The following is a 57671-nucleotide window of genomic DNA, read 5'->3' as shown; positions in this document are numbered from 1 at the left end:
TGATTTTTGTAATTGCCACATATAATAAATTCCGCCTCACTACATTATCCTATTTCATTATTGCCGTTCTTTCAATTACCATGTTTATCGGTGCCCATTATACGTACTCAAAAGTTCCTCTATTTAATTGGATAAAAGATCATTACGATCTAAACCGAAACCACTATGATCGGTTTGGACATTTCCTAAAAGGTTTATTTGCGATTGTGATTAGAGAAATATTAATACGTAAAACATCTCTAACAAAAGGACCCTGGTTATTTGCTGTCACATTAAGTTTTGCACTTGCCATTGGAGCCTTATATGAAATCATCGAATGGATAGCTGCCATCATTTCAAAAGGCGGAAAAACTTCAAAAGAGTTTTTAGGAACACAAGGTGATATTTGGGACGCACAATGGGATATGTCGTTAACATTAATCGGCTCTATTCTTGTATTGTTTACCTTGTCTAAACTTCATGACAAGCTGTTGCGAAAAGTGAAAAATGCCAGTTGATTGGAACGGAGGGTACGAGACTCCTACGGGAATACGCGTCCAAGGGAGACCCCACAGGCGCAAAGAGCGCCGAGAAGGCTCCCGGACCGCCCGCGGAAAACGAAGTGCCTGGAGTGGAAATCAACGTTCTTAAATCTTACAAACATGGATTTCGGTTTTCATATTTAACCAATCATGATTGTACTTGCTTCTTCTTTTTTATATCAACAATTGCTTTTTGATCAATTTTTGTATAGATCCGTTCCAACTCCATTTTGTCATGCAAGAGAAGTTCACGGTTTTCATTGAGCAGTACATTATAAGATTTCCTTTTCCTAGACATTTTTCAATCCACCTCTCAAGTGATTGAACTCCTTCTGCAGGACGACAATCGGTAGCTCGTATAGCTGTTTATTATATTTTTTAAATATCCCGAATTTCAGAAGTTCTTGTATAAGTTCCTCTTTTTTTGCTTCTGCCTTTGTACTTAATTGGGTAATCATCAAGAGCCCTCCTTAACAAATATGCAGACTTTTGGTATTTGGGGTTGCCCAGCATCCGATTCCATAAGAAAAATCGCCATTTCTTCCTTTTGCTTCCCCATATAAGCGCCTGATCCGCAAAGACTTCACATTTCCTTATTTCGTCGTGTGTTGTGCTTTCCTGGTGAGTTTTCCAAACTCGATCATAGACATCAAACCCATATTCCTTCATTTTATCGGAAAGAATATGTATAGCAGCACAAGGTTTCGGATGGTTCAAGTCGCCGGCACCAAAGAATGCGACTTTCACTCCATGAAAATCCACTTGGCTAATTTCTTCATAAAATTCGTTTGCTTCATATGGCAAATCCTCATGATTCCATGTATATAAACCAATAAAGGCTAAATCAAACTCCTTCAAGGTATCTACTTCTACTGTATCCAATCTTTCCATATATACATCACAGCCAACAGCCTTCATTCTATTCTTAATGTTTATCGCCATTTTCTCGGTATTACCGGATAAACTGACGTAGCCAATGAATACCTTCATCTATATCCCCCCTATAATTGAGAATCACTTTCAATATATCTCCACTATAAATGAAAATGATTCTCATTGTCAATTATAAAACACCACAATCACGAACAATAAAGTTTCTTTTCACAAAAAAAAGAGCCAGTTTTACTCGGTTAAAAGTAAAAAGGCTCTGATTTTTATAGACTCACAGTTTATACTTCATAGTTTTGATTAATAAAATTTCACAACATCATCAAAAGATAAGAACGTTTTTTCACCAGGTTGTTCATTCGGCTCACCAAATGGCATTTGCGCGATTAAACTCCATTTCCCTGGGATATCCCAAGTTTTCTTCACTGCTTCATCAATAATTGGATTATAGTGTTGTAAAGATGCCCCAATGCCCTCTGCTGATAACGTCATCCAAATGGCATACTGCAACATGGCATTTCCTTGATGGGACCAATATGGAAATTGTTCTTTATAGGATGGTGCTTTTTCCTGCATTTTCTCTATTGTTTCTTGGTTTTCAAAGAAAAGAATGGTACCTACTCCATCACGAAAACCTTGTAATCGTTCTATTGTTGCAGCAAAGTTCTCTTCTGGAACGCGAGAGCGAAGGGTTTCTTTTACTATATCCCAAAATTTTTCATGCTCGTTATCCATCACTACCACCACTCGTCCACTTTGCATATTAAATGAAGTTGGTGCATGTAAAGCGGTTTTTAAAACTTCATTCATTCTTTCTTTCGTAATATTTTCGTTCTTTTTCAACTTACGAATGGAACGGCGATTTATGATTGCATCTTTTATTGTTGTTGTAGTTGCTGTCATTTTGATTCCTCCAAATTATGTTTAATAAAATGATATTCAAACCGATATTAGCAATTCCCCTTAACCTCACATTGCAAGCCTTCCAATTCATTCTGTTTATTTTTTGCTTCTTCGTTTTCAATGACTTGTGCTAATCTTTCTTTACTAGCTAGTCCTTGAATCACTTCATCACCAATGATAAACGTTGGGACAGCCCTGATGTTTGCTTCTTCGTAAGCATGTTTAAGAGCTTGTTGGTGCACTTCCCGATACTTTCGTGACACTAACGCTTCTCTAAAAGCATCCTCAGGAAGTTCAACTTCACCCGCTAATTTTGTCAATACATCAATAGCTTCAATATTTTGCTCCTCTTGAAAAAATGCCGTAAACACTCTGTGGTGGAACTCATTCCCTTTTCCATGCTCCTTGGCAAAATGAACCCCTTCAAAAGCCAAATGTGTATATGGATGTGGTGAAACACGTGGTAAACGCATATCTACCCCAAGCTTTTTCGCTGTAGGAAGGATATATGCATCCCATGAATTCAACTTATCTGTTTCTTTCCATGGATCAATTTTGGAATATGGACTTGGACGCAGTTCAAATGGCATCCATTCTACTTCCACATCTTTTTCCTTTACGATTTCGTCTAAAGGACCTTTACCTAAAAAACAAAATGGACATATAAAATCAGAATAAGCTTTAATTTTTACAGTCATAATATATTCCCCTCACTTTATGTCATTAGCTTCCACTTGTAACCAAATAAGTTACAAGTGAGGGTAAAAAAAATATGCTTTCTCTACAATCTAGATTGCATTTGAACCTCATATTCACTGTGCTGATTTTTGAGATGATATGGGTATGTGAAATCATCTCTGCTGTAATCATTTTAGTTACAGGCCAGAAGGAAGTCAACCATTTTTTAAAAAAACTTTAAAAAGTTTGCCTGCCAATAAAAAAAGTTTGTAGAGAAAGCGTTGCTTTCTCTACAAACTTTTTGATTAAGCTCCCTTACATCTCGACGTTCTCACTTACAGGTGCTCTCTTTTTCTTTCTCTGTTTTTTCGATTTTTTAAAATATAGTAATTCATATATACACGGAATGACGATAAGGGTGAGCAATGTAGAAACTGCCAGCCCTCCGATGACAACGATGGCTAAGCTTTGTGATACCAGGCTTCCTGTTTCCGCCTTTTTATATAAAAGAGGCAGCATGGCACAAATGGTTGCGACAGCCGTCATAATGATCGGACGGAATCTTGTAGCTGTCGCTTCAATGATCGCATCTCGGATAATCATTTTTTCTTCGTTTTGCTTAACCCGATCGAGAAGCACAATTGCGTTTGTCACCACAATCCCAATTAACATGAGCGCACCCAACAGCGCGGTAATATCCACTGGAATTCGACTGATAACCAAGCCTAACACGGCTCCGATAGCGGCGAACGGCAATGAAAAAAGAATCGCGATCGGTGCTTTCATTGATTTAAATGTTATAACCATGATCAGAAAGACAATGCCTATGGAAATTAACATCGTCAGGAACAAGTCTGTAAAATCATCAGTCTGCTGAGCGCTGGCTCCACCCACATAAATATCCACATCTTTCGGAATATCAAGGCCTTTGTTATCCTTGTCTCCAAATATCTCAAGATTTACTTTGCTTGCAATATCGGAAAGTTTAGTCGGATCGACTGTTGCCGTTACTTGAAGATACGTGTCTCCGTCTTTATGGAACTGGGTTGTTGCACTCTCTTCGCTCTTTATAGAAGCAACTTTTGACACCGGAACTAAACCGCCATCTGTCATGATGGGAATATTTTTTAAATCATTCGGTTTTTTAGGGTCCAAGACAGGTTCAAGGACAACAGGTGTCTGCTTATCCTCCAATGTAATATTGCCGATAGGGGTTTTATTAAGCATGATGCCTAATTGTTGGCCTATTTGTTCTGTATTGCCTTTGGAAGGATCCACCTTGAATGAATAAATGGTTTTCTTTTCGTCTTGGTTCGTTGTAACATCTTCAATTCCTTTAATATCTTGAATATTTTCTTTGATCTTATTGGCTGTCAGTTCCAAATCTTCAACATTGCTGCCAATCACATCAATCGTAATGTTCGTCTTGGATGCCCCCATCATAAATGAAGAAGCGGTGGTCGTTAGCTTCGCATCAGGATAGCTATCTTTTTGCTTTTCGACTTCCCCCAAGATTTCATCTATGTTTTCCTTATCCTTCACCAAGATACCGAATGTCGCCTCTGTAGGTGATGTGACAGCACCATATTGAGCCGCTTCGGCTGAATTTCCTAATTGCATGAAAACATTATCCGTTTCACGCATATCTTGTATGGTTTCCTCAAGTTCTATCGCTTTTTCTTTTACTTCATCAAAGGGTTTATCATTTGGATATGTTAACGTCACGGAGACATAGTCAGCTGAGGAATTATCAATCGCCCCTTTTGGCATGGCAAAATATGTACCAATGGAACCGACAAACAACAGCAACGCAACAATCAAGACAACCCATTTATGGTTTAATGACCAAGTAACGAGCTTCGTAAAACGCTTGGCTGGCCGATGTTTTGGCAGCTTCGCTCTTTTCAGCAATCCCGCACTCATTAACGGAACAACGGTTAATGCGACAATTAAAGAAGCCAGCAAAGAATAAGTGACCGTTAAAGCGAAGGGAAGCAGGAATTCTTGAAGCCCTCCGTTCAATAATGCTACAGGCAAGAAAACGGCTACAGTAGTAAGGGTGGAAGCTGTTATCGCCACTCCTACCTCCTTTGTTGCGTCCATTACCAATTGAATTGACATCTTCTCCTGCTGCAATTTCCGGAAAATATTTTCAATAACGACAATACTATCATCCACCAAGCGACCGATCGCTACAGCAACTCCGCCTAGCGTCAGGATATTCAGCGTAACTCCCGACAATGACAGCAAAAATAACGTAAAGCCAAGAGATAACGGGATGGATATGATCGTAATGAAAGTAGACCGTACATTTCGTAAAAAGACCATAATCACTATGGTAGCAAATAGTGCACCAAGCAGCACTTCTTTAACCATCGTCTGAACAGAAGTCTCCACCATATCAGCTGTGGACAAATAAATGGTTGAATTCTGTTCACCATACTTTTTGTTAATTTCTTTTGTTACTTTTTCTACTTCTTTACTGATTGTGACAGCATTTGATTGACTGTCCTTGATAATGCTAATATCGATGCTTTCTTTTCCGTTAAAACGGCTGATGAGATTACCATCCTTCACTTCATCAACTTTTGCTATCTCTCCAAGTTTGACATTTGAAGTGACCTTCAGCGCTTTTAATTTATCAATACTCGTTAAATCGCCGATGACCTTAATATTACTTGCCTTCCCATCAATCACCTTTTCACCAACGGCGAGAGCTGTATTCTGACCGTTAAGGACGCTCATGACATCTTGAATGGAGACTTTCTTTTTAGCCAGTTGTTCATTATCCACTTTGACGGAAAGAACAGGTTGAGAAACTCCAAATGTCTGCACATCTGAAACTCCTTTAATATCTTTATATAGAGGCTCTAATTCCTTCTTCGTAAAGTCTATATTTTTTGCTGTTAAACCATCCTTAAAAGTCACAGCTATAAATGATATCGGAATCATTGAGGTATTAAGCTGTGTAACAGTAGGCTTTGCAATGCTTTGTGGCAACGCTACATTGGCTAAGGCCTCTTGAACATCAAGTTTTGCTTGTTTCATATCCGATCCCGATTCAAAGAATAGATCGACCTTTGAAAATCCATCCCCAGTGGTGGAGTAGATTGAACTCTTTCCTTTTACTCCTGTAACAGCATTTTCAATCGGATCTGTAACTTGCGTTTCCATCGTTTTCGAATCAGTACCCTGCCCCATTGTGACAATCGTAACCTGTGGATTATCCGCGGATGGTAAAAATTCCATCGGCAGTTTAAAATAACTAACAACTCCTATCAACAAAATAAAGATTGTTACCAATGAAACGGCAGCCTTGTTCTTAAATGACCACTTAGTAAAAAATTCCACGTGCACATCACCCCTGTTTTTAAATTAAAGAAAATAATTCCATTTTAAATATTACCATATATTACTAACATGAGTGTATAGAAATTATAACTTTTAACCTAGATTTATTGAGCAGTTAACGTATGTAGTTACAGACAAAAGTATGTATGATATTAAGTTGCATCAGACTAAAGTCTTGAGAGTTTCAACTCCCCCTTCTAATTCGAAAAGGCTGAACGGTCCGATATCAAAATGGGCCCTCCTGCAAACATACTGAAAAACCGTACATCGAGAGAGCAATTAACAAAGAAGGCATTTTGATAAATAGAAAGCATTTGGCTTGGCAGAACCACGCCTTTTGCCTTTCGCTCCACATAAAAAGGCTGCCGAAGCAGCCTCAAGTTTCAAAACTTTGTTACTTGTAACCTTTTAAAAAAAGCATAATGATCGCCAATATGATCAGACCGATAAATAATAAAGGTCCGATTCCGGAACTATACACGAAGTATACAGTGATATTGCGGAAAGCCATCACAACAAGGAATAGGAGTAAAAGGATACTTAAAATAATGATCAGAGCGGTATTTTTATTCCGATACAACGTAACCAGCCCCATTATTAAAACTTTATTTACTCGAAGGAATATCACAAAAACATGCCCCACCACATCATTCCGTTAAGAAACAATATGCCACCCACATTTTGTACTATTCAGTATATCGTTAAATATTTCCCCTTCACAAAGCGGGATAATAAAAAAGGGTCGCCGAAGCAACCCGATTTTCCAAAAAGGTTCATAAGGAAAATGAAACCTACATCTCTTCAAGTTCATTGACCGTTACAAACGTATATCCTTCGTTCGTTAACTCTTGTAAAATCCCTTCAATCGCCTGGAGTTCTTTACCCGTATCATCATACATCGGATGCATCAGGATGATCGACCCGGGTTTTATTTGTTCCTTCACATACTTCACTTTGTCAGATGCGGAAGTGTAATAGCTATCTGGTTCCAGATTCCAGGTAATCGTCTCTCTATCATTTTTGTTTAAATAATAAGGCAAGCCTACGATTTTTTTCCCGTTTGGTGGCCGAACGTCAATTTCACCCTTATATCCCGCGTTTCGAATTAATTTATCCGTTTTCTCGATTTCCGTTTTGATATAGGCGGGCGATTTAAAAACCATTCGCCTGTGGGAATACGTATGATTTCCAATCTGATGTCCTGTTTCCGCTATTTTTCCTGCTTCGTCTGGGTACTTTTCGATTTCGTTACCAATCAGGAAGAACGTAGCCTTCACATCGTATTTATCCAATAACGGAAGGATCAGATTTACATTCTTCGAAGGGCCATCATCAAATGTCAAAGCGACCACTTTTTCTTTCGTCTCGACTTTATCCGTTAATCCGCCGAATACCTGATATGTCCTCGAATTCATTAATTTATACGTACCCAGTAATAGAAGGAAAACAACCAGGATTCCCAATCCAATGAATGTCAGTTTCTTTTTCATGACTAGAACCTATCTTTCTATCAGTTTTTTAATCCAATGACTTATGATAGCCAATCATTGAACGTTTCAACTTTATATTAACTCCATTTTAAGCTAAACTCTCACAATCTGGGAAGGATATTCTACAGTTCAACAGGTGATTATCCTTTATGGTGCTCTACCAAACGAACCACCTGCATTCACTTCACATGAATCAATTCAAAACGCTCACAAACGAGCAGCATATCATCCGTATAGGTGTGGCCAATTTTGTTCAGTTCTTCTTTGAACCATTTTTCATGAGTATCCCACCAGTATGTATATGTTCCGTCGCCTTCTCCTTCAGCAATGGCAAACTCTTCACTTACTTCATTCATGGGCAATACTTCGACATTCATTGTTTGTATGATGGCCAAGGGCACATCCTCACTGCTTAAAATAATGCTATAATCACCCACGGATGGTAATGGTTCATTTTCCGTTTCATAAAAAACATACCCAGAGCACGTAGCCGTTTTTATCCCATCCCTCACTAATTGAGCCAAATGATCGGGATCAGCCCCAAATTGCCACGCACTGACTGACTGGGGCTTTTCTTCCTCTTTCCCTTGCCAAAATTCATTCCAATATAGTTCCGCTTTCCGATTCATTTAATGATCTTCCTCCTTGTTCTCCATAGAAGTTAGATGCAAATGCATTTTATCCTTCCTGTATTTGTTCCCATTCACTTAGATACATCCGTGTCATGATCTTTTTACGATTTTCCAGTTTGCAAATAAATTCCAAACTATTGCCATCCGGGTCATTGAAGTGAATTTTCGCATGTGCATATTCCCCGTGAGGCATCACAAAAGGCTCAACTGGTTCAAATCCAAAAGCTTCTCTTGGCTTATACCCCCTGCCTTCAAGCCACGCGACAGAGCTCTTCAAATCTTCCAAGGATACTTGAAAAGCTATATGCCGCAATGAAGGATGATACTCATCCTCCACTTTCTCGGTTTCCCATAGACCCAGCCAACTTTTATCCATTTCAATCCATAGAAAGGCCAAATTGTCTTCAACCTTGTGATCCAACTGCAAGCCCAGCCCTTCATAAAATGCTATGGAACGATCCAAATCACGCACTGGTAAATGTGCTTCATATAAACCTCTTATCATGGAATTCCCCCTATTAGTCAAACCTATCCGCATGATTCGATTACCTATTAGAACTACGGGCTTCACCCGATCTTAACAAAAATATTAACAGTAGATTAAAAGGATGCCAGATAAAAAACGATTGTATTAAAGCTTCATTTTCAGCCCTTCATGAGTTGCCGTGAACCCTAAATGTTCATAAAAACGCAGCGATTCCTCCCGCTTTTTATCAGTCGTCAGCTGAATGATATGGCAGCCCCGCTTCTTTGCACGCTCTATTGCAAATTGAATCAACTTGCTTCCTATACCTTTCCCGCGTTCTGAAGATGCCGTTCGAACCCCTTCAACCGTCGCTCTCCAACCACCTTGATGTGTAAGATAAGGAGTGAAAGTGATCTGTTGCACCCCAACGATTTCCTCCCCACGGCATGCAACAATCAATTCATTATTCTGATCTGAATCAATGGCTTCAAATGCCTTTAGATAGCTTTTTGGAAGAGGATTTTCATAGCGCTCCCTATCTCTGCCCAATACATCGTCCGCAAGCATTTGTACTATCTCACTTAAGTCTTTTACTGTCGCATTCCTGAATGTGATCATACTATCCCTCCTGATATGCACTTTTAGTATCTCCCTTTTTTCGTCAGATGAAAACCTATCGTTCATTAATAACTTCTGCCAATAGTTCGGCTGTCCTCTTTTCTCCCCTAATAATTTTTTCACCAAAATGATGACGGCTGTAAAAATGGGACAAACAAAAAAGGACAAACTTCCTCTTTTATAAGGAAATCCGTCCAGAATAGATTATTAAGTAATTGGCGCAGGATTAAACAATGCCAAATCATTATGCAGGCCCCAATGCTCTGCCCAGGTTTTCTTTTTACCGCTGGCCACTTCCAAAATAAAGTGAAATATTTCCCACCCAACTTCCTCTATGGTCGCTTCACCAGTAGCGATGGTTCCAGCATTTATATCAATCAGATCTTTCCATTGCTCGGCCAATGTATTTCTTGTAGAAACTTTGATGACGGAAGCCATTGATAGATTATAGGGTGTCCCTCTTCCAGTCGAAAAAACTTGAAGGTGCATACCGGAAGCCAATTGTAACGTTCCGCAAACAAAGTCACTAGCTGGTGTTGCCGCAAAAATCAGCCCTTTTTCCACAGCTTTTTCACCTGGAGCCAGTACGCCTGATATAGGGCTGCTTCCTGATTTGGCAACGGAGCCTAATGATTTTTCCACTACATTGGCCAAACCGCCTTTTTTATTTCCGGGCGACGGATTGGCACTTCGATCAGCATCACCCAAAGCTAGGTAGTTATCATACCAATCCATTTCCTTTATTAAGGCCTTTCCTACATCTTCATTCACTGCACGGGGCGTCAATAAATGAATCGCATCCCGTACTTCCGTGACTTCAGAAAATAGAACGGTTGCTCCTGCTCTAACTAACAAATCTGTAGCATATCCAACTGCAGGGTTAGCAGTCACACCAGAGAATGCATCACTTCCTCCGCACTGCGTCCCGATGATTAATTCGGAAACCGGAAACGTCTCCCGCTGCCTGCGGTTCAACTTCATTAATCGTTCCTCCGCCATTTCCATGATGGATTGAACCATTCCCGCAAACCCCTGCTGATCCTGAAGTGAAATGATATCTGAATCGTCCCCGCTTGGATTTATTCTCATCGGAGACAATTTTTCGCACCCCAAACCGACTACCAAGGCTTCCCCGCCGAAACTTGGGTGCTTCGCAAGGTTCTGTATGGTGCGGATGGGAATAACTGCTTCCGGTGCATTGATTGCGACTCCGCAGCCATAGTTGTGATTTAAAGCGACAACATCTTCAACATTCGGATACATCGGGAGAATCTCTTTTTTTATCCGGTTCACCACGAAGTCCAAAACGCCTACTACACATTGAACACTTGTTGTAATACCTAATATATTCTTAGTTCCAACACTGCCATCTTCATTGCGGAATCCTTGAAATGTATATCCTTCCAATGGGGGCAAAGTTTTGGGTATATCATTTGCTATCGGTAATTCCCTTAAATCTGGAGATGCCGGCAATATCACCAATGACTCGTCAATCCAACTACCCTTACTGATTGATTTTGCCGCATAACCGATAACTTCTCCATAGCGGATGATGGTTTCATTCTCGACAATATCCATTAAAGCAACTTTATGACCTTGTGGTATTCTTTCTTTCAATTCAAGCCCACAAGGGAATACAGTTCCTTGATCCAAGCCCCCGGTATTAACTACAATGGCGACATTGTCCATACTATGTACCTTAATATAAAGCGGTACCTCCGTTAGTTGCGTTTTCGTATCCACTTTACCAACCCTTTCAATATAATATGCTAGCAAACTTATCTGATATAGTTATGAAGGTTGCTTTTTAAATGGCTTCATTTTATTCCTTATGCTTTTAGGGATCTTCATTACAACTTTAAACTTACGTATTTTATTTTCAAAAAGTTTGTTTTCTTTTCTTATGTTAATTTTTATCTATTAATACGATTCTTTCAGGTTTATTTACTATGAAAATGTAGGATAGAGCTCCTACGAACAATACACTTGCAACAAAGATTAGGGCACCACTAAAGGAATTTGTTTTAGCTAAAATAAATCCAATGACAAGTGGTGTTACAATACCTGCGATATTCCCAATGGTATTAAAAATACCGCCAGTTAAACCAATAAGTTCTTTTGGTGCCATATCACCGACAAGAGACCATGTAAGTCCTGCCAAACCTTTTGCGAAAAAGGCAATGGACATGATTAGGATAAGAAGAAAAATATTTGAAGTAAAGTTAGCTAATACGATTGTACTGGATAAAAGAAACCCTGTGATAATCGGTGTTTTACGTGCAACAGCGAGCGATTTTCCTTTATTTAATAATTTGTCAGAAATGAACCCACCAGCGATACCTCCAAAAAATGCTCCTATATATGGTACCGATGCTGCAAACCCTGTTTGAATCAGAGATAAACCCTTCTCTGTTACGAGATAAGTAGGGAACCAAGTTAAGAAAAACCAAACAATTGTATTTAACGCATACTGACCAATATAAATTCCGACCATTTGTCTGTTTGTCAACAAAAGACGGATATCAGACCAATTCACTTTTCTTTTTTCTTCTTTATTTGCTAACCCTCCACCTGAATTAATATAATCGATTTCTGCTTGATTTACACGTGGATGGTTGTATGGTTCACGTACAAATACAAACCATAAAATTGCTACAATGATACCTGCTCCTCCTGCAACAAAGAAAACATCGTGCCAGCCAAACTCTTGTAAAATCCATGCCATGACTGGTGTGAAAAGTGCTAATCCAAAATATTGTGCAGAGTTATAAATCGATACTGCTCGTCCACGTTCATGTTGTGGAAACCACATCGTTGTCAATCTGCTATTTCCAGGAAAAGATGGAGCTTCAGTAATACCAACCAAGAATCTTAAAATGAATAACCCAAGTAAGGTGCTAATAAACCCTTGAAAAAAAGTAAATATGGACCACAATAATAAAGCAACACCATAAACTTTACGTGCTCCGAATCGATCTAGTAACCAACCACCTGGAATGTTAAATGCGGTATAAGCCCAGTTAAAGGCTGAAAAAGCAACTCCCAATTTCACTGCATCGAAAGCAAGATCTTCTTTCATTACTGGAGCAGCTATACCCAGAGCAGAGCGGTCAATATAATTAATAACGGTCACGATAAATAACATTGCAAGTATGATAAAACGCACATTGGTTTTTTTAGGATATTCATTTTCATGACTGAGGGGTTGAGCACCGCTACTGTTCATCAAGCTTCCTCCTATTTTTGTTTTTTCTAGTAACACGCTATTTTTTCTCATTGAATTTGAATTTAATAAAGTAAGGGCTTACAATTATTGTTCTTTTAGCAACTACCATGAGTAGAATGTTAATATTTTCATCTTTATTAGATAGAGATATTCATTCTTTTACTCATGGTAATTACCCATTCATTTAATTCAAAAAGTTTATCTCACCAAACATGGTTTTTTAGAGTTATATTCCCACTCTTTAATTAGATATTGCATAGATGTTGAATCATCACGGTCATGATAAGGCAGACTACGATATAATTCATTTGCTTTCATAATTTTATCTATATTTATTTCTACACCTAAACCCGGTTTATCAGGCAGTTTAATTACTCCATCTATAATTTGTAATGGATCATCACATAATTCTTGGCCATCTTGCCATATATAGTGTGTATCAATTGGTGAAATATTTCCTGGTGCAGCAGCCGCTACTTGTGTAAATGCCGCCAATGTAATATCAAAGTGGTTATTGGAATGCGCCCCCCATGTCAGACCCCAATCATTTAATACATGTGCCATACGAATACTACCATTCAATGTCCAGAAATGAGGGTCAGCTAACACAATATCGACTGCCCTAAGTGTTGATGAATGATGGAATTGACGCCAATTTGTAGCAATCATATTTGTAGCAACAGGTAGCCCAGTCGCAATCTTAAATTCAGCCATTATTTCACGGCTAGAGAATCCCGCTTCAGGACCACAAGGATCTTCAATATAAGCAAGTATATCTCCTTTACCTTTGCAAAGCTTAATGGCTTCTTCCAATGACCATGCACCATTTGGATCAAGATTAATTCTTGAATCAGGGAATGCTTCATGTAAAGCTTGAATCGCTTCCATTTCTTCTTCTCCACGAAGTACTCCACCTTTTAATTTGAAACTCTTAAATCCATAACGATCTTCAGCTGCTTTTGCTTGAGCTACAATTCCTTCAGCTGTTAACGTTTTAATTCGTCTAACACGATCCCAATCATCCTTAAATTGTGTTTCACGTAAATAATGAAGATCGAGTTTTTCCATATCTGCGATATAGAATAAATAGCCTAAGAACGGAACTTCTGTCCGTTGAATACCTCCATCGCCAAGTAATGCTGCAATTGGTTTATTAACAAATTTACCAAGTAAGTCCATCATGGCGCATTCAACAGCAGCTTCTGCTTGCACAACAAATTTTAAATTGGCTAAATTTAATCCTTGTAATCCTTCACCAGAGTCACCTTTTATACTCAAACCACCTTTACGTATAGCAGTTATACAACCTCTATAATTGGCAATCTCTTGTCCTACCACAAATGGACGATAACTTTCTATCATTCTAGTAATATCATCGCCGCCATGAATCTCACCGATACCTGTATTCCCCGTTTCATCTTCTAAAATAACAATATTACGAGTAAAATAAGGAGCATGACAGCCACTTAGTGTGAGTAGCGCACTATCATAGCCTGCTACTGGAATAACCTTCATATCTGTAATAATTGGCGATCCCTGCGATTTCATCTTATAACTTCCTTTCATAAGTACTCTAATCATTCATTCGAAAGCGTTATCTATGATCGCATTCACGTTATATGGAATTTTATTATTTTACAAACACCGTTTTAATGGATGTAAAAAACTCTTTTGCTGCTTCTCCCTGTTCCCTGGAGTGGGAGCTGGAGTTTTTCATGCCGCCAAATGGTGCCTGCAATTCAACGCCTGCACTCTCAGCGTTAACCCTGATCAATCCCGCTTCCATATCGTTAACAAATGAAAGCACATGTTGGATATTGGCTGTAAAAATCGAAGCACTAAGTCCGTATTCCACGCTGTTCGCAAGATGCAGGGCTTCTTCAACTGAATCGGCTTTCAATAAAGCAATCACCGGACCAAAAATTTCTTCCTGTACAATTGTCATACCTGAGGTGCAGTTATCAAAGATCGTAGGCTCTACATAGAAGCCATTTGCCTGAGAGCCTTCTTCAGCACGCTTACCGCCAATAAGAAGGGTAGCGCCTTCTTCCACTCCTTTTTCGATATAGGAAAGAACCGTATTTAATTGATTTTCGCTAGCACATGGTCCCATCCATGTTCCGCTGTCCAATCCATCCCCGATGGAAATTCCTTTCGCTTCTTTCACCAGCAACTGCTTGAACTCTTCATAAACTTCAGCTGCAACAATGACACGGCTTGTCGCTGTACATTTTTGCCCAGTTGAACGAAACGCACCTGTAATGACTGCTTCTACAGCCAGATTAAGATCCGCATCCGCTGCAACGATTACCGGGTTTTTCCCGCCCATTTCAAGCTGATATTTCGCTCCACGTGCTAACGCCGCTTGTCCAATCCTTTTTCCAACGCCGTTTGAGCCAGTAAAGGTAATGCCGTTTACATCCTCGTGATCGGCGATGCCCTGCCCAATGACACTGCCCGGCCCCGTGACCATATTGACAACACCCGCTGGTAAACCGGCTTCTTCAAAACATTCCATGATCTTTGCACAGGTGATGGCCGTCTCAGTGGCTGGCTTCACCACAATCGTATTCCCATATACGAGAGCAGGAGCCATCTTCCAGATTGGGATGGCGATTGGAAAATTCCAAGGTGTAATGACGCCCACTACACCAAGCGGGACGCGCGTCGTGAACATAAGCGCTGAACTGTCGGTAGATGGAATGACATCCCCCACTTTACGCATTCCTTCTCCTGCATAGTATTTCAGGATCGCAATACCGCGTGCCGTTTCCCCTTTTGTTTCAGCAAAGGTCTTTCCCATTTCCCGAGTTGCACATTCTGCGATTTCATCAATCCGCTTTTCAAGAATTTGCGCTACTTTATATAGATACTCCCCGCGCTCTGAACCAGCTAGTTTGCGCCATTTTTCTTTCGCCTTTTTCGCAGCTTCTACAGCCAGGTTCAAGTCATCCTTGGTAGATTTTTGTAGATATCCGACAATTGCCTGTTTATCTGCCGGGTTTAAACTTTTTTCAACTTCATTTGAAATGGAAGTAACCCATTCACCGTTAATATAGTTAAGATATGTTTTTGTTTGAACTGTAGTTATCATATATAATCCCGCCCTTATTAGATTGATTGAATTGTTGTTTCTTTTGGAAAACGATCTAAAGCATGTTCTAATATTTTTTGCATTTCTGCATAATGTTCTTTTTCCACCGGAAGAATTGGTAATCTGACTGTTTGCCCAACCGGCATTCCCATAATCTCCATACCTGCTTTAATGAGAGAGACGGCATACCCTTTTCGCTGACGGCGAATGTTGTTGATTGGCATAATGACTTGTTGGTAAATTTCATTAACCGTTTCTTGATCTCCACTCAAAATGCCATTATAGAATTTTCGTGAGATGTGCGGGATGTAATTGGATATCGCAGATGAGTATGAGTCAAAGCCAAGTGGAACGTAGGCCGACATGGTAACTTCCGCAAGCGGCATTCCGTTCAGCCAGCCGAAACGTTTTCCGAAGGTTTGTGTAAGGAGTCCATTCAGCTCCATATTGCCTAGACCGTCTTTTACGCCGACCACCTGAGGGACCTCCGCGAGCGCTTCCAAAGTTGAAATTGAAAATGACACATTATCTCGCTGATATACTATTGAGTTTAAGTCTGTACTTTCTGCGATGGCTTTGAAATAAGCCGCCAAACCTGCCTGTTCTCCAGTAACGAGATATGGAGGTAATATTAAATAACCATCTGCCCCTCTATCCGCTGATATTCTGGCAAGTTCCAAGGAAGTTTGAATATTGCCTCCTACCCCCGTGTATACAGGGACTTTTCCAGCCGTGACGGATACGGCTACCTCTACCATCGCTTCATATTCCTCTTTACTTAACGATGGATATTCTGCTGCTGCACATGCCACGAAAATAGCCTCGAGTCCCTCATTTATTAAAAATTGGATGTTTTGGGCGAGTGCTTTTTCATCAAGCTTATTACTCGTTGTGAATGGTGCCACGGGAAATCCGAGAATCCCTTTAGGTGCCTTGCGAATCTTATTCATTATTTATTCCCCCTTGTGTATTATTGTTTTATTGTAAGACAAATACACTGTTCGGTCAATTGTATTTTTATTATTTTCTGAAAAATTCAATATGACCTCATACTTCAACAATTTCGCTTCTACTTTATACAAAAAAAACAGAAAATGAGGGAGCGGAAATGCAAAACGATTATTAAAAAAAAGCCATTGACAAACAATTTCATTTGTCTTACCATTGGACAAAACTAAATATTAAGAATTTTAACAAGAGGGGGAGCGATTAAGTTTGTAAGCGGTATCAATAAAAAATAAAATACGTTTAAGGAAGTGAGTATATGAACGCTGAAGAAAAAGTTTTCCAAGCATCTACTAAACTGCCGAATGCCCAGAAAAAAACACGCACACGATGGTTCATTGTCTTCATGCTCTTTTTAGTTACCGCTCTGAATTATGCGGATCGTGCGACGCTATCAATTGCGGGAACGGATATGTCAGGTCAGCTTGGTCTCGATTCAGTCATGATGGGCTATGTTTTCTCCGCTTTCGCTTGGTCTTACGTAGCTGGACAAATTCCAGGAGGATGGCTTTTAGACCGTTTTGGCTCAAAAAGGGTTTACTTTTGGAGTATCACGCTATGGTCTTCCTTTACGCTTTTACAAGGATTGATCGGTTTTCTCGGTTCTGCCGGAACAGCTGTCATGGTATTGTTCGGACTCCGTTTTTTAGTTGGATTGGCAGAAGCTCCTTCCTTCCCGGCCAACAGCCGCATCGTTGCTACCTGGTTCCCAAGCCATGAACGCGGAACCGCGGCTGCCACTTTCAATTCAGCCCAGTATTTTGCCACTGTTCTCTTCGCACCGATTATGGGATATATTACGTATAAATTTGGTTGGGAATATGTCTTCTTCTTTATGGGCGCTTTGGGAGTCATCGTTGCTTTCATCTGGATGAAAACGATTTATGGACCAAAGGAACATCCGCGTATCAACAAAGCTGAGCTTGAATATATCGAAGCAGGCGGCGCTTTGATTAATATGGATCAAACCACTACAAATAAGGAGGAAAAGAAGGGTGTCAACTGGAATCATATTAAGCAGCTGTTATCAAACCGTATGCTGTTAGGTGTTTATCTCGGACAATATTGCATTACAACATTAACGTACTTTTTCCTGACATGGTTTCCTGTATACCTTGTACAAGAAAGAGGCATGACCATTCTTGAAGTTGGACTCGTCGCTTCCCTTCCAGCCATTTGTGGATTTTTTGGCGGCATGCTCGGAGGGACATTCTCGGATTTCTTGTTACGGAAGGGATTCTCATTGACTGTCGCTCGAAAAATGCCAATTGTTGTTGGGATGCTTCTATCGATGAGCTTAGTGGCTGCAAACTATGTAGATACGGAATGGGTTGTTATATTCGTTATGGCCCTTGCGTTTTTCGGTAAAGGATTTGGGGCACTCGGCTGGGCGGTAGTTGCCGATACCTCACCAAAAGAAATGTCCGGTATTAGTGGGGGGCTTTTCAACACATTCGGTAACATTGCCGGCATCACAACACCAATTATTATCGGATATATCATTGCCACAACAGGGTCATTTAATGGGGCACTAGTCTTCGTATGTGCTAATGCTCTTGTCGCGGTCTGCAGCTATTTATTCCTTGTTGGTGAAATTAAACGTGTAGAGTTAAAATCATAGATAACTAAATATTCTGGTAGGGGGGAAATTATGAATAATCAATTACTTAAGGATAATGTAAAAATCGGCACACCGGTCATATCCGAAATGAGCGTCATTCCAGTTGCGGGCCATGACGGCATGCTTCTGAACCTGAGCGGTGCCCATGCTCCTTATTTCACCCGGAACATTATCATTTTAAAAGACAATGCGGGTAATACTGGTGTCGGTGAAGTTCCTGGAGGCGAAAAAATTCGCCAGACACTCGAAGATGCCAAACAATTGGTTGTCGGCCAGTCCATTGGAACATACAACAACATTCTAAATACCATCCGTAAGCAGTTTGCGGACCGGGATGCAGGAGGGCGCGGCCTTCAGACGTTCGATCTCCGTATTGCCATCCATGCCGTAACAGCATTTGAAGCGGCACTTCTTGATTTAGTCGGACAATACTTAGGTGTACCAGTCGCAGCCCTTCTCGGCGAAGGACAGCAGCGTGATAAGGTAGAAATGCTGGGCTACTTATTTTATGTAGGTGACCGTAATAAAACAGATCTTGGTTATTTAAGCGAACCTGAAGCGGAAGATGACTGGATTCGCCTCCGTCATGAGGAAGCGCTGACACCCGAATCGATTGTCCGCTTGGCAGAAGCCGCCCACTCTCGCTATGGATTCAATGATTTTAAATTGAAAGGCGGGGTTTTGCGCGGGGAAGAAGAAATCGAAGCGGTGACGGCACTTGCGGAACGCTTCCCTGAAGCCAGGATCACCCTTGACCCAAATGGCGGCTGGCTACTTGAGGATGCAATTAAACTTTGCCGGAACCAGCATCATGTTTTAGCCTATGCGGAAGATCCATGCGGAGCGGAAAATGGTTTTTCCGCCCGGGAGGTGATGACGGAATTCAGGCGTGCAACGGGCCTTCCCACCGCTACGAATATGATCGCAACGGACTGGAGGCAAATGGGGCACTCCATTCAACTTCAATCCGTGGACATTCCTCTTGCCGATCCGCATTTTTGGACGATGCAAGGCTCCGTCCGCGTCGCTCAAATGTGCAAGGAATGGGGATTGACATGGGGATCACACTCCAATAATCACTTTGACATTTCACTTGCCATGTTTACACACGTTGCAGCAGCCGCACCAGGAAAAATCACTGCGATCGATACCCACTGGATTTGGCAGGATGGGCAACGTTTGACGAAAGAACCTTTTAAAATTGTCGGTGGAATGGTGGATGTCCCTTCCAAACCCGGACTTGGAATTGAATTGGATATGGAACAAATCGAGAAGGCACATCAGCTTTATAAACAAAAAGGGCTTGGTGCCCGTGATGATTCTATGGCTATGCAATACCTGGTCTCCGGGTGGAAGTTCAATCCAAAATCACCTTGCCTTGTCAGATGATTTTTTTCCAACAATGCGTGCGTCTCTCTCTATAGAGCGACGCATTTTACTTTTTTTGGGGCATAGGCCTTCTCTTCCTCACATGCAAATAAGTGTATTATATTATATAATTAGTCTTACAGTAAAAATACATATCGGATTTCACAGAAAAGGGGTTACATAATGGAAGAATCGTCAAAGAAATTAGGCGTACAATCAGTACATCGAAACACTCTTTCACAACAAGTCGTGGATCAAATTGTGCATCTGCTCGTCAGTGGACAAATGAAAGCGGGCGACAAACTGCCTCCTGAAATGGAACTTATGAAAGAACTTGAAGTTAGCCGGCCGGTTTTACGGGAGGCTCTCAGTGCACTTGATACGCTAGGGGTCATTACGCGGAAAACGCGTGAAGGAACCTTTTTTAACGATAAAATCGGTACGCATCCATTCTCTGTCATGCTGGCGCTTGCTACGGATAATTTACCCGCAATCATCGAAGCACGAATGGCATTGGAGTTGGGATTAGTAACGATGGCTGCCGAGAAGATCACAAACGAACAACTGGAGAAACTCCAAGTTACGATTGACACGATTGCCAATAGTGAAGACAACGATTATGGAGAGGCTGATAAAGAATTCCACAAGATCATTGCTTTAAGTGCGAACAATCCCATTATTGAAGGTATGATCGATTCCTTATTAATTACCCATAATAAAATAAATAGCCTGATTCAATTCAGAGAACGGGAATTGACAGTAAAGTATCATAAAGCGATCTATGCGGCACTTGCAGCACATGATCCACATGAAGCATTCAGCCAAATGTACAAGCACCTTGATTACGTCCGTCAGAAAGTCCTTCAATATTCTCACGCAAATTAAGCAAAAAAAATCTTAAGAATCATAAACTAGCGGATTACTCAATGAGTCTCTCTCATAGGTACACCTAAAAAGTGGATATTTTCAGGAAAAATTAAACCTATTTTGCTTCCAAGATTTCAAAGTTTCAACATACCTTTTAAATCCAATTGATAGCATAATTATTTTTGAGAAAAACTGGATAGTAGTTGAACTATCCAGCCCCCACTTATCCAGTTCGATTGAAATGAGAATGTCAGGACTCCCGAATGAAGTCGAAACCTTCCTCTTACAAATTGTCTGGCTAACCAAAATCCCCATCCACTGAACCTGCCAAGGCTCCACTCAAAAAAAATGCATCCCTGCTTACTGGCAGGAATGCATGTATTAGGTACTTATTTAATCGTTCATTCTACTTATCCAACTCATAATGGATTCCTCTTTTGGCTTCCAACCAAGTAATTCCCTGGCATGCACAGCTCTTACCCGGCTGTTGGAGGCAATGGCAAAACGAGCCCAGTCACCAAGTTCATCAATAGCCTCATCCATCGGCCAGCTTAATGTTCTCCCCCCATAACCAAGTGCTTCACTGATTGCTGCGGCAAGATCGCCATATGATTCTTCCCCATTTTCGGCATAAAAAACTGATGCAGCCGGTGCTTTTTCCAGAAGCAATTGATACAACCTGGCCAAGTCCTTTATATGGACATTAGACCACCGATTCACTCCCATTCCAACATGGACACCTGCCTTCATTTCACGGGATTTACGAATAATTTTTGGCAATTGATCACTTTCCGTTGGCAAGCCGAGAGAGTCTCCGTAAATCATCGAAGGACATAGTACAACTGCCCTGATTCCTTGTTCGATACCTGCCCTCCTGATTGAGGAATTGATTGAAACACGTTCTTGCCTTATATCCATAGGGTTTATCGATTTGTCAATATACGGGGATATCCCGATAAAAACAGGACCACCACACCTCTGTGCAGTGGTCTGTTAAAATTACGGTTTAATAAGCACTCCAACCAGCATCTGCCGTGATGACGGTACCATTGACAAAGCTGGAATCATCCGAGGCCAGGAACAAAGCAATTTTCGCAATTTCCTCAGGTTTTCCATTGCGTGGATTGATGGCCATTCCCAATTGCTGACGAGATGCACCGAATCCATTGATATTCGTCATGCTTGAGCCAATATTTGTTTCAACTCCGCCTGGTGCTATCGCATTACAGCGAATTCCTTTATCCGCATACATGAAGCCGGTGTTTTTTGTGAAGCCAACCACTGCGTGTTTCGAGGCAGTGTATGCTCCGCCTGCTCGTGCACCATATAAACCGCCGGCAGAAGCAATATTGAGGATGACTCCTTTTTGTTTTTCTAAAAAGATTGGTAACACCTTTCTTGTCGAACGCATGACGCTTGTCGTGTTAATTGCAAAAATCCTGTCCCATTTAGAATCTTCAATATCTCCGGCAGGTTCCATGCCATCCATGATGCCCGCGTTATTCACCAGTATATCCACCGTACCAAACGTACTGACTGTCGTATCGATCAATTGCTGAATATCTTCTTCTACTGCAACGTTCGTTTTAATCGCAAAAGCTGATCCGCCAGTTGCTTTTATCTCTTCTACCGTAGCGTTCGCACCATCGAGATTTAAATCCGACACGACAACTTTAGCCCCTTCTCGAGCATAAAGTATGGCAATTTGTTTTCCCATGCCTGATGCTGCACCTGTAACGACTGCAACCTTGTCTTGTAATTTCATGTAATCTCCCCCATATTCAATCTAGTAAAATCGCCACTTATTGTACAGATGTTCATTAACTACCTTCCTTTATAGTATAATTAGTTTCAATAAGGTTATACAATCAGCAAATGCAGCTCTCGATGTTGAACAATGAACACATATGATTCATTTTGTTTATTAAAAGTCCAAAAACGAACAAAGGATGAGGAGAATGTCCAATAATAACACTGGGATCGATAGAAGGATCAGGAAATCCAAAAAGACTTTAAAGGAGTCCCTCATATCATTAATGCAAACTAAGGATTTTAGGGAGATATCCATTACTGACATTGTAGAACTCGCCGACCTTAATCGCGGTACCTTCTATAAACATTATCAGTACAAAGAGGAACTGCTTGAAGAAATCATGGAGGATGTCATAGCCGATTTAATCCTATCTTATCGGGAACCTTATAAAAATGGTGATACCTTTACCATCAATGAACTAACGGCATCAGTCATCAAAATATTTGAACATGTGGCTAACTACAAAAATATTTATACCCTCGTTCTAAAGTCGAATGCATTGCCAAAACTACACGATAGAATTTGTAATGAATTAAAGAAACTGCCTTTAGAGGACCTGGAAGATTATCGGCCAAACCCTAAGATTAATGCAGAACTTGCCTCCAGCTACCAAGCATATGCGATTTTAGGCATGATTATCGAATGGGTCAACACTGGCTTCACATATAGCGCCGATTATATGGCAGAACAATTACTAGAAATCATTACTAATAGGCCAGTTAATGCTGTTTTTAAAATAAACCATACATTTAATGATGGACAGAAATAAGAGGGCTGCATGGGCAACCCTCTTGTTCCTTAAAAATTCACGTCAATCAGCAATTTTAGTGTTATGGATCCTTTCTACTAGCCGAGTTCCATTACTTCAACTCATCGGATGACACTAACCTTTTTTCCAATCAAGAAAGATATAAAAGCAAATATTATTAGAAAAAAGGAAAGGAAACCGTAAGCTGCCCCTTCAAATCCCCTAATGTGAACAAACCCGATATAAAATAGAATAAAGGCAGCAATAATCGCTATGATTCCTGGCAACATCTTTAATAAAAGAGGACATCCTCTTTTACTAAGCCACCAAGTAAGGGTCAATATAATCATCCCTGGTATGAGAGTCATCAGCAATGGTACTAAAATCATCATAAAATCCACTCCCTTCATTAATTTTAGCATAAATTACCAATTTATTTTACCGGATTTTTCGAATTCAGTGGCAAATTGAGGTGAAAAATGAGATGTCAGAAGGGCTATACCAAAATGAGTAATAGTGGTGAAAAGGTTGAACATCCTGCGACATTCCATTTTATGTATGAAACCAAATAAAAGGTGCAACATGATCACCTGGCTGGGGCTGATGGAATGTGAGGTAAATTATTGAGTTCTAGGACGATTTTTCGATTGTGGGTCGAAACAATGAACTGTAAGTACAATTATTCAATTATGGGACAAATTAATGATAAAAATCAATAAACAAGGCCCCTATTCACATAGGGGCCTTGTTTTATGTTTCCTTTAAGCGGTTTGATTTTTTTTCTCAGCTGGCTTTTCTTCAGCCGGCCATGCACGCTTAATGAATAATGTCAGAATCAGTGCCACAGCAGCAATGAAGGTGGATACAAAGAAGGAGAAGTTAATTCCATCGAGCATCGCCTGCATTCCGATTTGGGCCTGCATTTGTTCCATCATTTCAGCAGTGGGCTGGCTTGTTAGTTCGCTCATTGCTTTGGTCATTAAATCCTCACCGGAAGATGCTGCATGGTTTGACATGACCGTAACAAGCAATGCTGTACCGATTGCGCCTGAAATCTGGTTCAGCGTGTTATTCATGGCGGTACCATGCGGGTTCATACGGGCTGGCAGCGAGTTCAATCCATTTGTCATGATCGGCATCATGGCCATGGACAAACCGAATAAACGGACGGAATACAGAATCACAATATGTGTATAAGAAGTATCCATTGTTAATTTACTGAAGAAATACGTCGTCACCACAGTAATAAACAAACCGGTTGAAGCAAGTATGCGCGCACCGAATTTATCGAAGAGCTTACCGGTAATCGGTGACATGAGGGCCATCAATAGTGCACCGGGCAGCATCAATAATCCTGAATCGAATGGTGAAATGCCACGGACCGTTTGTGTATACATCGGCATTAAGATCATCGCCGAGAACATGGCCATATTCAACACGATTGAAATCGTTGCAGATAAGGCGAACATCGGATGTTTGAAGATCTTGAATTCAAGCATTGGCGTTTCCATTTTCAGCTGGCGTGTAATGAAAAGGATCAGGGAAATGGCACCGACAATCAATGTTCCATATACCCAAGGGCTATCCCAGCCTTTGCTGCCTGCCGAACTAAATCCATAAAGCAATCCGCCAAACCCTAAGCTTGAAAGAATGACCGATAATTTATCAATTTTAATATCGACTTTTTCCTTTTTGTCTTTAAGTTTAAAGAAGCCGAGAATAAGCACTAGTAAAGCAAGCGGAGTGATGAAGTGGAATAGCATTCTCCAATCATAATGTTCGATGATCCAGCCTGAAAGCGTCGGCCCGATTGCAGGGGCAAACATCATGACTAAACCGAATAATCCCATTGCCGAGCCCCGTTTTTCAACAGGGAAAGCAGTTAAAAGCACGTTCATTAATAACGGCATCATAATTGCAGAACCTGCAGCCTGAACCATACGTGCGCTCAATAATAGCGGGAATGTATGCGCTACACCTGCAACGATCGTCCCGATTGAGAAAAGCAGCATGGCTGTCAGGAACAGATTACGTACCGAATACTTTCTTATTAAGAAGGCTGTTGTCGGAATCATGATTCCGTTCATAAGCATATAGCCCGTTGTCAGCCATTGAACTGTGGAAGTCTCGATTCCCAGGTCTGTTTTGATAGATGGCAGTGCAATATTTAAAAGGGTTGAATTCAGTATCGCTATAAACGCCCCGACCATCAGTATGGCCAAAATGCCATACGAACCCTTTTTTTCATTTGTTTGTGCAGTACTCACTTTTTATCTATTCCTCCATTCAAACTGTTGGTTCATTTAATTGTACGATAGGTATAACCCAATCTCATAAAATCAATAATATACCCACAGTTCATTTTTTGCAATAAAAATTTATTGGTTTAAATAAGGGTTTGTGCTGTGATGGAAAATAGAGTACGATTACATTTATACAAGCAGTATAATTGAAAATCAGGTGATATGATGAATAATCGAAGGCAGAATGTTATCGATACGGCTCATAAGCTGTTTATTGATAAGGGCTACCAAGCCACGTCCATCCAGGACATTTTAGAAGGCAGCGGCATTTCCAAAGGTACATTCTATAATTATTTCCCTTCCAAGGGAGAATTATTTATTGCCATTTTCCGTTCCTTCTATAAAAGGATTCTCCACGAACGAGAAAAACTATTGGTTGATCAAGATTCAGCAGATATTGAAATTTTCATCAAGCAGCTCGAACTGCAAATGATGGAGAACAAACAAAGTAAAATGCTTATTCTGATCGAAGAAGTCCGCGTTTCAAACGACGATGAATTAAAACAATTCATCAATGAGACTCTTTTATTAAGCATACGCTGGATGTATGAACGTTTTCTCGATATTTTCGGGGAAAGCAAAAAACCCTATCTTTTAGATAGCGTCATTATCTTTCATTCGATGATGACCCATGTAAATCATTTTAATTATCGTGCTAATGCGAAAGGTTCTTCGGAAATACAGATTATCCGCTACTGCATGAACAGAATTGTCCATTTAGTCGATGAAGTGGCAGAAAGCGGAGAACAGATCCTGAGTCCGGAACTAATCGATACGTGGTTTCCAAAATTTAAAAATCATCTTAATCCATGCCATAATGAATTGCTTAACTCCACCTCTGAATTGAAAAAAGCAATTAACAAAGCCTTCCCTTGCGGTGAAAATAGAACAAGAGCCATTGAACTTGTCGATTTTATCCAGGACGAGCTGATGCAGTCCGACAAACCGCGGAAATTTTTGATAGAAAGTTTGCTGCTCACGCTAAAGACTCAATATGCCGTGCAGGTCCCGGCATGCATGGAGAACTTTGAAAAAAGCATCAACTCTTGTTTGTACCAATGAAGGTCGGAAAGATTAATGAGGTTGAGTAATATGACAAGCACCTGCCGAAAAACGCAGGTGTTTTTTTCAATTTATTTGCCGCTATAGGTGGATTTGCTGCAAGTATTTTTTCACAGCCGGGTATTGGTGAATCATAAGAATCCCGCCAATTTGGCCAACGTGTGAATATCCCTGGATCACAGTGCATTCATTTCGCAAAAGCTTGTTTTCAGCCCTCTTCCTTTTATGAAAAAAATCATTTTGTAAAGTGTTGGTTTTATAAGCATGGCCTAAGGAAAGACTAGCCTTATAAAAAGGAGGTCTAGCTATTTGAGTGCGAATAAAAGTAGTTTGTCCATTCTTGCGTTAGGCGGAGTGAACGAAATCGGAAAAAACATGTATGTGGTTCAATATTCAAACGATATCGTCATTATTGACTGTGGTGCCAAGTTTCCTGATGAAAGTTTATTAGGAGTGGACTTGATCATTCCTGATATTTCCTTTCTTCAGGAAAATAAGGATAAGATCCGGGCTCTAATTGTAACTCATGGGCATGAAGATCATATTGGCGGTATCCCCTATTTCTTAAAAAAATTGAACGTACCTATTTATGCTACACGTTTAACACTTGGTTTGATTGAATTGAAGTTAAAAGAACATAACCTTTTGGGTGATACGGAATTAATCCAAATCGACTCGGATTCAAGGTTGGAATTTGGGGAGATGCGTCTGGACTTTTTCAAAACGAATCACAGTATTCCCGATTGCCTTGGAGTCACCATCCATACACCGGAAGGCACGGTCGTTCATACAGGGGACTTCAAATTTGACTTAACTCCCATGAACAATCAGTATCCCGATATCCATAAAATGGCCAAAATCGGGAGTGAAGGTGTCTTGGTTTTATTATCTGAAAGCACGAACGCTGAACGTCCCGGCTCCAGTCCCTCGGAGCATCTAGTTGGCAGCCATATTGAAGAGGCCTTTATGCACGCTAAACAGAAAGTCATTCTTTCAACCTTCGCTTCAAACGTCAACCGCGTTCAACAAGTTGTGAACGCTGCTCAGAAGACAAACCGGAAACTAGCCTTAATTGGACGAAGCATGGTGAACGTCGTATCCGTTGCCATTGAACGCGGGTACCTCGAGGTTCCTGATGGGATGCTTATCCAACCACAAGAAGTGGATAATTATGCTCCTGAAAGGGTCGCGGTTTTATGTACAGGAAGTCAAGGTGAGCCGTTTGCTGCCCTTTCTCGCCTTTCCAGTTCGAATTATCGGGATATGAGTATATTGCCTGATGATACAGTGATTCTTGCCTCCACTCCAATACCCGGAAATGAGCGGGATGTTTCACGTATCATCGACAACCTGTTTCAACTGGGTGCCAAAGTCATTTACGGTTCTGGGACTGTAACAGGCATGCATGTTTCCGGACATGCCTATCAGGAAGAATTAAAGCTCATGCTTACCCTGATGAAACCTAAGTATTTCATACCCATTCACGGTGAGTATCGGATGTTGCACCAGCATCGATTACTAGCTGAATCTGTCGGGGTGGAGAAGGACCATACTTTCATCATCAATAATGGCGATGTCGTGGATATTGAAAACTCCGTTGCCCGTCAAACAAGAAAGGTGGCTGCCGGCAATACCTTTGTGGACGGCATGGGCGTTGGTGATGTTGGAGAAATCGTACTGCGGGACCGGAAGCAGCTTTCCGAAGATGGAATGCTCGTAATCGTTATAACACTAAGCAAGTCGGAAAGAAAAATAGTATCAGGACCCGATACCATTTCCCGTGGATTTGTATATGTTCAAAATTCCGAGGACCTCCTTAAACATGTGAATCGTCTTGTTACGAAAACGGTCAACGAATTGCAAAGTGACAGGATATACAGATGGAACATCATCAAACAAACCATAAAGAAGGAACTGGGGCAATATCTCTTTAATCAAACTAAGAAAAAACCAATGATCCTTCCGATCATCATCGAGATTTAGCGCCAAATTGAAAGGAACTCGACTATGTAGCCGAGTTCCATTTTTTAATCAAGTTCCGATTTACTTGCTTTAGCAGCCATCGCCTTGTTCTTATTCCAAACCTTGAACATCATGAAAAGTACGGCTAGTCCTATGATCACGACGAATAAGAGGCTTATGAAGAATCCAGGACGGATCTCTTTTTCAAGCAAAGTTCCACTTACCGCTGCAACAATTAAAAGAAGTCCGAAAACGGCCGTAATCTTACTCCAAATCTTACCTTCCAAAATTTTGAATGAAGAAAGAATGATGAAGGCCCAGTTATACAGTAGCAATATACCAGCTGATGTTGTAATGTATTCATAAATCTTGCCTGGCAGGAGCAAGGCAGTGATGATCGAACCTAAAAGCCCTAAGGCGCCAAGACCCAGTGAAGGTAATGGAAGTTCCTTGAATCTCTTGATCTTTTGCATGAATAATGCGGGTGCATTCCCATCTTTAGAAAGTGTAACCAATAAATTCGTCACACCAAATAATGAGGCGGTCATCGTCGAGAAACCGGCAATGATGATTGCACCGTTAAAAACATGCGGGAAAAATGTCAGGTAATAACTATCCAATGCCGTAACAAAAGGGCTTTCTTTTTCACTGAATGCGCCTAACGATACCATGGTGACGGCTAACCCCAATGAAACGACATAGATGATTGTCAAAACCAAGAGCATGATGGTCCCTGCCTTTGGCGCATCTTCCTTCTTTTTCAGCTGCATCGCCATCAGCCCAATCACTTCAATGCCGCCAAACGCATAAAAAGCATAAATAAGCGATGTCCAAAACCCTTTTAGCCCTTTAGGAAATAACTCACTGTACGTATTCGGAAATGACGGGGGCTTGTCTCCATCTAGTCCAAACCAACCGACAACGGCACAAATTGCGATAATGATAAACATGACAATCGCGGCTGTCTTAATGACCGCAAGGATGTTTTCAACGCTGTCGAACCCCTTTGTTCCAAGCAATACCACAACGATTGAAACAATAGCAAACCCGGTCGCAAATAACCATAGCGGAACTTTTGGCAACCAAAATTGGGATAATAGCGAAAGTGCAGTAAGCTGACTTCCCATAATCAATATATTGGAGGACCAATAATTCCAGCCACAGCTAAAGCCTGCCCATCTTCCAAATGCTTTATTGGCATAATAACAAAAAGAACCCTCTTGAGGATCCGCAACCGTCATCTTAGCAAGTAAATTATAAACGATGTATGTACCCAGTGCAGCCAATACAAATGAAAATACAATAGATGGGCCCGTTGTTTTAATGCCTATTGTCGAGCCTAGAAAATACCCTGTTCCGATCGTACAGCCTACACCGACCAATGACAACTGCCACCATTTCATATCCCCATTTTGTTCGCCGGAAGCACTGGAATCTATCCCATTCTTTCCTATTGATGAACTGCAATTGGCATCTTTCATTACGCTCCCCCCTTTCCATTCATAGTGTTAATAAAGCCACATTGAATTATGCAAGGAAGAAGTTTTCCAATCTTTATTCACGATGGCCCAGGTGCCTCCAGTGATAATCCAGAGATGATCGAAATAAGACCCATTCGTCAATGCAGCTACAAAGAAATCAGGCCAATAAAGATCATCCCGCTATAAGTGAAAAGTTGGGATACCCCATAACTTGAAGCTGTCTTGGCCAAAATAAGTTGGATAACGGACTTTTGCTGAACCCTGCCCCAACGATACAGGCATGCCAAAAACCATTATCGGAGCTGCAAGGGTAAGCCCAATAAAAAATAACTCAACATGAAATGTATACTCAAAAGATTTCACTCCCATCAAGCTAGGAAACAACTTATACATTCTATGTGACAGCCTCCCCCCTATAACTGTGATGGTGAACGTTACGTAAAAAGTCGTGGAATTGCAGTTCAAAACCAGCTTATTGCTTACTTGTTACCATTTAATTAGCGGCTTCCTTTTTGTCTGTACTAATGGATTTCATAACAATCAAAACGATGCAAATGCCAATGATTCCAGTAATGATATAACTTATATTAAGATGATTTTTCATGACAAGGGACATGACCGGAGGGCCAGCCGCAACTCCGATGAACCTTGAGGACATATAGAAGGAAGTTATCGTCCCCCTTAGTTCCTTTTCAATGTTTTGGGTGATGATGGCATCAAGTGTCGGCAGTAACGCGCCAATCGCGATTCCGACAAGGCTTGTTACGAGTAACAGAAGAAATACATTCTCTTTTGTATATCCGACAAAGACCAGACTGATTGACAGGACAGCTAAACTGATCATGATGATCTTTTTCATGATCGGTAATTCACCTTTGATCTTTTTCCCTGCAACATATGAAGATACACAAAGAAAAAACAGCGGGATCGCTATCACAAAACCCTTCTTGACTCCGTGCAAATCATGTATTTTCTCCAAATTTTCCGACAAAAAGAAAAGGACCCCGAACAATACCAACATGACAAATACACCAATCAGGAAAACAGTATATAGCCACTTTCCTTCCTGCTTGAATATTTGTTTCGTATCCTGCCAGAATTCTTTAAATTTCTTTGGTTCTTCCTTCTCCTTTGGTACCTTTATAAAGAAGAAGACCAATACAATTGATATTAGACTGAAGAATGAAATCGAGAAGAAAGGTAAAAACCAGATAAATGCGGCAAAAAGCGAACCCAATATTGGGCTCAGTACTTTCCCAAATGTATTCGAAGTTTCGATGATACCCAAACATGCACTGGTTTTTTCATCATCATCTTTGTAAAGGTCTCCCACCAATGGCAAAATGATGGGCGAGGCACCAGCAGCACCAATCCCCTGTAATACTCTCCCAATGATGATCCAAGTAAACGGATCATCCAATTTCCACGATGCATAGCCCGCAACCAATCCACCAATCAGGGCAAGGACCAAACTTGGCAAGATCACCATTTTCCTTCCGAATCGGTCTGATAAATAACCAGCTATGGGGATTAAAAAAATTGAAGCTACGGAATAACTTGTAATGACCATGCTAGATTGAAATGAAGATATCCCCACCTTTTCCTCGAATATGGGTAATACCGGGATAAGCATTGAATTTCCAAGCGTCATTACCAATGGGATTGATGCCATGCTAATCAAGCACCATATGCTGACATTATTTTTCTCATGACCTTCCATACCTACACTCCTCGTCCATTATAAACACCACCGCCAACATACAAAGGCAAAAAAAAATGAATACTTATTCGACTTGCATTGATTTTTAGATGTCTTTATTTAATATGTTGTAGGGCTGAAAGATTTATTCAACTGTTACTTATGAAAATGAATGGCACTTTTTCCATTCCAAAAAAAGTGGTACAAGTCCATTTGTTTGAATACATTCAAATAAGTAAATGTATCAAATGATGAGGTGATGATTTGGGTGCTTTTTTCAGCTATGTATTATTAGGCTTATCGCTAGCAGCTCCTATCGGTCCCATTAATGCTGCTCAATTGGACAAAGGAATCAAGAAAGGCTTTTGGCATGCCTGGATTTTTGGCTTGGGTGCCATTTTAGCGGATGCAGTCTATATTGCCCTCGTCTATTATGGGGTCGTTCACTTTTTGGATAACTCCTTCATGAAGACATTTTTATGGCTTTTTGGCTTTTTCATTTTGACCTATATTGGCATTGAAAGCCTTCTTAGCGCGGGTAAGATAGAAGTTCAGGCACGGAAAGCGAAGGATTCCCACATTTCTTCATTTTTATCAGGATTCATCATGTCCCTCTCGAATCCCTTATCCATTATGTTTTGGCTGGGGATTTATGGATCCATTCTTGCAAACACCGCAACAAAATATGATTTTCATCATATAATTTTATACAGTTCAGCCATCCTTCTCGGCCTCTTAGCATGGGATACCACAATGGCCATCACCGCCAGTACCTTCAGACGGTTTTTATCGAGGCCCATTCTTATTGGCATTTCAGTCATTTCAGGAATATCACTTATAGGCGTTGGCATTTACTTTGCCATACAAGCAGCCAAGGTTTTATTTACATAAAGATCGACTAATCGAAAGAAAAAAAGCCCCACTAGAGGCCTTTTTTAATCTTTATCAGGATTATGAACTAAAAATCTTCCTTCAAACCCAATCTAGCCTTTATAAAAATTCTAAACTAAGCATTTACTCGTGAATTTGGATGCTTTACTCGTGAGTTTGGGTGCTTTACTCGTGAGTTTCGCATTCTAAGCCGCCTATTTTATTGTCCACCTTTGTCCATGTCGGACACTAATCCCCCTTTGTTCATAGTCTGAAAGGGTAAACACAAAGGGAGGATTTCTTGAATGTATAATAATTACGGTTATTACTCTTATAATGATCCATATTATAATGTTCCATATTATTACGATAATTCTTATGCCAGTTTGCCTTATTATGATGACAGACTGCCTTATTATGATGATAGGCTACCAATACAAACACTCGTTCCAGTAGCAACAATTAAGAGCCATTTAAACGCTGGCCGACAAGGTCATTGTTTCAAAGGTTTTTGGGGTAACACCGAGCACACCTTTATTTTAATGGGAATCAATGATGCTACAGGTATGGTACAGATACTCGAAGGTGGCATCCCAAATGAGGTTCATCATACGGATATAGTTGGATTACAATATCTAGGCTTAACCTGCCCTGTCGGTGGCGGCGGCCAAGGTGGTGGCGGTCAAGGTGGCGGCGGCCAAGGTGGCGGCGGCCAAGGTGGCGGCGGTCAAGGTGGCGGCGGTCAAGGTGGTGGCGGCCAAGGTGGCGGCGGCCAAGATGGTGGCGGCCAAGGTGGTGGCGGCCAAGGTGGTGGCGGCCAAGGTGGCGGCGGTCATGGCGGCGGCCAAGGTGGTGGCGGTCATGGCGGTAACTGTTTTCAGCATTTCGTTCAGGGCGTTGGCTGGGTATGGGTTTGTAGATAGAAAAAAGACAGCCGATTTATCCGGCTGTCTTTTTTTATCCAAACCTAATCCAATGGGCCTTTACTCGTGAGTCCCCATTAAGCTGCTTTCTAGTTAGATGCTGCGTTCTTTTATTTGCTGGACCATCTTCTTGATAAACGTTCCTATTGTGACATTTTTAACTTCTTGTTCCCCGTATTTCCGGACATTCACTTCATTTTCTTTCTCTTCTTTATCTTCAAGGACCAGCATGTATGGGACACGATGAATGACGACCGGAGGAAATTTTTCATTATTTAATACTATCTCTAGTACCCATGAAATTGGTATAATTAGTAAAAAAGGAGTCGCTATGAAAAGTTTAAGCAATTGGTCTATCCTATTTGCCATGTTTGGCACACTATCATTTTGCTGCTCACTTGCATTACCCAAAGCCTCCGGGCTGCTTATGATCTCAGGATTCGGTGCGTTACTTATGGGTATGGTTTGCAGTTTCGGGGCCATGTATAAAAATGAAAAAGGCAAGACGAAATTTTTGGCCGTGGCTGTATTCTTCCTTTTAAGTTTCATTCTGGTTTGGAATGAACCATTTCAAATTGTCAGGTTATTAACCCGGATGAAAAATTAAAAAACCCGTCCGCGATAACGGGTTTTTTTGTATGTGGTCCTCATGTGATTTAGCCTTGATGATCTTCATCTTGTATATGACTTACAAACAATCCCTCGGAATTCTTTACGCTAAGCCATAACGAAAGTCCAGTGGTCCACAGAATTAGCGCGCATCCAAAGCCGAGTATGGATAACGGTGCAATGATTTGGTGCTCCCCAAACATGACAGTCGCTGGCACAATAAACAATGTGACAAGTGCCAATAAACAGAGAAGCACTCCTGTTGCATAGTAAATCCTGATTTGGAAAAGTGACGCCAAAGGTAAAAAATGAATCCCTACAATAATGGCGATGACACCCGGTATTAGATCGGTCTGATCGATTATGTTACAGATGGCAATGGCTGCCCCAATCAGCAATGCTTCGGCAATGAAGACCATATTAAACCAGAATCCGATTCGCTTCAAACGCCTAGCCCCATTTTCTGAGACTTGATTGGACATTTTTTGTGATGCATGAATTAATGAAATGCCGCCTATAACCATTATGATTCCTACGAATATGGCAGCGAGCTCCACGTAAGGAAACCCCCACCCCTGCAATCCCATTACACCGATACCTGCCCACAGCGTACCGAAGAAAGCCATGAAAATGACTCCAATTCCAGAACCGCGAAACGCCTCTTTCGAAATGAGTCTTGAGGTTTGCATCATCAGTTTCCTTTCATCCACAATATTATCGTACATAGATAATAGTATTGCACACCTTCCCCAATTATTCAGCTGCAAAAAAATGATTTAAATACTCTATTGCAAAAATTACCATGCTGCGATATTATGTTAATTAATTAGTGATTGATTAATCACTAATTAATTAAAGTATGGAGGATACAGATGGCCAGACCAAAAAAAGAGAATCGAAAAGATGACATTCTGGAAGCTGGTTTGGAGGTTTTTGCAGATAAAGGCTATTACAATACAACGACCGCCTTAATTGCAGAAAAAGCCGGCATATCCCAGCCATATGTGTTTAAATTCTTTAAAACTAAAGAGGAGCTATTCGTAGCCGCTCTCGATCGAGCATATGAAAGGATCCTGCAAGCTTTTGAAATTGAAGCAGAACCAGAAGACCTTGTTAACGATATGATCAAGGTATATGAAGAATTGACTGAGTCCAATCCCAATGAAATTGCCCTGCAGGTCATAGGACTTTCAGTAACGGAAGACGCAATTAGAAACTCTACTCGATTAGGATTAGCAAGCATTAGAAATCACACACTGGAAAAATTTCAATCTGCTGGAATTCCGAATGCCGAGGAACAAGTGTCCACCTTCCTGGCAAGGGGGATACTCTGTAATATTTCCCACTTCATCAATATGCCAGAGCTTATAGATGGCGGGGGCAGGTAAGGACCGATTTTCATCGGTTTCTTATTTTGGACATTTATTTAGTGATTGATCAATAAATAAAAAGGGGATGAAAGATATGAAGAAAGCTATTGTATTAGGAGCAACCGGTGGATCAGGCCAAGTCATTGTATCGGAATTGTTATCCAAGGGAAAAGAAGTCATCGCTTTCGGGCGTTCAAAGAGTAAGCTTGAGCAATTAATGAAACAGCATGGTCATTCGCAACAATTATCATGCAGAATGGGTGACATCTTTGATTACAAAGCCATTGTCGAGGCTGCCGAAGATGCGGAAGTCATTTTCCAATGTGCCAACGTTCCCTATCAAGAGATGGCTTTGAAACTCCTTTCACTTGGGGAAAGTGTAATGAAAGCAGCCGACATTTTAGGTAAAAAGATTGTCATTGTGGATGGGATATATGTCTATGGGCATCAAGTGGCGAAAGGAAATGAAAGCCATCCAAAACAGCCACATACAAAAAAAGGGGAAATCAGAGTGGAATTCGAGAAGCTCATTTTCAGCCAAAAATGGGAAAATGCCAAAGCATTGATAGTCAGGCTGCCCGACTATTATGGTGCCACCTCACAGAACTCCTACCTTCAGCCTACCTTGGATGGGCTCGCTGCGAATAAAACGACCGTCTTTATCGGGGACTTAAAAACACCAAGAGAATATGTCTACTTACCGGATGCCGCAAAAATGATCGTGGAAATAGCAGAAAAAGACGACTCTTATGGAGAGAATTGGAACATCCCTGGGCCTGGTCTGATTTCCGGAAACGAAATCATCCAAATTGCCCGTCAGGTAACGGGACAGAAAAAGATGGTCCTTCCACTTACTAAAAACATCATTCAGATACTCGGCTTGTTCAACCCTTTCATGAAAGAAGTAGTGGAAATCATGTATTTAACCAAAGAAGGATTCATCCTGAATGGAGAAAAATATGAAAACCGCATCGGCCCCATTCCTAAAACGCCATACAAAGAAGGGCTGGAAGAAACACTGCGACTTTTAATGAGATAATTGTCGCTTCGTCGATATATTCTTATTTTCGGAGATATAATTGCGATTTTCGTCGATATATTCTTACTTTCGCAGATATAACTGGATTTTCGCCGATATATTCCTATTTTCGGAGATATAACTGAATTTCCATAAAAATCTCCATAAAAAAACCTGAGCCCAATAGGGAATCTCAGGTTTTTTGTCCTTCATATCAAGCTACATCTGATTTATCAAATTGACAATCTTTCAATGAGATTAATTTGGTCTTATGATACACCTTGTATCCTAGCCATATCGCCAGGAATAACGGTAACCCGATATAGGAGACAGCGACGCCATACCAGTCAATGCTTCCCTTTATGAATGCTTCATAATTCTGCCCTGCAATGACACCCATGCAAAGGACGAATGAAAGAATCGGACCGAATGGAAACCATTTTGCTTTATATTTCAATTCGTTCAAGTCACCGCCCTGTGCGACATAGGCCCGTCTAAAGCGATAATGGCTTATGGCAATTCCAATCCAGGCGATAAAGCCGGTTAGCCCTGATGCGTTCAATAGCCATGTGAATACGTGGTCCCCAAAAATGGAGGTCAAGAAGGCTAGCCCGCCAATTAATGCCGTGAGAATCAAGGCATTCATCGGGATCCCCCTGCGGTTGACTTTCGCCAGGAATTTGGGAGCTTGTTTATCCTTCGCCATCGACCATAACATCCGCGTTGATGCATAAAGCCCCGAGTTTCCTGCGGATAGTAAGGAAGTCAACACCACCGCATTCATGACGGATGCCGCGAATGCAAACCCAGCCCGCTCAAAAACGAGCGTGAAAGGGCTTACAGAAATGTTTTCGACATCCCCGTTCAGCAAACTTGGACTTGTATATGGAATCAAGAGGCCGAGTATCAGGATGGCCCCGATGTAAAACAAGAGGATGCGCCAAAATACTTGGCGGATCGCATTCGGAACATTTTTTTCTGGATTCTCACTTTCCCCGGCAGCAATTCCAACCAGTTCCGTGCCTTGAAAAGAAAATCCCGCTATTAGAAAGATACTGATGATCGATAAAAATCCTCCCTTGAATGGTGCCTCCCCCATTGTGAAGTTTTCAAATCCAATCACCTTTCCGCCAAACACCCCTAAAATCGTCAATAATCCAATAATGATAAAGAAAATGATGGCTACGACTTTTATTAAAGCAAACCAGTATTCTGATTCACCATAGCTTTTAATGGATAAAGCATTGAGGATAAAAACGATTCCAAGAAATAATGCGCTCCATATTAGGCTTGGCACATCCGGGAACCAGAATTTCATGATGATGGCAGCTGCAGCTATTTCCACGGCGAGGGTGACTGCCCAGTTAAACCAATAATTCCAGCCAAGTGCAAATCCGAATGCGGGATCTACAAAGCGTGTGGCGTAGGTAGAAAATGATCCCGATACAGGCATGTACGTCGCCATTTCCCCTAAGCTCGTCATAAGAAAATAAACCATGATTCCAATACAGGCATATGCAGCTAGGGCACCACCGGGTCCAGCACTTTGGATGGTTGCCCCGCTTGCCAGAAATAATCCAGTACCGATTGAACCCCCAATGGCAATCATGGTCATATGCCTGGCTTTCAGTTTCCTTTTAACTGTCGGTTCTTGATTATTAATGAGATTCATGTCCATATGGTTCCTACCTCATTTTCTTTTAAAGTTAAAAGTTCAGGAAATAGTAAAAGATATTTGTCTTACCAGAGCAGAGGTCAATAGAGATGAATAGTCTTCCACAATCGCATTGCGGAAGACTATATTTCAACTAAGGAAAATCATTACCGGACATAAGGATTAACCCGCATCATTCGGTATCGTCAGTCTTTTATTATCTGAATATGGCTCGTCCTGTTCAGTTTCCATTCCACACCATTGAATTAAAGTCAGGGCAATGATCTCTGCTGTCGAGAACACATTGTCCAGTAAGATGTATTCATTTGGATAGTGGGCAACCTCGGTTACTCCAGGCCCGAAAACGATGGCAGGCGTTTCACCGACATGTGTCAGCAATCCCCCATCCGTTCCCCATGGAGAGGCTTCAATGACCGGGTCTCGCCCTTCCACTTGCCGGTATTGATTGATGAGCGCATTCATCAATTCATGCTCTGCATCAATTGCCCCTGGAACCCAGCGTGCCCCAAACCATTCCAATTCGGGCGGATGTTCCTTGAACCATTCGTCCCTTTCTTTCAGCTGCAATAACCAGTCCGCCATTTCATTCTTCGCCTGCTCCATCGTCTCCTCCGGTGCAACGCCCATCCTCCCTTCGATCTTTACAAGGTCGGGAACGGATGATGGCCAATTACCACCTTCAATGACACCTAGATTGATTGGGATCGGAATAGGCGTGTTCTGATAAAGCGGATCACTGATACGTGCATTTCGCTTTTCTTCCAAAGTTCGAATGTGATTGATCACGGTCATGCTTTTTTCAATCGCACTAACGCCTTCATACCTAGTTCCGCCATGCGCTGACCGCCCTTTAACATGGATCCGGAACCACATGGAACCCTGCTGTTTCGGGAAAATCCTCATATTCGTCGGTTCAGGGATAAGGGCAGCATCGGCTTTATATCCCCTAAGGACGGCTGCTAATGTTCCTGCCCCGCCGCTTTCTTCTTCAATCACACTTTGAAAAATGACATCTCCTTTTAAACGGATGCCATTTTCCTTCAATGCCTGCATGGCAAGAATCAGGGATACATTGCCCCCTTTCATATCAGTTACGCCGCGTCCAAACATTTTCCCATTCTTTATTGTCCCACTATATGGATCGTCATCCCACTGATCACGATCTCCATCCGGAACCACATCGATGTGTCCGTTCAAGATAATCGAACGGCCGCCTCCAGTTCCTTTCATGATTCCCACCACATTGGGACTGTTGGAAAAGTCATTTCGCGGAGAATAGAAATAGTCATGCTTTTTCAGCTCTCCCCCATCAGGTTCCCAGCTATCAATCTGCAAATCCATTTCCTTCAGTTTTTCGGCGACGATGGCTTGCGCCCCTGCTTCATTTCCTTGCGTACTCGGGGCTTGTACCATTCTTTGTAACAGGTCTGTTCCTTCTTCCCGATGATCCTTGATCCATTGGTTAATCCGTTTTTTTATATCCGGCACATTAATCCTCCTTAATTACACATATTCTCATAGATTACTGAAAGTCCCATTCCCCCTGCCATACACAACGTTACCATTCCGTACTTAACTTGTGAACGCAACATTTCATGCATCAGTGTGACTGTCAATTTTGCACCTGTTGCTCCTACAGGGTGACCTAGTGCAATTGCCCCTCCATTGACATTGACAATATCCGGATTCAAATCTAACTCCTTGATCACTGCAAGTGCTTGGGCAGCAAAGGCCTCATTAAGTTCAAACAGTCCGATATCCTCTAACGATAGACCTGCTTTTTCCAATGCCTTTCGAGTCGCTGGTACGGGTCCAATCCCCATAACTCCAGGTTCAACTCCTGCACTGGCGAAAGCCTTTATTTTCAAGAGCGGTTTTAATCCCTTTTCTTCTACTTGCTGCTTGGACATTAATAGTACAGCTGCAGCTCCATCATTCATAGGACAGGCATTTCCTGCCGTAATGGTTCCTTCATTTTTGAATACTGCTGGAAGACTGGCTAGTTGATCGAGATGAATGTCTCCGCGTACCCCTTCGTCATGGTTGAAGATTTGAAGTCCTTTTCGATCCTTGATTTTAAGCGAAATAATTTCTCTATCAAAGCGACCCTCTACTATAGCTTTCCAAGCCTTCCTGTGGCTTTGATAAGCAAATTGATCCTGATCTTCACGATGGATACCGTATTTTTCAGCCAAGCGCTCGGCAGTTATTCCCATATGCTCATTACCCAAGGAACATATTAATCCATCTGCCAGCAGAGCATCCTCCATCGTTACGTTTCCAAATTTACCGCCCCATCTATTTTTCACGATATAAGGCACATTGCTCATGCTCTCCACTCCGCCGGCAATGATTACGTCTTCTTGACCAGCAGCGATCGTTAAAGCAGCGTTGGTAATAGCCTTTAAACCTGATCCACATGCTTTGATTACAACGTGGCCTGGGACACTGTGTGGGAAACATGCCATCTGCGACGAAATTCGGGCCGAGTTAAGTCCGCCTCCTTGGACATAGCCATGTCCGAAAATCACTTCATTGACCTTTTCTTTACCTAACCCTGAATTCTCCATTAAACCTTCCAATACTTGACGGCCCAATTCGGTAGCTTTAACATTCCGGAGTGATTTTCCAAAGGATCCAACTGCAGTTCGCGCTCCAGCAACGATGACAACCTCATTCATGCTTTTTTCCTCCTCTTACCTATTCAATGGTGTTGACAGCAGCATGGATTTTCAACGTTGCCTCCGTATTCCTTAGCACATCATCCACGGTATATGGCGCCATGACTTCTTTCAGCACCAATCCTTCTTCGGTAACTTCCATGACAGCCATATCCGTAATGATTACATCCACACTCTGCCTTGCCGTCAATGGAAGGGTACATGTCTTCAATATCTTCGATTCACCCTGCTTATTCACATGATTCATCAAGACGATCACCTTTTTGGCTTTCTGGGCAAGCTCCATCGCTCCGCCCATCCCAGGAACCCGCTTACCTGGAACGATCCAATTCGCAAGATCTCCCTTTTCACTAACCTCCAAGGCACCAAGTATCGTAATATCGATATATCCTTTCCGGATCATCCCAAATGCAGTTGCACTGTCAAAGTATGAAGCTCCCATTACAGTGGTGATCGGGAAACCCCCTGCGTTACAGAGGGCAGGATCTTCTTTCCCCGGATCTGGACTTGGACCTGTACCGAGAACTCCATTTTCCGCATGGAACAGCACATGGATATCTTGTGGTATATGGTCGGCCACCAAGGTAGGGATGCCGATGCCTAAATTGACGATCAATCCATCATGGATTTCCTTGGCAGCGCGTTTCGCGATGCGATTTCGTACATCTACTGCCATGCCCATTTCCAATTCACCCCTTTTGTCGGAATCACCATATCTACATAAATGCCTGGTGTGGCAATACATTCCGGATCCAATTCTCCCGCAGGAACGATTTCTTCCACTTCCGCAATCGTGAAGGCTCCAGCCATCGCCACCAGCGGATTGAAGTTACATGCAGTCTTGTCATACACTAAATTCCCCAACGAATCTGCCTTTTTGGCATAAACGATGCTCACTTCAGAGGTCAAAGCGGTTTCCACCAAAAATTCTTTTCCGTCGATTACCATTTTGTCCTTGCCGTCTTCGGCTATCGTGCCAATCCCGACATCGACAAAAATCCCGCCCAAGCCTACACCGCCGGCACGAATCCGTTCAGCTAATGTACCTTGCGGTGAAAATTCCACCTGCAGCTTCCCTTCAGTCATGAGCCTGCCGGCATTAGGATTGGATCCGATATGTGAGGCGATGACTTTCTTTGCCCTTTCAGCAGTGACAAGCCGACCAATGCCGATATCAGGGAATCCAGTGTCATTGCCAATCAATGTCAGTTCCTTAACGCCCTTGGCAAGGATACCCTGTACGAGCGTGGGAGGAGTTCCCACGCCGCCAAATCCACCATACATGAGCGTGCATCCATCGGAAATATGCTCCAATGCTTCTTCCATGGTCACAATTTTGTTTTTCTTCGTAATGGCCTGCTTCATACCGTTCCTCCTAAATAGCCTGCATGTCCTCAATCAAACCTTCCGCGTGCAGTTCATGCTGCAACTCTTCAAGGGAAGCTTCCAGTATCTTGACGAGGCAATCGATTTCTTCATTCGTAATGACCAATGGCGGAGATAAGATAACCGCATCACCAGCAATTCCTTCAATCGCACCTGCAGCAGGATAGATCAACAACCCCTTCGCAAAAGCCTTATTGACAAGCCTTGTAGTCAGGCCGATTTGCAAGTCGAACGGCTTTTTCGTTAGCCGATTGGAGACAAACTCAAGTCCAAGGAGAAGTCCTTTCCCTCTTACATCACCAATGATATCGAATTTTCCAGCCAACGCTTGCAGCTTCTTAAACAGATATTGACCTCTCTCTTCCGCAGCCTGAAATAGTTCATTTCCCTCAATGTAGGAAAGCACTTCCAATGAAACGGCAGCAGATAGAGGGTTTGCACTATATGTGTGTCCAGCCATGATTGATTTCGAGCCTTTTATAATGGGCTCCATGACACGGTCAGTAACCATTGTGGCTGCCATTGGCGTATAGCCTGCGCTCATGCCTTTACCCAATGCGATGATATCAGGAGTGACTCCCCAGTGTTCCATCGCGAACATTTTTCCTGTCCGTCCGATTCCCGTCATGACCTCATCGGCGATAAAGAGAATATCATAGTTTTCGCAGATTTCTTTAATCCTTTGATAGTAGCCATCCCGCGGTGTTACAGCACCAGCGGATGCCCCGATTATAGGCTCTGCGATGAAGGCGGCGATATTCTCGGAGCCGACCCTTTGAATGGCTGTCTCCAGTTCATTTGCACACTGAAGCTTGCATCCGGAAGTTTCATTATTATAAGGACAGCGATAGCAGTAGGGAGCAGATATGCTAGGGAAATCCTCCAATAGCGGAACAAAACGCTTTCTTCTTGGCACATGGCCGGACATCGATAAAGCGCCCATCGTAATCCCGTGATAACTCGTCCATCTGGAGATGATACGATTTTTTCGCTCATATCCTTTTTCTTGCCAATGTTGAATCGCGATCTTCATCGCCGTTTCGGTCGCTTCCGATCCGCTATTCACGAAAAATGACCAATTCAAATCCCCGGGAGCCAACTCACTTAGCTTTTTGGCCAATGCCTCTGCGGCTTCACTCGTAAAATGAGAGCGATAGGCAAAAGAAACTTTGCGGGCCTGCTCCGTCATTGCCTCGACAACCTCTGATACACCATGGCCAATACTCGCTGTGACCGCTCCTGATGAACCGTCTATATACTGCTTTCCATCTATATCATAAAGATAAATTCCATTCCCATGAGAGATAGTGGGATAGTCATGATCTAAAGTAGGCTTAATCAAATAATTGCGTGTCATGTCATCTCTCCTTTTAACGTTCGTACCCACTGTGCATTATTCTATTAATCAATTAATTTCCAAAACCAGTTTACCAACTAAAAGGTTCACCCTGAATCAGGATCGATTCTGTAGGGCAGCCTTCCATAGCATCTTGCATGTCATCATGCAGGATTTCAGGAACTTCGGCAATCCCCTGATTATCGTCCAGGATGACGAAAGCGATCCCTTGATCGTCATAATCATAAATTTCAGGACCTGTTGAACCGCATGCCCCGCACGCAATACAGGTTTCCTTATCAACCCATGTGTATTTAGCCATAGAAAAAATCCTCCTACTTGAAAGATAAATCTTTACCCCAAATATTCATGTCCTCATACTTATCCCAAATATTGCAATTTTTCGTTAATCTGCCTCCGTATTCATAACCAAGCTGGTGAAAAACGGCGTTCATGCCCATTGACAAAGATCGTGCCAATGAATACGAACAATAAATATTTTTCCTGATCAGCTCTTGTTCCAATGCGGAGATGAGCACTTTCATGAAACCATGCTTACGATGATTGGGAAGTGTTGCACAGTCTGTTAATTCAGCGTTATGATACATTTCATTCACTTCCGCGGATGCAGCGCTTACGATGGTTCCTTCATATTCGATAACACTGAAGATCGTACCTTCTTCCATCACTTTTTTGATATATCGCTCATCATTCATCGGTGTAGGATAGGTTTCAAAAATAGTACTATATAAAATTGCCAGCTCGTGTGCATCTTCATCCGTAGCGAACCGTAGTGTATAATTCTCAGGTATTTGCTGATTTTCCATCAGTCTAGGAACCCTACTTACATCTTGGATGATTTTATCTTCCTTCACCCAAAAGTCGCTTGTTCGCCTTTCATCCGTTAAATAGAAGGCCATGCAATAGGCATCATTCCCTTTGAAATATCTGCTCATTATTCCTTCCAGCATGAATCCGTGAGCCAATGCAGCAGATAAATCTTCCTGTCGTGCTTTAAGTATCACTTTTGTAAAGCCCTGCTCATGTGCGATGGCAAGCGCATGAGTCACAGCTTTTTTGAAATTCCCCCGATAATCATCCAAACGTAAACGCTGATTGGCATGATCATGATACAGTTCCATCGTATAACAATCCCCAGATTCCATTTGGGTGAAAAAAGGCAGCTTTTGAACAGGCATCATGTCCCCCCCCTTATTTAATGAATTCGGGAGAAGAGATGCATAACATCTGCTTCTCCCGGCATTCTATTTCCAATTGAATATTTGCTTAACAGGCGCCTGAAGAAGCTGATCATACGTAAACTCATCAGGATATTCACTCACATCATATATGGATAAGGATTCATCCACCTTTTGATTCATCGAATCAGACACATAGATTCCACATTCCGGACAATTCACTGCTGGAACTTGAAGGACTTTTATGGAGCGTTTCCCATCAGGCATGATCCAGTAGCAATCCTTCATTTCGCTTTCTTCAACGTTAGGCGCATTACACCACAAGCAATCCATCTTTATTCCTCCTTGCCTTCAGTTTTCACCGAGCCACTTGCGACCATGGCGTTCTTTTTTTCTTGGGATAACCTTAATTTTTCCTTCATTTCATCCCTTTTATCACGGCGATCCTTCAAGGAAGCATGTTCATCAGTGCTTTCATATGCTTTTCTCTTGTCAAGACGACGAAGGCCCTCTGGCACTAAGTTGAATTTCTCGTCCGTCATGAGAGCGGAAATACCGACGGCTTCTTTCCTGTCCTCAGTACCATACACTTCATCAAAGTAAGCATCTGCACTGCCGGCAACATAATTCTTCGGCTCTGGATAACTAGTGATGACACCTTCAAAGTTCCGTAAAACGACTTTATCCGGACTTTGCGAAAGAAGGTAATTCGGAGTCAACGCAATCTTCCCGCCTCCGCCAGGAGCATCCACCACAAAGGTTGGCACCGCATATCCTGATGTATGGCCGCGCAGCGCTTCAATGATTTCCAATCCTTTTGAAACCGGGGCCCGGAAATGGCCGATTCCTTCAGATAAATCACATTGATAAATGTAATAAGGTCTTACCCTTGCTTTAACACAGTCATGCATAAGCTTTTTCATGATATGGACACTATCGTTGATACCAGCTAGGATGACAGCCTGATTACCAAGCGGGACGCCGGCCATCGACAACATATCACATGCTTTTTTCGCTTCATCCGTCAATTCAAGTGAATGATTGAAATGCGTATTTAACCAAATTGGATGGTATTTTTTCAGAATATTACATAAATTTTCCGTAATCCTCTGCGGGAAAACGACTGGTGCACGTGTGCCGATCCGAATGATTTCTACATGCGGGATGGCACGTAAGTTACTCAATACGTATTCGAGAATCTTATCATTGATCAACAGGCCGTCTCCTCCAGAGATCAGCACGTCCCTCACTTCCGGAGTATTCCGGATATATTCAATCGCCCCGTCCAGCTGCTTCTTTGGAACGCCCATGCCAACCTGACCTGAGAAACGGCGGCGCGTACAATAGCGGCAGTACATCGAGCATTGGTTCGTTACAAGGAAAAGCACGCGATCCGGATAACGATGCGTCAAGCCTGGAACAGGTGAATCCTCATCCTCATGCAGCGGATCTTCCAAATCATATCTGGTCTTATTCATTTCTGCCGAAAGCGGTACCGACTGTAAACGAATCGGACAGCGAGGATCATCGGGATTCATCAAAGATGCATAGTATGGCGTAATGTTCAATGGAATCGTTTGGGTCGAAATACGGACCCCTTCCTCTTCATCCGGTGTCAAGTTGACGACTTTTTTCAGATCATCCAATGTTTTAATCGTATTGGTCAACTGCCAAATCCAATCATTCCACTGCTCTTCCTTTACATCCTTCCACAGTTCGATCTCATTATAATGTCTGCGTCCACCAAGGTATTCTTTATGTTTTACATCCATTCCCATCAAATTCATTAATAATTCCCCCCCAATATTCTTAAGAACTTATATATATCTACTCGCAAGAATGATGCCAACATCCTCAACTAGGGAAAACAAAGGAAAAAGAGATTTTCACTAAATAAAAACGCAAGAAATTTTTCGTTATGCCTAATATTTTGCAGCCAGATTCTTTGCGCCAGGCTAATCATTGAAAAAAGAGGGTCTCTATACACGAGAGCCCTCTTCAAGTACCTCCTTATTTAGTTGATGATGGCGCTTTCCATTCATTTTGATTCCTTTGATCCTGCCGCATAAACTTTTTCAATACCGTACTTGTTTAACTTATATTGTAATCCCTGTCTTTTAATATTGAGGGCCTCAGCTGTTTTGCTGATATTCCCGTTATATTTCTCAAACATATTGATGATCATTTCCCTTTCCATCTCTTCAAGAACGACCGGTAAATCAATCTTATTTTTTAATGGAGGTTGGGGGCTCTGCGCACTTGAGGCAGAATATTTTCCTGAAGGGAAGAGATAAGCAGGAAGATGATGCTCATCAATCATATCCTCCCCCGCATCCATGACGTTAAATGCCAACTCGATGGCATGTCCCAGTTCACGAATGTTTCCAGGCCAAGAATATTGAAGAAGCCGTTGCATTGCCTTTTGGCTGACTCCGCGTACTTCTGAAAAGAATGATTTGTTAAATTTCCGAATAAAGTGATCGACGATTTCCGGTATATCCGTTTTACGCTCCAAGAGAGAGGGCATTTGGATCGTCACGACATTCAAACGAAAAAATAAATCCGAGCGAATGATTCCACGCTCTAACGCCTCGTCTGGAGAGATGTTCATCGCAGCAATGATTTTCACATTAATTTTTTGCTCCTTCGATCCTCCAACACGGCGTACCTCACCTTCTTGCAGCACTCGCAGCAATTTTGCCTGCAGGCCAAGGTCAAGGCTATTCAATTCATCAAGAAACAATGTACCGCCATTTGCCTGTTCAAAAATACCCTGCCGGTCCATCGCTCCGGTAAAAGCCCCTTTTGTCGTGCCAAACAGCAGTCCCTCCATCAATTCCTTTGGAACAGCCGCACAATTTTGCGCAATGAATGGTTGATTTCGCTGAGCACTTACATTATGTATACTTTGAGCGACCAGTTCTTTTCCTGTCCCCGTCGGTCCATAAATCATCACCGGTGAATGTGTACGAGCCGCTTTTTTCGCCAATGAAACCGCTTGCTGAAAAGCCGGGCTGCTACCGATTAAATCACTAAAATGATAGGTCGCCGTCCCTTCAAAGAACTTATTTTTCTTATGGGTCTCAACCAGCTGGGAACGCAAATCAACAATTTGATCATACATGTTCATGACCTTGGTAATATCCTTTGCGATTTCCACTGCCCCAATAATTTCACCGTCCTCGTATAACGGATACGTACTATTGATGGAAGTTATTTTTTTCTCTTTTAAATTGACATACGTTTGAATGGACTCAATCGTTTCGATGCCTTTATCCAAGGCTACATGCAGCGTACTGGATTCATCAGTCAATGAAGGATAAAGCAAAAAGATATTCTCACCCAACACCTGCTCCCGATCAAGCCCGTCGATATGTGCCATCATTTCATTGTAGAATACGGTATCCCCATCTTTATTCACGATATGGACACCCACATTGATCACATTCAATATCCATTCAAATTGAGTGGAAAACTGATTTACTGAAGATTTCATTTCTTCATCTCCGTTCTCTGCCATTTGATAGAATCACCTGTAAATTATAGCATTTAATGGGAACTATTCATCTCTTTATCTTGAATAATTTAAAAACCAAAATTTTCCTAAAAATAAAGGTAAATCCACTATCTTCAAAGAAAGTTTAAATAGAAAAAATGAAACGAAAGGGGTGATTGGGATTTCAAAACGAACGAAAGAAACCAGGATAGAAATTAAACCTTGGAATGATAAGGACCTTGATTTACTTTTTCAACTAAATATCCCAGAAATGATGGAGCATCTAGGTGGTCCAGAAAGTAAAGAACAAATTCTGAAACGCCATCAACGATATCTTCAGCTTGAGGATAAGGGATGTATGTATAGCATCATCCTATTTCCAGAGGCAGAAACAGTTGGTTCCGTTGGCTACTGGCAAACCGTACGGAATAATGAAAATGTGTACGAAGTCGGCTGGAGTGTCCTCCCTTCCTATCAGGGGAAAGGAATCGCATCCATTGCCGTGAAGGCTCTCATAGCCAAAATCAAAGCCGAACGAAAATACAAATATATTCACGCATTCCCGTCCGTCACTAATCCTGCTTCCAATGCAATTTGCCGCAAGCTGGACTTCACACGCCTCTCTGAATGTGAATTCGAATACCCTCCAGGAAGCTTTATGCGATGCAATGATTGGCGCTTGGAAATTGTTTAGGTCGGATTATTGGGGCGTGGGTCGGATTAATCGAGGTGTAGGACGAATTATTTCATTTTAGGAAGGAATAATCAGGGTGTAGGACGGAATATTCCGTGGTAGGTCGAATTATGCCGGTTTTAGGTGAATTATTTCCCGGGAAAGTCTAAATATTTTGGGTTTAGGTCGAATTATTTCCGCGTGGGCCAAATAATTCCCGGGGTAGGTCGAATTATCTCGATTTAGGACGAATTAATCGGGGTGAGATCGGCTAAGATGTCAATCCGCGAACATTCACGTTTCACATTAGATGTTATTGTTCTCATTTTCTAGCAAACCATTCATTCCATATTTGTTTACCTGCCTTTTTATCTGCAGAAATCTTTCTTGCTCTTTGGAAATTAAATAATGCCGCCTCAGTATTTTTTCCGAATTTTGCGTCATGGGGTCCGGGGTTAAATCCTTCCATATATAGTGCTGCTTGCAGGATCCATGTGATATTGCAGGTGGCGCCCTTTTTTACGGGGACGATCGCCGCCTTCGTTTTGGGTCCCCATTTTCCATCAACAGCAAGCTTTTTAAACTTTTTATAAGGGCCGATCGAGTTTTAGGACCATTAACCCCATCCACAGCAAGTGCCGCTTTATACCGGCTATTTAACGCTTTTTGAATAAAAATTATATGGCCATCTCCTTTGCTGGTCTTTGATAGTTCAGTTTCTTCGAGGTTAAAGGTAAGTTGAGGGTCTTTCCCTGCCTGTAACTGTGTAAGGGATAACCCGCCCGTCATCTCCAAGTGAGGATAATCCTTGAATGAAGTCCAATCCCCTCCCCAGTTAAATCCTAACTCTTTGCCTATAGCAGCCACACGCTGCCACTTTGCATTCATTGTCCATATTGCGTTCTTCCCATCATCACTCACAAGAAAAAAATCAATAGCGAGTCCAAAATTATGATAAGATTGGCCTGGCTTTGCGTTTGTCACTTTAGGTTTAGCTAGATTACTATAATCTTTTCCATTGTAGCTATAAACTCGTCCTTGACCATAAAGCACAGCTTGTTCTTCAAAAGAGCGATGACCCGCACTTATCTGTACATAAATCCCTTCATTATAAGCACGTTCCACCATTTCTAATGCTGATTCCTTCACCACTTGATCCATCCCTTTGCCCATCTTTTTCACTGATCGATTCAATAATGTTCGTAATGCCACTGTCACCCTAATCCCTCCTTTTAAGTTCCCTTTCAGACTTTATATAAGCTTTTTTATCGGAAAAGTAGCATGCATGGAAAAGCTTTCACATTATTGTTGATATTTGAACAAATAAAAGAGACCACTTGTTGTGGTCTTAGACTGTAGATAAACTCGATAATAATTAAGTTTGTCTACAGTTTTTTTTAGGTTTTTAACATTTGACCGTTGCGTTCCCACTCCAGGCACTAGCTTTCCGCGGGGTCTCCCTTGGACGCGCTTTTCTAAGCAGGAGTCTCGTACCTTCCGTTCCAATAAACTTTTTTTAAAATTTAGCTGGAACCCCTTTTGTCTACAAACTCAGACCACTTATTGTGGTCTTATTTCGTTCGCTATGGACTATACGGGCATGTTAAAAAAGGCGTTTTTAGAAATTTTTTTATAAAAGAAGGAGAATTTTTCATAATGTCTTGTTTTATAGGCACTCGCATAGAAAATGAATAGTTGAATATCAGTATAATGTGGAAAATTTTGGTGGTACAAGGTATTTCCACATGTTACAGTAATAAGTATTGGGATATTTTCCATTTTACAAATATAAAAGGAGGCCTCGTCATGATTATTAAGTGGGTTAGACTACGATAATTAAAGGGGCAGGCCCATCATGCTCCGGAAAAAATTTATTGATCTGCGCATTAGATAATATTTAATACGGAGGTAAATAACATGAGTGAACAGATACTGAAAATAAATAAAGTGGATATATGTACAGAAAGTTTTGGAGACTCTAAGGACCCTGCTGTGCTTTTGATCATGGGAGCGATGTCTTCATTAGACTGGTGGGATGAGGAATTCTGTCTTCGCCTCGCTGATCAGGGGAGGTTTGTCATTCGGTATGATCATCGGGATCTGGGGCGATCGACCGTTTATAAGCCCGGAACTTCCAACTATACAATAACGGACATGGCTGACGATGCCGCGGGTGTCCTTGACGCTTATTCCATAGAGCAGGCTCATATCGTTGGAATGTCCCTAGGCGGTTTGATCGGCCAGATACTTGCCTTGAGATATCCGGAACGCGTATTTACGCTTACGCTAATTGCATCAAGTGTGTTCGGGACTGTGATGGAAAAACTGCCTCCGATGGACCAGAGCATACTGGATTACCATGCGAAAAGTGCTTCCTTAGATTGGTCAAATCGGGAGGCGGTCATTCCCTATCTTGCGGATGGATGGAAAACTTTAGCCGGTTCCAAACATTATGAGCAGGAAAGAATATATAAACTGGCAAAAAGAGAGGCGGACCGTGCCAAACAGCTACCGAGCAGGTTTAATCATGCCATGCTGCAAGGAGGAGACGTATATTACGATAGAATGGATGAGATCAGCGTACCTGTCCTCATTATTCATGGTACAGAAGATCCAGCCCTGCCATACGAGCACGGTCTTGCTCTTGCGAAAGCCATCCCTCATGCTGAATTAGTTACTCTTGATGGATCAGGGCATGAGATTCATAGTGAAGACTGGGACGAAATTATAGATTCAGTTATAAAGCTTAGTTCGCAATAAAAGAATCAGTCGAAAAATTTAGCCATTATGTAAGACGGCTGCAATTTGGAAGATGAATAACCCTAATAAAAGCCCCCTTTCTCAGAGTTACAAACGAGAAATGGGGCTTCCTTTACTTCATTGGTTAATTCAAATGCGTGGTACTGTTTAAAAATCTAATAAGTTTATATGGATGTTCGGTATACTCAAGAAGATGTATACCTGTATTATTAGAATTGAACCACACATCATTAATTTCGTGTGGAAATTGAAGAAAACTTTCAATTAGTTTTGTAATCATCCCCCCATGGGATACAACAGCAATTCTTTTATAGTTTGCACTGTTTTCTCTAATATAGGAAAGTACATTTTGAGCTCGTAATGTAAAATCAAATTTACTCTCCAAATCTTGCATCTCTCGCAACTCATCTAAGAATGTTACTGGACATTTGATAGTATTCGATAAAGTTTCGGCAGTTTTACTAGCCCGAAGCAAGGTACTTGACCATATGAATTCTGGTGGAAACTCTTCTAATACACGTCTGCACATTTTTTCTACTTGTTCAACTCCCTTACTAGTTAGTGGTAAATCTGTAGTTCCTTCGTAATTTTCTTCTAGAAAATCGTCTTCTGACTCACCATGTCGAATTAATAGTATCTGCATGATAACACCTCAATTTTGTTTATTTATCCAAATTAGTAATTCTATTCAACTTTAATAAAACCTTTAAAAGAATAAAAACCGAGTATTTGTTACCAATTAAAATCCTGCATTAAATATTGCTTTTAACTTCATTGCATAAGAAACGCAGAAGATATTAATACTATTTGAGAAATAAAGGAATTTTACAGATTTTATCTGCTATCTGAAACAAGTATAGGGTGATGAAAATGTGGAAAACGATTGTTTCCTACCTTCCAGAATGGCAGGTTTTTATACAAGCTTTTATTGCGTTTTTTATTCCGTTTCTAATCAGCAAATTGTTTATTTTGCTACGTACCTCAAAGGATGAGTGAAGATAATGAAAGAGTGGATATCAAAGATTGGTAAAAAAGGGAAAGTTACTAATAATGACAAACTAGAAGCAACTACCTCCCAAGATACAACGGGTCAGTTTACAGATAATTTCATTTTAAATCTTGAAATGGTCAAGCAAGAAATTGGCCATAATTGGGATGTGCATTTTCGGGAATTTAATTTAGGGCGTACAGGTATAAGGTCCATTATCATTTTTGTGGACGGACTATCGGATAAAGACCTCATTGATAAGCATATTATGCCATCATTGATGGTTGATTTTTCAGCAGAATATAAACAGGACCTTCCTTACCTCAAAGGAGGCATTTCAAAAGAGTTTATAAAAAATGAAGTGTTATCCATTAGTGAAGTGGAGGAAGTTCGTTCCATTAAAGAGTTTACATCAAAAGTACTAACAGGCTCTACCGCTCTTATAATGGATGGATCATTGAATGCGTTAATCCTTGGAACTACAAAACTTAAAACAAGGACAATTGAAGAGCCGGTATCAGAGGCATTAGTCAGAGGCCCACGGGTCGGTTTCACTGAATCATTGAGTGATAATACATCCTTTTTAAGGGGTAGTGGTGAAATTGAGAATTTATCATTAGTAAAATTCCAAGTAGGAAAGCGTTCAAAAAAAGACTTGGTTGTCGCTTACATAAAAGATATTGTTGATCCCGAATTAGTTCAAGAGGTAGAAAACCGAATTAAGAAAATCGATATGGATAGTGTGCCTGAATCAGGTTATGTAGAGCAACTTATCGAGGATAATTACCTTAGCCCTTTTCCGCAGGTACAGAATACAGAGCGTCCGGATCGCGTGATCGCTGCTTTGATGGAAGGTCGAGTGGCCATCTTATTAGATGGTACGCCCTTTGCTTTGATCGCTCCGGTTACCTTAAGCATGATGTTGCAATCACCAGAAGATTATTATGAAAGGTGGATTCCTGGCACATTCATACGAATGCTTCGTTACCTCGCAGCTATTCTAGCTCTTTTTACCCCGTCTTTGTATATAGCTTTTATCTCATTTCATTCAGGGATGATTCCGACCAAACTGGCCATCTCCATTATAGGAACCAGGTCCGGGGTTCCGTTTCCGGCACTTATCGAAGCATTATTCATGGAAATATCCATCGAAATTTTGAGGGAAGCAGGACTGCGCTTACCTAAGCCAATCGGTCCAGCAATGGGAATCGTCGGCGGTTTAATCATCGGGGAAGCTGCTGTACAGGCCGGGATCGTTAGCCCTGTTTTGGTCATTGTAGTAGCGTTAACCGCTATTTCATCATTTTCCATTCCGCAATATAGTGCTGGGTTTACAATACGGATTCTTCGTTTTCCTGCAATGCTATGTGCTGCCACATTTGGATTATACGGGGTCATTCTCTTTTTTCTTTTCATGGCCAGCCATTTAGTGAAATTAAAAAGCTTTGGTGTACCTTTTTTAAGTCCAGCCGTTCCTTATCGCTTAAGTGAATGGAAAGACCTGATGGTTCGCATGCCGCTTATGATGATGAAACGCCGTCCAAAGATGATGCATACAAAAAACCCCATACGTAAAGGATAACCTATCGGTGAAAGGGTGGTTAAAGAATGATTCTCAGTCCGAAAGACAAAATTACAACTCCTCAAGCAGCTGTCATTGTCATCAACTTTATACTCGGCACAGGATTACTCACCCTCCCCAGATCATCTACGGAGAAGGTACATACACCAGATGTATGGATAAGTGTTATTTTAGGCGGGGCTATCGCCATAATCGCGGGGGTGATCATGGTTAAATTAAGCCAACAATTTCCAGAAAAGACCTTTTATCAATACATCAATGATATTGTAGGAAAATGGGTGGGGAGGTTGCTCAGTTTAGTTGTAATATGTTATTTTCTTACAACTTCAGGATTTCAGCTACGAGCAATGGCGGAAGTAATAAAGTATTTACTTCTGGAAGGTACCCCTACATGGGCAATTATTATGATTTTCATGTGGGTAAGTCTTTATCTCATCATCGGCGGCATTAACCCGATTGCCCGTCTTTTTGAAATTATATTACCTTTGACAGTTATCCTTTTTTTAGTAGTCACCTTTATGAGTATTAAAATATTTGAGATCGATAATCTGCGACCGGTATTAGGAGAAGGAATCATCCCTGTACTAAAAGGAGTAAAAACAACGGCTCTCGCTTTTTCAGGGCCTGAAATCATGTTACTGCTTCTTCCGTTTATGAATCAGCCAAAAAAAGCAGTAAAAGCCCTGATTGTTGGAGTTTCCATTCCATTGATTTTTTACGTGATAACGGTCGTAATGGTTATCGGGGCATTATCTGTTGATGGAGTGGTCATGAGAACATGGCCGACACTTGATCTTATACGAAGTTTTGAAATCTCCGGCTTGATCTTTGAACGGTTTGAATCTTTATTGCTCGTGGTTTGGATTATGCAAATATTCGCCACATTTACCATAACCTACTATGCAGCTGCATTAGGGCTAGCTCAACTTTCGAAAAAGAGCATTCACCCATTCATGTTTGGCTTACTTCCGATTTTATACATCATTGCCATGATACCGAGAAATATCAATGACCTATTTAAACAAGGAGATTTCGTCGGCAATATGGCCTTGTTTTTATTTGGTTTACTCCCGCTTCTCCTGCTTATCATCTCAAGAATAAAGGGAGGAAAATATGAAACAAACACATAGCAAGATACGGCCCCTCTTCATTTCCCTCTCCGTTTTTTTGTTCTTATCCCTTACAGGATGTTGGAGCAGTCATGAAATTGAAGAGCAAAGTCTAGGTATAGGTTTGGCATTCGATAAAGGCAAGCAGTCCTCCATCGAGAAAAAGTTAAACGAACAAGGGGGGGGTTATTCAAAAAGAAACCTGATTACTGCAACCTATCAATTTATCACTCCACTGGTAGCGAGTTCAACGACGAAACAAGCAGGACCACAACAAAAATCTTATGTTAACGTTTCCGAATCTGGAGATTCCTTCCACCAAATGGTTCGTGAAATATCATTGAGAAGTGAACAACCCGTAACCGCTCACCATATGAAAGTGGTTGTTATCAGTGAAAGTCTTGCAAAATCGTATAAGTTGGAACAATTACTTGATCAAAATTTTCGAGAAAGTGAGGTTAGACCAAGCTGTCTTGTTCTCATCAGTAAAGGAAGAGCAAGCAAGACATTGGAAACAAAGAAAGCAGGAGAAATTCCAGCGTTTCGTCTGGCTGGCATTGTAGAAAATGCATATCGATCAACGAGGATTTTGCCTCCCATGTCGCATATTAAAGTAGAAAGCAAGATCAAATCAGGATCTAGTTTTCTGTTGCAAAATGTACGATCAGCGAATGGGCAAGTCAAATTTGCCGGAGCTGCCGTGATCGATGGAAAGACACACAAAATGACTGGTTTTTTGAATGAGGAAGAACTGGAGGGCGTAACATGGATAACAGGTAAAGGGAAAGGCGGTGTAGTGAAAAGCTTTTATAAAGAAACCGGTCAGCTGATTGTGTATGAGATAGAGACCATGAAAAGCAGAATTATACCTCGAGTTAAAGGAAACAACATCTCTTTTGATGTAAACATTGAATCAGTGGGAAGGCTTTCAGAAAATTGGGTGCTTTCGGGAAATACTTTTAAAAATGAATTTCTCAAAAAAGCAGAAAAATCATCTGAAAAAGAAGTGAAACGCTTGGTGAGGAATGTATTAGAAAAAATGCAAAAAGAATACAAAGTCGACGTTGCTGGCTTCGGAAATCGATTGCGAATTGAGAATCCTAAAGTATGGAAGAAGGTCAAAAAGGATTGGGACCAAACCTTTAGTGAAACTCCGATCAACTACAATGTAAAATTAACCATTAATGATTATGGAACATCAGGAGGATCAAAGAAGTGAGACATCAAGCTTAATTACGATTGGACCTTCTAAAAATGAAAAGATCAAAAGAAGATGTTCAAACAGACTACATAATGTCTAAATGTCTAAACATCTTCTTTAATTGGACCTAATTGATTCTAAGTCTGTAAAAAGTGTATATTCGTTCCAAAGGATTTCTGGCCCTTCTATACCCATCTCCGAGCAATTACTTGAGACACGTTTTCGCCTTACCAAAACGGGTAGTGTATGATAGAAGCATGAGTATGATAAACGTCTCTCTATAGGAGGAATGTTCATGAATCCGGTCATTTTATTCGATGGTGAATGTAACTTTTGTGATTCGAGTGTCCAGTTCATTATAAAGCGCGATCCGAAAGGGCTTTTTCATTACGCTTCGCTTCAAAGTGAGGCGGGTCAAGAGTTGCTGAAGAAGTACGATGTTCCTGCAGATATAGATAGTATGGTACTGATCGAAAAGGATAAGGCCTACTATAAATCGTCTGCAGCCTTGAGGATTTGCCGCCGTTTACAAGGGGCATGGAAATTGTTTTACGGCTTCATCATCGTTCCAAGCTTCATCCGGAACAGCGTTTATGACTTCATTGCCAAGAACCGTTACAAATGGTTCGGCAAGAAAGAAGAAAGCTGTATGCTGCCATCGCCAAGTGTTCGAAAGCGCTTTTTATAAATAGGCTTTGTAAACCAATGATGATTTAATTAAAAACCGTGGAGAAATAGCACTTGGGGAAGAAAATCAAAAACTTAAGATTCACTTGGAGGATCAATAAAGATTTAATAATGGCTAATCGAACATCTACAGAAGTTTTGGGTAATGTTGAATGTAATTAGAGTTAGTATAGTTTCATGGACACATTTTAGTTAAGTCCTTACAATGATTTTTGAGAGGATGTGTCCGTCTTGGAACGTAAGAATACAGGGAAAAAATATAATAATGAATTCAAGAAGACTATTGTAGACCTTTATCACTCGGGTAATTCG

56 protein-coding genes (1 of these 56 running past the window's edge) are annotated in these 57671 nt (G+C 41.4%); 17 read left to right on the top strand and 39 right to left on the bottom strand.

The window, feature by feature from the left end; genetic code table 11:
• A protein-coding gene (locus ACFWE9_RS05325) for a DUF2238 domain-containing protein (protein WP_377355925.1) crosses the window boundary here: on the top strand, nucleotides 1-497 show its 3' portion. 142 nt of this gene lie to the left of the window's left edge; 497 of the gene's 639 nt are visible here — the last part of the coding sequence; its start codon lies off the left edge, out of view; the stop codon is at nucleotides 495-497.
• A gap of 172 nt (nucleotides 498-669) precedes the next feature.
• Here ACFWE9_RS05325 and ACFWE9_RS05320 read toward each other — a convergent pair whose 3' ends face one another.
• From ACFWE9_RS05320 to kdgD, 16 genes are all read right to left on the bottom strand, one after another.
• The gene (locus ACFWE9_RS05320) at nucleotides 670-819 is read right to left on the bottom strand and encodes an FbpB family small basic protein (protein ID WP_230161363.1); all 150 of its coding nucleotides are present in this window, start codon (nucleotides 817-819) and stop codon (nucleotides 670-672) included.
• The gene (locus tag ACFWE9_RS05315; RefSeq protein WP_230161365.1) at nucleotides 812-979 is read right to left on the bottom strand and encodes a Fur-regulated basic protein FbpA; all 168 of its coding nucleotides are present in this window, start codon (nucleotides 977-979) and stop codon (nucleotides 812-814) included. The genes ACFWE9_RS05320 and ACFWE9_RS05315 overlap by 8 nt, the downstream gene beginning before the upstream one ends.
• A complete protein-coding gene (locus ACFWE9_RS05310; RefSeq protein WP_377355923.1) occupies nucleotides 900-1511 on the bottom strand; it encodes a flavodoxin domain-containing protein in 612 nt (203 codons plus the stop codon). Before ACFWE9_RS05310 ends, ACFWE9_RS05315 begins: the two co-directional genes overlap by 80 nt.
• Nucleotides 1512-1709: 198 nt before the next feature.
• Complete coding sequence (locus ACFWE9_RS05305; protein ID WP_377355921.1) at nucleotides 1710-2312, bottom strand: nitroreductase family protein; 603 nt, start codon at nucleotides 2310-2312, stop codon at nucleotides 1710-1712.
• Between the two features lie 47 nt (nucleotides 2313-2359).
• On the bottom strand, nucleotides 2360-3010 hold the full coding sequence (locus ACFWE9_RS05300; protein WP_230161370.1) for a DsbA family oxidoreductase: 651 nt from the start codon (nucleotides 3008-3010) through the stop codon (nucleotides 2360-2362).
• 295 nt (nucleotides 3011-3305) lie between these two features.
• On the bottom strand, nucleotides 3306-6341 hold the full coding sequence (locus ACFWE9_RS05295) for an efflux RND transporter permease subunit (RefSeq protein ID WP_377355919.1): 3036 nt from the start codon (nucleotides 6339-6341) through the stop codon (nucleotides 3306-3308).
• Between the two features lie 394 nt (nucleotides 6342-6735).
• The gene (locus ACFWE9_RS05290; RefSeq protein ID WP_230161374.1) at nucleotides 6736-6921 is read right to left on the bottom strand and encodes a hypothetical protein; all 186 of its coding nucleotides are present in this window, start codon (nucleotides 6919-6921) and stop codon (nucleotides 6736-6738) included.
• 211 nt (nucleotides 6922-7132) lie between these two features.
• Nucleotides 7133-7831 (bottom strand): polysaccharide deacetylase family protein, encoded by a 699-nt coding sequence (locus tag ACFWE9_RS05285; RefSeq protein WP_377355917.1) that lies wholly within the window; start codon nucleotides 7829-7831, stop codon nucleotides 7133-7135.
• A 179-nt stretch (nucleotides 7832-8010) separates the two neighbouring features.
• Nucleotides 8011-8460, bottom strand: a complete 450-nt coding sequence (locus ACFWE9_RS05280; RefSeq protein WP_377355915.1) for an ASCH domain-containing protein — start codon at nucleotides 8458-8460, stop codon at nucleotides 8011-8013.
• Nucleotides 8461-8509: 49 nt separating this feature from the next.
• The gene (locus ACFWE9_RS05275) at nucleotides 8510-8968 is read right to left on the bottom strand and encodes a VOC family protein (protein ID WP_377355913.1); all 459 of its coding nucleotides are present in this window, start codon (nucleotides 8966-8968) and stop codon (nucleotides 8510-8512) included.
• Nucleotides 8969-9094: 126 nt separating this feature from the next.
• Entirely contained in the window at nucleotides 9095-9547 is a 453-nt protein-coding gene (locus ACFWE9_RS05270; protein ID WP_230161382.1) for a GNAT family N-acetyltransferase, read from the bottom strand.
• 207 nt (nucleotides 9548-9754) lie between these two features.
• On the bottom strand, nucleotides 9755-11290 hold the full coding sequence (gene garD / locus ACFWE9_RS05265; RefSeq protein WP_290370630.1) for a galactarate dehydratase: 1536 nt from the start codon (nucleotides 11288-11290) through the stop codon (nucleotides 9755-9757).
• Nucleotides 11291-11453: 163 nt separating this feature from the next.
• Nucleotides 11454-12773 (bottom strand): MFS transporter, encoded by a 1320-nt coding sequence (locus ACFWE9_RS05260; protein ID WP_230161427.1) that lies wholly within the window; start codon nucleotides 12771-12773, stop codon nucleotides 11454-11456.
• Nucleotides 12774-12971: 198 nt separating this feature from the next.
• Nucleotides 12972-14321: a glucarate dehydratase family protein gene (locus tag ACFWE9_RS05255; protein WP_377355911.1), complete on the bottom strand. Its 1350-nt coding sequence runs from the start codon at nucleotides 14319-14321 to the stop codon at nucleotides 12972-12974.
• A gap of 82 nt (nucleotides 14322-14403) precedes the next feature.
• Nucleotides 14404-15867, bottom strand: coding sequence for an alpha-ketoglutaric semialdehyde dehydrogenase GucD (gene gucD, locus ACFWE9_RS05250; protein WP_377355909.1), 1464 nt, complete (start codon nucleotides 15865-15867; stop codon nucleotides 14404-14406).
• 17 nt (nucleotides 15868-15884) lie between these two features.
• Complete coding sequence (kdgD, locus tag ACFWE9_RS05245; RefSeq protein ID WP_230161389.1) at nucleotides 15885-16817, bottom strand: 5-dehydro-4-deoxyglucarate dehydratase; 933 nt, start codon at nucleotides 16815-16817, stop codon at nucleotides 15885-15887.
• A 314-nt stretch (nucleotides 16818-17131) separates the two neighbouring features.
• Between kdgD and ACFWE9_RS05240 the strand changes: the two genes are divergently transcribed.
• From ACFWE9_RS05240 to ACFWE9_RS05230, 3 genes are all read left to right on the top strand, one after another.
• A complete protein-coding gene (locus ACFWE9_RS05240) occupies nucleotides 17132-18493 on the top strand; it encodes an MFS transporter (protein ID WP_377355907.1) in 1362 nt (453 codons plus the stop codon).
• A 30-nt stretch (nucleotides 18494-18523) separates the two neighbouring features.
• On the top strand, nucleotides 18524-19882 hold the full coding sequence (gene gudD, locus ACFWE9_RS05235) for a glucarate dehydratase (protein WP_377355905.1): 1359 nt from the start codon (nucleotides 18524-18526) through the stop codon (nucleotides 19880-19882).
• A 162-nt stretch (nucleotides 19883-20044) separates the two neighbouring features.
• Nucleotides 20045-20746, top strand: a complete 702-nt coding sequence (locus ACFWE9_RS05230) for a FadR/GntR family transcriptional regulator (RefSeq protein WP_230161395.1) — start codon at nucleotides 20045-20047, stop codon at nucleotides 20744-20746.
• A gap of 375 nt (nucleotides 20747-21121) precedes the next feature.
• Here the strand turns inward: ACFWE9_RS05230 and ACFWE9_RS05225 are convergent, their stop codons facing one another.
• Both ACFWE9_RS05225 and ACFWE9_RS05220 read right to left on the bottom strand, forming a co-directional pair.
• Nucleotides 21122-21646 carry an NAD-dependent epimerase/dehydratase family protein gene (locus ACFWE9_RS05225; RefSeq protein WP_377355903.1) on the bottom strand — a complete coding sequence of 175 codons (525 nt, stop codon included), beginning with the start codon at nucleotides 21644-21646 and terminating at the stop codon, nucleotides 21122-21124.
• An 88-nt stretch (nucleotides 21647-21734) separates the two neighbouring features.
• The gene (locus ACFWE9_RS05220; RefSeq protein WP_377355901.1) at nucleotides 21735-22493 is read right to left on the bottom strand and encodes an SDR family oxidoreductase; all 759 of its coding nucleotides are present in this window, start codon (nucleotides 22491-22493) and stop codon (nucleotides 21735-21737) included.
• A gap of 193 nt (nucleotides 22494-22686) precedes the next feature.
• On the opposite strand from ACFWE9_RS05220, the gene ACFWE9_RS05215 reads away from it, so the two are divergent.
• A complete protein-coding gene (locus tag ACFWE9_RS05215) occupies nucleotides 22687-23310 on the top strand; it encodes a TetR/AcrR family transcriptional regulator (protein WP_230161402.1) in 624 nt (207 codons plus the stop codon).
• Nucleotides 23311-23411: 101 nt separating this feature from the next.
• Here the strand turns inward: ACFWE9_RS05215 and ACFWE9_RS05210 are convergent, their stop codons facing one another.
• Nucleotides 23412-23681 carry a YesK family protein gene (locus tag ACFWE9_RS05210; RefSeq protein WP_377355899.1) on the bottom strand — a complete coding sequence of 90 codons (270 nt, stop codon included), beginning with the start codon at nucleotides 23679-23681 and terminating at the stop codon, nucleotides 23412-23414.
• Nucleotides 23682-24050: 369 nt separating this feature from the next.
• Entirely contained in the window at nucleotides 24051-25499 is a 1449-nt protein-coding gene (locus tag ACFWE9_RS05205) for a DHA2 family efflux MFS transporter permease subunit (RefSeq protein ID WP_377355943.1), read from the bottom strand.
• Between the two features lie 258 nt (nucleotides 25500-25757).
• Here ACFWE9_RS05205 and ACFWE9_RS05200 point away from each other — a divergent pair, with 258 nt between their 5' ends.
• Complete coding sequence (locus ACFWE9_RS05200; RefSeq protein ID WP_377355897.1) at nucleotides 25758-26654, top strand: TetR/AcrR family transcriptional regulator; 897 nt, start codon at nucleotides 25758-25760, stop codon at nucleotides 26652-26654.
• Nucleotides 26655-26963: 309 nt separating this feature from the next.
• Nucleotides 26964-28637 carry a ribonuclease J gene (locus ACFWE9_RS05195; protein WP_377355895.1) on the top strand — a complete coding sequence of 558 codons (1674 nt, stop codon included), beginning with the start codon at nucleotides 26964-26966 and terminating at the stop codon, nucleotides 28635-28637.
• A gap of 44 nt (nucleotides 28638-28681) precedes the next feature.
• Here ACFWE9_RS05195 and ACFWE9_RS05190 read toward each other — a convergent pair whose 3' ends face one another.
• The 3 genes from ACFWE9_RS05190 to ACFWE9_RS05180 all read right to left on the bottom strand — a co-directional run bounded on the left by ACFWE9_RS05190 (nucleotide 28682) and on the right by ACFWE9_RS05180 (nucleotide 31817).
• The gene (locus ACFWE9_RS05190) at nucleotides 28682-30097 is read right to left on the bottom strand and encodes an amino acid permease (protein ID WP_377355893.1); all 1416 of its coding nucleotides are present in this window, start codon (nucleotides 30095-30097) and stop codon (nucleotides 28682-28684) included.
• 180 nt (nucleotides 30098-30277) lie between these two features.
• The gene (locus ACFWE9_RS05185; protein ID WP_230161411.1) at nucleotides 30278-30490 is read right to left on the bottom strand and encodes a hypothetical protein; all 213 of its coding nucleotides are present in this window, start codon (nucleotides 30488-30490) and stop codon (nucleotides 30278-30280) included.
• A 100-nt stretch (nucleotides 30491-30590) separates the two neighbouring features.
• On the bottom strand, nucleotides 30591-31817 hold the full coding sequence (locus ACFWE9_RS05180; RefSeq protein ID WP_377355891.1) for an MFS transporter: 1227 nt from the start codon (nucleotides 31815-31817) through the stop codon (nucleotides 30591-30593).
• A gap of 243 nt (nucleotides 31818-32060) precedes the next feature.
• Here ACFWE9_RS05180 and ACFWE9_RS05175 point away from each other — a divergent pair, with 243 nt between their 5' ends.
• On the top strand, nucleotides 32061-32687 hold the full coding sequence (locus ACFWE9_RS05175) for a LysE family transporter (RefSeq protein WP_230161413.1): 627 nt from the start codon (nucleotides 32061-32063) through the stop codon (nucleotides 32685-32687).
• Between the two features lie 284 nt (nucleotides 32688-32971).
• Nucleotides 32972-33589 carry a hypothetical protein gene (locus ACFWE9_RS05170; protein ID WP_377355889.1) on the top strand — a complete coding sequence of 206 codons (618 nt, stop codon included), beginning with the start codon at nucleotides 32972-32974 and terminating at the stop codon, nucleotides 33587-33589.
• Nucleotides 33590-33682: 93 nt separating this feature from the next.
• Here ACFWE9_RS05170 and ACFWE9_RS05165 read toward each other — a convergent pair whose 3' ends face one another.
• Both ACFWE9_RS05165 and ACFWE9_RS05160 read right to left on the bottom strand, forming a co-directional pair.
• Nucleotides 33683-34000, bottom strand: a complete 318-nt coding sequence (locus tag ACFWE9_RS05165) for a His/Gly/Thr/Pro-type tRNA ligase C-terminal domain-containing protein (RefSeq protein ID WP_377355887.1) — start codon at nucleotides 33998-34000, stop codon at nucleotides 33683-33685.
• A 245-nt stretch (nucleotides 34001-34245) separates the two neighbouring features.
• Nucleotides 34246-34887, bottom strand: a complete 642-nt coding sequence (locus tag ACFWE9_RS05160; RefSeq protein WP_377355885.1) for a DUF7010 family protein — start codon at nucleotides 34885-34887, stop codon at nucleotides 34246-34248.
• A gap of 183 nt (nucleotides 34888-35070) precedes the next feature.
• Between ACFWE9_RS05160 and ACFWE9_RS05155 the strand changes: the two genes are divergently transcribed.
• Complete coding sequence (locus ACFWE9_RS05155; RefSeq protein WP_377355883.1) at nucleotides 35071-35586, top strand: TetR/AcrR family transcriptional regulator; 516 nt, start codon at nucleotides 35071-35073, stop codon at nucleotides 35584-35586.
• Nucleotides 35587-35662: 76 nt separating this feature from the next.
• Nucleotides 35663-36607: an SDR family NAD(P)-dependent oxidoreductase gene (locus ACFWE9_RS05150; protein WP_377355881.1), complete on the top strand. Its 945-nt coding sequence runs from the start codon at nucleotides 35663-35665 to the stop codon at nucleotides 36605-36607.
• Nucleotides 36608-36800: 193 nt separating this feature from the next.
• On the opposite strand, the gene ACFWE9_RS05145 is transcribed toward ACFWE9_RS05150, so the two are convergent.
• From ACFWE9_RS05145 to ACFWE9_RS05095, 11 genes are all read right to left on the bottom strand, one after another.
• Nucleotides 36801-38264 (bottom strand): amino acid permease, encoded by a 1464-nt coding sequence (locus tag ACFWE9_RS05145; protein ID WP_377355879.1) that lies wholly within the window; start codon nucleotides 38262-38264, stop codon nucleotides 36801-36803.
• A 159-nt stretch (nucleotides 38265-38423) separates the two neighbouring features.
• Nucleotides 38424-39749: a peptidase gene (locus tag ACFWE9_RS05140; RefSeq protein ID WP_230159943.1), complete on the bottom strand. Its 1326-nt coding sequence runs from the start codon at nucleotides 39747-39749 to the stop codon at nucleotides 38424-38426.
• An 11-nt stretch (nucleotides 39750-39760) separates the two neighbouring features.
• Nucleotides 39761-40942 (bottom strand): thiolase family protein, encoded by a 1182-nt coding sequence (locus tag ACFWE9_RS05135; protein ID WP_377355877.1) that lies wholly within the window; start codon nucleotides 40940-40942, stop codon nucleotides 39761-39763.
• A 19-nt stretch (nucleotides 40943-40961) separates the two neighbouring features.
• Nucleotides 40962-41624 (bottom strand): 3-oxoacid CoA-transferase subunit B, encoded by a 663-nt coding sequence (locus ACFWE9_RS05130; RefSeq protein ID WP_230159946.1) that lies wholly within the window; start codon nucleotides 41622-41624, stop codon nucleotides 40962-40964.
• Nucleotides 41609-42307, bottom strand: a complete 699-nt coding sequence (locus ACFWE9_RS05125; RefSeq protein ID WP_290370613.1) for a CoA transferase subunit A — start codon at nucleotides 42305-42307, stop codon at nucleotides 41609-41611. Before ACFWE9_RS05125 ends, ACFWE9_RS05130 begins: the two co-directional genes overlap by 16 nt.
• Before the next feature lie 10 nt (nucleotides 42308-42317).
• Nucleotides 42318-43685: an aspartate aminotransferase family protein gene (locus tag ACFWE9_RS05120; RefSeq protein WP_377355875.1), complete on the bottom strand. Its 1368-nt coding sequence runs from the start codon at nucleotides 43683-43685 to the stop codon at nucleotides 42318-42320.
• A gap of 70 nt (nucleotides 43686-43755) precedes the next feature.
• The gene (locus ACFWE9_RS05115; protein WP_377355873.1) at nucleotides 43756-43986 is read right to left on the bottom strand and encodes a ferredoxin; all 231 of its coding nucleotides are present in this window, start codon (nucleotides 43984-43986) and stop codon (nucleotides 43756-43758) included.
• A 13-nt stretch (nucleotides 43987-43999) separates the two neighbouring features.
• Nucleotides 44000-44863, bottom strand: coding sequence for a putative beta-lysine N-acetyltransferase (gene ablB / locus ACFWE9_RS05110; RefSeq protein ID WP_230159949.1), 864 nt, complete (start codon nucleotides 44861-44863; stop codon nucleotides 44000-44002).
• 66 nt (nucleotides 44864-44929) lie between these two features.
• On the bottom strand, nucleotides 44930-45196 hold the full coding sequence (locus ACFWE9_RS05105) for a YokU family protein (RefSeq protein WP_230159951.1): 267 nt from the start codon (nucleotides 45194-45196) through the stop codon (nucleotides 44930-44932).
• A 2-nt stretch (nucleotides 45197-45198) separates the two neighbouring features.
• Nucleotides 45199-46635, bottom strand: a complete 1437-nt coding sequence (gene kamA / locus ACFWE9_RS05100; RefSeq protein WP_230160189.1) for a lysine 2,3-aminomutase — start codon at nucleotides 46633-46635, stop codon at nucleotides 45199-45201.
• 266 nt (nucleotides 46636-46901) lie between these two features.
• Entirely contained in the window at nucleotides 46902-48383 is a 1482-nt protein-coding gene (locus tag ACFWE9_RS05095) for a sigma-54 interaction domain-containing protein (protein ID WP_230159953.1), read from the bottom strand.
• Between the two features lie 157 nt (nucleotides 48384-48540).
• On the opposite strand from ACFWE9_RS05095, the gene ACFWE9_RS05090 reads away from it, so the two are divergent.
• Nucleotides 48541-49053: a GNAT family N-acetyltransferase gene (locus ACFWE9_RS05090; protein ID WP_377355941.1), complete on the top strand. Its 513-nt coding sequence runs from the start codon at nucleotides 48541-48543 to the stop codon at nucleotides 49051-49053.
• A gap of 301 nt (nucleotides 49054-49354) precedes the next feature.
• Here the strand turns inward: ACFWE9_RS05090 and ACFWE9_RS05085 are convergent, their stop codons facing one another.
• Both ACFWE9_RS05085 and ACFWE9_RS05080 read right to left on the bottom strand, forming a co-directional pair.
• A complete protein-coding gene (locus ACFWE9_RS05085; RefSeq protein ID WP_377355939.1) occupies nucleotides 49355-49519 on the bottom strand; it encodes a peptidoglycan-binding domain-containing protein in 165 nt (54 codons plus the stop codon).
• Nucleotides 49520-49551: 32 nt separating this feature from the next.
• Nucleotides 49552-50250, bottom strand: coding sequence for a M15 family metallopeptidase (locus ACFWE9_RS05080; RefSeq protein ID WP_377355871.1), 699 nt, complete (start codon nucleotides 50248-50250; stop codon nucleotides 49552-49554).
• Nucleotides 50251-50949: 699 nt separating this feature from the next.
• Here ACFWE9_RS05080 and mleCBF point away from each other — a divergent pair.
• Nucleotides 50950-51792, top strand: coding sequence for a CBF family alpha/beta fold macrolide esterase (mleCBF, locus tag ACFWE9_RS05075; protein WP_377355869.1), 843 nt, complete (start codon nucleotides 50950-50952; stop codon nucleotides 51790-51792).
• Between the two features lie 124 nt (nucleotides 51793-51916).
• Here mleCBF and ACFWE9_RS05070 read toward each other — a convergent pair whose 3' ends face one another.
• The gene (locus ACFWE9_RS05070) at nucleotides 51917-52435 is read right to left on the bottom strand and encodes a histidine phosphatase family protein (protein ID WP_230159961.1); all 519 of its coding nucleotides are present in this window, start codon (nucleotides 52433-52435) and stop codon (nucleotides 51917-51919) included.
• A gap of 358 nt (nucleotides 52436-52793) precedes the next feature.
• Here ACFWE9_RS05070 and ACFWE9_RS05065 point away from each other — a divergent pair, with 358 nt between their 5' ends.
• The 4 genes from ACFWE9_RS05065 (at nucleotide 52794) to ACFWE9_RS05050 (ending at nucleotide 57360) form a co-directional block, all read left to right on the top strand.
• Nucleotides 52794-54362, top strand: a complete 1569-nt coding sequence (locus ACFWE9_RS05065) for a spore germination protein (RefSeq protein ID WP_230159963.1) — start codon at nucleotides 52794-52796, stop codon at nucleotides 54360-54362.
• Between the two features lie 26 nt (nucleotides 54363-54388).
• On the top strand, nucleotides 54389-55492 hold the full coding sequence (locus ACFWE9_RS05060; protein ID WP_230159965.1) for a spore germination protein: 1104 nt from the start codon (nucleotides 54389-54391) through the stop codon (nucleotides 55490-55492).
• On the top strand, nucleotides 55476-56690 hold the full coding sequence (locus ACFWE9_RS05055) for a Ger(x)C family spore germination protein (protein ID WP_377355866.1): 1215 nt from the start codon (nucleotides 55476-55478) through the stop codon (nucleotides 56688-56690). The genes ACFWE9_RS05060 and ACFWE9_RS05055 overlap by 17 nt, the downstream gene beginning before the upstream one ends.
• 277 nt (nucleotides 56691-56967) lie before the next feature.
• Nucleotides 56968-57360, top strand: coding sequence for a thiol-disulfide oxidoreductase DCC family protein (locus ACFWE9_RS05050; RefSeq protein WP_377355864.1), 393 nt, complete (start codon nucleotides 56968-56970; stop codon nucleotides 57358-57360).
• Nucleotides 57361-57671: the final 311 nt, after the last annotated feature.

Source organism: Peribacillus sp. NPDC060253, from assembly GCF_042727425.1.
Classification (GTDB): domain Bacteria; phylum Bacillota; class Bacilli; order Bacillales; family DSM-1321; genus Peribacillus.
This window is presented reverse-complemented; position numbering and strand designations above follow the sequence as displayed.

Bases quoted from the DNA above. Each gene is read 5' to 3' on its own strand.
- kdgD (WP_230161389.1), bottom strand. From the start codon at position 16,817: ATGAATAAGATTCGCAAGGCACCTAAAGGGATTCTCGGATTTCCCGTG.
- ACFWE9_RS05240 (WP_377355907.1), top strand. From the start codon at position 17,132: ATGAACGCTGAAGAAAAAGTTTTCCAAGCATCTACTAAACTGCCGAAT.
- ACFWE9_RS05185 (WP_230161411.1), bottom strand. From the start codon at position 30,490: ATGTATAAGTTGTTTCCTAGCTTGATGGGAGTGAAATCTTTTGAGTAT.
- ACFWE9_RS05255 (WP_377355911.1), bottom strand. From the start codon at position 14,321: ATGAAATCGCAGGGATCGCCAATTATTACAGATATGAAGGTTATTCCA.
- gucD (WP_377355909.1), bottom strand. From the start codon at position 15,867: ATGATAACTACAGTTCAAACAAAAACATATCTTAACTATATTAACGGT.
- ACFWE9_RS05095 (WP_230159953.1), bottom strand. From the start codon at position 48,383: ATGGCAGAGAACGGAGATGAAGAAATGAAATCTTCAGTAAATCAGTTT.
- ACFWE9_RS05105 (WP_230159951.1), bottom strand. From the start codon at position 45,196: ATGGATTGCTTGTGGTGTAATGCGCCTAACGTTGAAGAAAGCGAAATG.
- kamA (WP_230160189.1), bottom strand. From the start codon at position 46,635: ATGGATGTAAAACATAAAGAATACCTTGGTGGACGCAGACATTATAAT.
- ACFWE9_RS05315 (WP_230161365.1), bottom strand. From the start codon at position 979: ATGATTACCCAATTAAGTACAAAGGCAGAAGCAAAAAAAGAGGAACTT.
- ACFWE9_RS05180 (WP_377355891.1), bottom strand. From the start codon at position 31,817: ATGGAAGGTCATGAGAAAAATAATGTCAGCATATGGTGCTTGATTAGC.
- ACFWE9_RS05130 (WP_230159946.1), bottom strand. From the start codon at position 41,624: ATGGGCATGGCAGTAGATGTACGAAATCGCATCGCGAAACGCGCTGCC.
- ACFWE9_RS05070 (WP_230159961.1), bottom strand. From the start codon at position 52,435: ATGCAGATACTATTAATTCGACATGGTGAGTCAGAAGACGATTTTCTA.
- ACFWE9_RS05160 (WP_377355885.1), bottom strand. From the start codon at position 34,887: ATGCAAACCTCAAGACTCATTTCGAAAGAGGCGTTTCGCGGTTCTGGA.
- ACFWE9_RS05170 (WP_377355889.1), top strand. From the start codon at position 32,972: ATGTATAATAATTACGGTTATTACTCTTATAATGATCCATATTATAAT.
- ACFWE9_RS05150 (WP_377355881.1), top strand. From the start codon at position 35,663: ATGAAGAAAGCTATTGTATTAGGAGCAACCGGTGGATCAGGCCAAGTC.
- ACFWE9_RS05120 (WP_377355875.1), bottom strand. From the start codon at position 43,685: ATGACACGCAATTATTTGATTAAGCCTACTTTAGATCATGACTATCCC.
- ACFWE9_RS05200 (WP_377355897.1), top strand. From the start codon at position 25,758: ATGAATAATCGAAGGCAGAATGTTATCGATACGGCTCATAAGCTGTTT.
- ACFWE9_RS05320 (WP_230161363.1), bottom strand. From the start codon at position 819: ATGTCTAGGAAAAGGAAATCTTATAATGTACTGCTCAATGAAAACCGT.
- ACFWE9_RS05135 (WP_377355877.1), bottom strand. From the start codon at position 40,942: ATGAATGAGGTTGTCATCGTTGCTGGAGCGCGAACTGCAGTTGGATCC.
- ACFWE9_RS05285 (WP_377355917.1), bottom strand. From the start codon at position 7,831: ATGAAAAAGAAACTGACATTCATTGGATTGGGAATCCTGGTTGTTTTC.
- ACFWE9_RS05305 (WP_377355921.1), bottom strand. From the start codon at position 2,312: ATGACAGCAACTACAACAACAATAAAAGATGCAATCATAAATCGCCGT.
- gudD (WP_377355905.1), top strand. From the start codon at position 18,524: ATGAATAATCAATTACTTAAGGATAATGTAAAAATCGGCACACCGGTC.
- ACFWE9_RS05270 (WP_230161382.1), bottom strand. From the start codon at position 9,547: ATGATCACATTCAGGAATGCGACAGTAAAAGACTTAAGTGAGATAGTA.
- mleCBF (WP_377355869.1), top strand. From the start codon at position 50,950: ATGAGTGAACAGATACTGAAAATAAATAAAGTGGATATATGTACAGAA.
- ablB (WP_230159949.1), bottom strand. From the start codon at position 44,863: ATGCCTGTTCAAAAGCTGCCTTTTTTCACCCAAATGGAATCTGGGGAT.
- ACFWE9_RS05210 (WP_377355899.1), bottom strand. From the start codon at position 23,681: ATGATGATTTTAGTACCATTGCTGATGACTCTCATACCAGGGATGATT.
- ACFWE9_RS05065 (WP_230159963.1), top strand. From the start codon at position 52,794: ATGAAAGAGTGGATATCAAAGATTGGTAAAAAAGGGAAAGTTACTAAT.
- ACFWE9_RS05050 (WP_377355864.1), top strand. From the start codon at position 56,968: ATGAATCCGGTCATTTTATTCGATGGTGAATGTAACTTTTGTGATTCG.
- ACFWE9_RS05260 (WP_230161427.1), bottom strand. From the start codon at position 12,773: ATGAACAGTAGCGGTGCTCAACCCCTCAGTCATGAAAATGAATATCCT.
- ACFWE9_RS05125 (WP_290370613.1), bottom strand. From the start codon at position 42,307: ATGAAGCAGGCCATTACGAAGAAAAACAAAATTGTGACCATGGAAGAA.
- ACFWE9_RS05310 (WP_377355923.1), bottom strand. From the start codon at position 1,511: ATGAAGGTATTCATTGGCTACGTCAGTTTATCCGGTAATACCGAGAAA.
- ACFWE9_RS05205 (WP_377355943.1), bottom strand. From the start codon at position 25,499: ATGGTCGGGGCGTTTATAGCGATACTGAATTCAACCCTTTTAAATATT.
- ACFWE9_RS05190 (WP_377355893.1), bottom strand. From the start codon at position 30,097: ATGAAAGATGCCAATTGCAGTTCATCAATAGGAAAGAATGGGATAGAT.
- ACFWE9_RS05115 (WP_377355873.1), bottom strand. From the start codon at position 43,986: ATGGCTAAATACACATGGGTTGATAAGGAAACCTGTATTGCGTGCGGG.
- ACFWE9_RS05145 (WP_377355879.1), bottom strand. From the start codon at position 38,264: ATGGACATGAATCTCATTAATAATCAAGAACCGACAGTTAAAAGGAAA.
- ACFWE9_RS05280 (WP_377355915.1), bottom strand. From the start codon at position 8,460: ATGAATCGGAAAGCGGAACTATATTGGAATGAATTTTGGCAAGGGAAA.
- ACFWE9_RS05155 (WP_377355883.1), top strand. From the start codon at position 35,071: ATGGCCAGACCAAAAAAAGAGAATCGAAAAGATGACATTCTGGAAGCT.
- ACFWE9_RS05275 (WP_377355913.1), bottom strand. From the start codon at position 8,968: ATGATAAGAGGTTTATATGAAGCACATTTACCAGTGCGTGATTTGGAT.
- ACFWE9_RS05220 (WP_377355901.1), bottom strand. From the start codon at position 22,493: ATGAAATTACAAGACAAGGTTGCAGTCGTTACAGGTGCAGCATCAGGC.
- ACFWE9_RS05225 (WP_377355903.1), bottom strand. From the start codon at position 21,646: ATGGATATAAGGCAAGAACGTGTTTCAATCAATTCCTCAATCAGGAGG.
- ACFWE9_RS05215 (WP_230161402.1), top strand. From the start codon at position 22,687: ATGTCCAATAATAACACTGGGATCGATAGAAGGATCAGGAAATCCAAA.
- ACFWE9_RS05230 (WP_230161395.1), top strand. From the start codon at position 20,045: ATGGAAGAATCGTCAAAGAAATTAGGCGTACAATCAGTACATCGAAAC.
- ACFWE9_RS05055 (WP_377355866.1), top strand. From the start codon at position 55,476: ATGAAACAAACACATAGCAAGATACGGCCCCTCTTCATTTCCCTCTCC.
- ACFWE9_RS05060 (WP_230159965.1), top strand. From the start codon at position 54,389: ATGATTCTCAGTCCGAAAGACAAAATTACAACTCCTCAAGCAGCTGTC.
- ACFWE9_RS05300 (WP_230161370.1), bottom strand. From the start codon at position 3,010: ATGACTGTAAAAATTAAAGCTTATTCTGATTTTATATGTCCATTTTGT.